Annotated in this window: 63 protein-coding genes and 2 pseudogenes (1 of these 65 cut by a window edge); 34 read left to right on the top strand and 31 right to left on the bottom strand. The window is 71.5% G+C overall.

What is annotated here, in order from left to right:
• Positions 1-448: pseudogene (locus DLJ59_RS06320) on the bottom strand (hypothetical protein); the annotation flags it as partial.
• Positions 449-474: 26 nt separating this feature from the next.
• Positions 475-1,866: an MFS transporter gene (locus DLJ59_RS06325; protein WP_124771565.1), complete on the bottom strand. Its 1,392-nt coding sequence runs from the start codon at positions 1,864-1,866 to the stop codon at positions 475-477.
• 57 nt (positions 1,867-1,923) lie between these two features.
• Here DLJ59_RS06325 and DLJ59_RS06330 point away from each other — a divergent pair, with 57 nt between their 5' ends.
• The 4 genes from DLJ59_RS06330 to DLJ59_RS06345 are packed head-to-tail and all read left to right on the top strand — an operon-like array spanning position 1,924 to position 5,839.
• On the top strand, positions 1,924-2,571 hold the full coding sequence (locus tag DLJ59_RS06330) for a TetR/AcrR family transcriptional regulator (protein WP_425271394.1): 648 nt from the start codon (positions 1,924-1,926) through the stop codon (positions 2,569-2,571).
• A gap of 55 nt (positions 2,572-2,626) precedes the next feature.
• Positions 2,627-3,970, top strand: coding sequence for a flavin-containing monooxygenase (locus DLJ59_RS06335; RefSeq protein ID WP_244235854.1), 1,344 nt, complete (start codon positions 2,627-2,629; stop codon positions 3,968-3,970).
• A complete protein-coding gene (locus DLJ59_RS06340; RefSeq protein WP_124771567.1) occupies positions 3,967-4,800 on the top strand; it encodes an SDR family NAD(P)-dependent oxidoreductase in 834 nt (277 codons plus the stop codon). The genes DLJ59_RS06335 and DLJ59_RS06340 overlap by 4 nt, the downstream gene beginning before the upstream one ends.
• Before the next feature lie 31 nt (positions 4,801-4,831).
• On the top strand, positions 4,832-5,839 hold the full coding sequence (locus tag DLJ59_RS06345) for an RNA polymerase subunit sigma-70 (RefSeq protein WP_124771568.1): 1,008 nt from the start codon (positions 4,832-4,834) through the stop codon (positions 5,837-5,839).
• A gap of 69 nt (positions 5,840-5,908) precedes the next feature.
• On the opposite strand, the gene DLJ59_RS06350 is transcribed toward DLJ59_RS06345, so the two are convergent.
• On the bottom strand, positions 5,909-6,472 hold the full coding sequence (locus tag DLJ59_RS06350; RefSeq protein ID WP_124771569.1) for a dihydrofolate reductase family protein: 564 nt from the start codon (positions 6,470-6,472) through the stop codon (positions 5,909-5,911).
• 103 nt (positions 6,473-6,575) lie between these two features.
• A complete protein-coding gene (locus DLJ59_RS06355; protein ID WP_124771570.1) occupies positions 6,576-7,226 on the bottom strand; it encodes a LysE family translocator in 651 nt (216 codons plus the stop codon).
• Positions 7,227-7,457: 231 nt separating this feature from the next.
• Between DLJ59_RS06355 and DLJ59_RS06360 the strand changes: the two genes are divergently transcribed.
• Together DLJ59_RS06360 and DLJ59_RS06365 are read left to right on the top strand one after the other, a co-directional pair.
• On the top strand, positions 7,458-7,946 hold the full coding sequence (locus DLJ59_RS06360) for a DnaJ family domain-containing protein (RefSeq protein ID WP_124771571.1): 489 nt from the start codon (positions 7,458-7,460) through the stop codon (positions 7,944-7,946).
• Between the two features lie 32 nt (positions 7,947-7,978).
• Positions 7,979-8,518: a GNAT family N-acetyltransferase gene (locus tag DLJ59_RS06365; RefSeq protein ID WP_124771572.1), complete on the top strand. Its 540-nt coding sequence runs from the start codon at positions 7,979-7,981 to the stop codon at positions 8,516-8,518.
• A gap of 3 nt (positions 8,519-8,521) precedes the next feature.
• Here DLJ59_RS06365 and DLJ59_RS06370 read toward each other — a convergent pair whose 3' ends face one another.
• A complete protein-coding gene (locus DLJ59_RS06370) occupies positions 8,522-9,088 on the bottom strand; it encodes a maleylpyruvate isomerase N-terminal domain-containing protein (RefSeq protein WP_124771573.1) in 567 nt (188 codons plus the stop codon).
• Between the two features lie 111 nt (positions 9,089-9,199).
• Between DLJ59_RS06370 and DLJ59_RS06375 the strand changes: the two genes are divergently transcribed.
• Positions 9,200-10,183, top strand: coding sequence for an AraC-like ligand-binding domain-containing protein (locus tag DLJ59_RS06375; RefSeq protein WP_124771574.1), 984 nt, complete (start codon positions 9,200-9,202; stop codon positions 10,181-10,183).
• Positions 10,184-10,199: 16 nt separating this feature from the next.
• Here the strand turns inward: DLJ59_RS06375 and DLJ59_RS06380 are convergent, their stop codons facing one another.
• A complete protein-coding gene (locus DLJ59_RS06380; RefSeq protein ID WP_124771575.1) occupies positions 10,200-10,676 on the bottom strand; it encodes a hypothetical protein in 477 nt (158 codons plus the stop codon).
• Between the two features lie 56 nt (positions 10,677-10,732).
• On the bottom strand, positions 10,733-11,596 hold the full coding sequence (locus DLJ59_RS06385; protein ID WP_124771576.1) for an NmrA family NAD(P)-binding protein: 864 nt from the start codon (positions 11,594-11,596) through the stop codon (positions 10,733-10,735).
• 86 nt (positions 11,597-11,682) lie between these two features.
• Between DLJ59_RS06385 and DLJ59_RS06390 the strand changes: the two genes are divergently transcribed.
• The 3 genes and pseudogenes from DLJ59_RS06390 to DLJ59_RS06400 form a co-directional block, all read left to right on the top strand.
• The gene (locus tag DLJ59_RS06390; protein ID WP_124771577.1) at positions 11,683-12,396 is read left to right on the top strand and encodes a TetR/AcrR family transcriptional regulator; all 714 of its coding nucleotides are present in this window, start codon (positions 11,683-11,685) and stop codon (positions 12,394-12,396) included.
• Positions 12,397-12,593: 197 nt separating this feature from the next.
• Positions 12,594-14,057 carry a rifampin monooxygenase gene (gene rox, locus DLJ59_RS06395; protein WP_124771578.1) on the top strand — a complete coding sequence of 488 codons (1,464 nt, stop codon included), beginning with the start codon at positions 12,594-12,596 and terminating at the stop codon, positions 14,055-14,057.
• A gap of 60 nt (positions 14,058-14,117) precedes the next feature.
• Positions 14,118-16,019: pseudogene (locus DLJ59_RS06400) on the top strand (S9 family peptidase); the annotation flags it as partial.
• 82 nt (positions 16,020-16,101) lie between these two features.
• Here the strand turns inward: DLJ59_RS06400 and DLJ59_RS06405 are convergent.
• Positions 16,102-16,677 carry an NUDIX domain-containing protein gene (locus DLJ59_RS06405; protein ID WP_279635728.1) on the bottom strand — a complete coding sequence of 192 codons (576 nt, stop codon included), beginning with the start codon at positions 16,675-16,677 and terminating at the stop codon, positions 16,102-16,104.
• A 127-nt stretch (positions 16,678-16,804) separates the two neighbouring features.
• On the opposite strand from DLJ59_RS06405, the gene pip reads away from it, so the two are divergent.
• A complete protein-coding gene (gene pip, locus DLJ59_RS06410) occupies positions 16,805-17,761 on the top strand; it encodes a prolyl aminopeptidase (protein ID WP_244235855.1) in 957 nt (318 codons plus the stop codon).
• Between the two features lie 373 nt (positions 17,762-18,134).
• On the opposite strand, the gene DLJ59_RS36250 is transcribed toward pip, so the two are convergent.
• From DLJ59_RS36250 to DLJ59_RS06425, 4 genes are all read right to left on the bottom strand, one after another.
• On the bottom strand, positions 18,135-18,299 hold the full coding sequence (locus tag DLJ59_RS36250; RefSeq protein WP_158630792.1) for a hypothetical protein: 165 nt from the start codon (positions 18,297-18,299) through the stop codon (positions 18,135-18,137).
• A 170-nt stretch (positions 18,300-18,469) separates the two neighbouring features.
• Positions 18,470-18,931: an HNH endonuclease gene (locus tag DLJ59_RS06415; protein WP_124771581.1), complete on the bottom strand. Its 462-nt coding sequence runs from the start codon at positions 18,929-18,931 to the stop codon at positions 18,470-18,472.
• 60 nt (positions 18,932-18,991) lie between these two features.
• Complete coding sequence (locus DLJ59_RS06420; RefSeq protein ID WP_124771582.1) at positions 18,992-19,642, bottom strand: DUF6518 family protein; 651 nt, start codon at positions 19,640-19,642, stop codon at positions 18,992-18,994.
• A 230-nt stretch (positions 19,643-19,872) separates the two neighbouring features.
• Positions 19,873-20,676: an alpha/beta fold hydrolase gene (locus DLJ59_RS06425; RefSeq protein ID WP_244235856.1), complete on the bottom strand. Its 804-nt coding sequence runs from the start codon at positions 20,674-20,676 to the stop codon at positions 19,873-19,875.
• Positions 20,677-20,728: 52 nt separating this feature from the next.
• Between DLJ59_RS06425 and DLJ59_RS06430 the strand changes: the two genes are divergently transcribed.
• Entirely contained in the window at positions 20,729-21,157 is a 429-nt protein-coding gene (locus DLJ59_RS06430) for a winged helix-turn-helix transcriptional regulator (protein ID WP_124771584.1), read from the top strand.
• Here DLJ59_RS06430 and DLJ59_RS06435 read toward each other — a convergent pair.
• Complete coding sequence (locus tag DLJ59_RS06435) at positions 21,150-22,088, bottom strand: LysR family transcriptional regulator (protein WP_124771585.1); 939 nt, start codon at positions 22,086-22,088, stop codon at positions 21,150-21,152. The genes DLJ59_RS06430 and DLJ59_RS06435 overlap by 8 nt on opposite strands.
• 126 nt (positions 22,089-22,214) lie before the next feature.
• Between DLJ59_RS06435 and DLJ59_RS06440 the strand changes: the two genes are divergently transcribed.
• Positions 22,215-23,477: an MFS transporter gene (locus DLJ59_RS06440; protein ID WP_124771586.1), complete on the top strand. Its 1,263-nt coding sequence runs from the start codon at positions 22,215-22,217 to the stop codon at positions 23,475-23,477.
• A gap of 94 nt (positions 23,478-23,571) precedes the next feature.
• Here DLJ59_RS06440 and DLJ59_RS06445 read toward each other — a convergent pair whose 3' ends face one another.
• A complete protein-coding gene (locus DLJ59_RS06445) occupies positions 23,572-24,312 on the bottom strand; it encodes an SDR family oxidoreductase (RefSeq protein WP_124771587.1) in 741 nt (246 codons plus the stop codon).
• 132 nt (positions 24,313-24,444) lie between these two features.
• Between DLJ59_RS06445 and DLJ59_RS06450 the strand changes: the two genes are divergently transcribed.
• Entirely contained in the window at positions 24,445-24,927 is a 483-nt protein-coding gene (locus tag DLJ59_RS06450) for an RrF2 family transcriptional regulator (RefSeq protein ID WP_208648569.1), read from the top strand.
• Between the two features lie 24 nt (positions 24,928-24,951).
• On the opposite strand, the gene DLJ59_RS06455 is transcribed toward DLJ59_RS06450, so the two are convergent.
• The gene (locus DLJ59_RS06455; RefSeq protein WP_244235857.1) at positions 24,952-26,508 is read right to left on the bottom strand and encodes an ArnT family glycosyltransferase; all 1,557 of its coding nucleotides are present in this window, start codon (positions 26,506-26,508) and stop codon (positions 24,952-24,954) included.
• 122 nt (positions 26,509-26,630) lie between these two features.
• On the opposite strand from DLJ59_RS06455, the gene DLJ59_RS06460 reads away from it, so the two are divergent.
• From DLJ59_RS06460 to DLJ59_RS06475, 4 genes are all read left to right on the top strand, one after another.
• Complete coding sequence (locus DLJ59_RS06460; protein ID WP_124771589.1) at positions 26,631-27,662, top strand: aldo/keto reductase; 1,032 nt, start codon at positions 26,631-26,633, stop codon at positions 27,660-27,662.
• The gene (locus DLJ59_RS06465; RefSeq protein WP_124771590.1) at positions 27,659-28,165 is read left to right on the top strand and encodes a DinB family protein; all 507 of its coding nucleotides are present in this window, start codon (positions 27,659-27,661) and stop codon (positions 28,163-28,165) included. The genes DLJ59_RS06460 and DLJ59_RS06465 overlap by 4 nt, the downstream gene beginning before the upstream one ends.
• A 133-nt stretch (positions 28,166-28,298) precedes the next feature.
• Positions 28,299-28,550 carry a Type 1 glutamine amidotransferase-like domain-containing protein gene (locus DLJ59_RS06470; RefSeq protein WP_244235858.1) on the top strand — a complete coding sequence of 84 codons (252 nt, stop codon included), beginning with the start codon at positions 28,299-28,301 and terminating at the stop codon, positions 28,548-28,550.
• 102 nt (positions 28,551-28,652) lie between these two features.
• Positions 28,653-29,300, top strand: a complete 648-nt coding sequence (locus tag DLJ59_RS06475; RefSeq protein ID WP_124771591.1) for a GNAT family N-acetyltransferase — start codon at positions 28,653-28,655, stop codon at positions 29,298-29,300.
• Here DLJ59_RS06475 and DLJ59_RS06480 read toward each other — a convergent pair.
• A complete protein-coding gene (locus DLJ59_RS06480; protein ID WP_124771592.1) occupies positions 29,236-29,481 on the bottom strand; it encodes a flavin reductase in 246 nt (81 codons plus the stop codon). The genes DLJ59_RS06475 and DLJ59_RS06480 overlap by 65 nt on opposite strands.
• Positions 29,481-29,759: a hypothetical protein gene (locus DLJ59_RS06485; RefSeq protein ID WP_244235859.1), complete on the bottom strand. Its 279-nt coding sequence runs from the start codon at positions 29,757-29,759 to the stop codon at positions 29,481-29,483. The genes DLJ59_RS06480 and DLJ59_RS06485 overlap by 1 nt, the downstream gene beginning before the upstream one ends.
• Positions 29,760-29,874: 115 nt before the next feature.
• On the opposite strand from DLJ59_RS06485, the gene DLJ59_RS06490 reads away from it, so the two are divergent.
• Positions 29,875-30,642, top strand: a complete 768-nt coding sequence (locus DLJ59_RS06490; RefSeq protein WP_124771593.1) for a DUF5753 domain-containing protein — start codon at positions 29,875-29,877, stop codon at positions 30,640-30,642.
• Positions 30,633-30,824: a DUF397 domain-containing protein gene (locus DLJ59_RS06495; RefSeq protein ID WP_124771594.1), complete on the top strand. Its 192-nt coding sequence runs from the start codon at positions 30,633-30,635 to the stop codon at positions 30,822-30,824. The genes DLJ59_RS06490 and DLJ59_RS06495 overlap by 10 nt, the downstream gene beginning before the upstream one ends.
• Positions 30,825-30,899: 75 nt before the next feature.
• Here DLJ59_RS06495 and DLJ59_RS06500 read toward each other — a convergent pair whose 3' ends face one another.
• A complete protein-coding gene (locus DLJ59_RS06500) occupies positions 30,900-32,132 on the bottom strand; it encodes an MFS transporter (protein ID WP_124771595.1) in 1,233 nt (410 codons plus the stop codon).
• A gap of 69 nt (positions 32,133-32,201) precedes the next feature.
• On the opposite strand from DLJ59_RS06500, the gene DLJ59_RS06505 reads away from it, so the two are divergent.
• The 5 genes from DLJ59_RS06505 to DLJ59_RS06525 all read left to right on the top strand — a co-directional run bounded on the left by DLJ59_RS06505 (position 32,202) and on the right by DLJ59_RS06525 (position 35,449).
• On the top strand, positions 32,202-32,705 hold the full coding sequence (locus DLJ59_RS06505; RefSeq protein WP_208648570.1) for a MarR family winged helix-turn-helix transcriptional regulator: 504 nt from the start codon (positions 32,202-32,204) through the stop codon (positions 32,703-32,705).
• 55 nt (positions 32,706-32,760) lie between these two features.
• The gene (locus DLJ59_RS06510; protein WP_124771596.1) at positions 32,761-33,276 is read left to right on the top strand and encodes a DUF2087 domain-containing protein; all 516 of its coding nucleotides are present in this window, start codon (positions 32,761-32,763) and stop codon (positions 33,274-33,276) included.
• Positions 33,277-33,356: 80 nt separating this feature from the next.
• Positions 33,357-33,851, top strand: a complete 495-nt coding sequence (locus tag DLJ59_RS06515) for a GNAT family N-acetyltransferase (protein ID WP_244235860.1) — start codon at positions 33,357-33,359, stop codon at positions 33,849-33,851.
• A gap of 102 nt (positions 33,852-33,953) precedes the next feature.
• Positions 33,954-34,379, top strand: a complete 426-nt coding sequence (locus tag DLJ59_RS06520) for an Hsp20/alpha crystallin family protein (RefSeq protein ID WP_124771597.1) — start codon at positions 33,954-33,956, stop codon at positions 34,377-34,379.
• Positions 34,380-34,450: 71 nt separating this feature from the next.
• Positions 34,451-35,449, top strand: a complete 999-nt coding sequence (locus DLJ59_RS06525; RefSeq protein ID WP_124771598.1) for a tyrosine-type recombinase/integrase — start codon at positions 34,451-34,453, stop codon at positions 35,447-35,449.
• A 15-nt stretch (positions 35,450-35,464) separates the two neighbouring features.
• Here the strand turns inward: DLJ59_RS06525 and DLJ59_RS06530 are convergent, their stop codons facing one another.
• On the bottom strand, positions 35,465-35,836 hold the full coding sequence (locus DLJ59_RS06530) for a VOC family protein (RefSeq protein WP_124771599.1): 372 nt from the start codon (positions 35,834-35,836) through the stop codon (positions 35,465-35,467).
• Between the two features lie 60 nt (positions 35,837-35,896).
• Entirely contained in the window at positions 35,897-37,600 is a 1,704-nt protein-coding gene (locus DLJ59_RS06535; RefSeq protein ID WP_124771600.1) for an acyl-CoA dehydrogenase family protein, read from the bottom strand.
• Between the two features lie 137 nt (positions 37,601-37,737).
• Between DLJ59_RS06535 and DLJ59_RS06540 the strand changes: the two genes are divergently transcribed.
• Together DLJ59_RS06540 and DLJ59_RS06545 are read left to right on the top strand one after the other, a co-directional pair.
• Positions 37,738-38,196 carry an Rv0361 family membrane protein gene (locus tag DLJ59_RS06540; RefSeq protein ID WP_425271395.1) on the top strand — a complete coding sequence of 153 codons (459 nt, stop codon included), beginning with the start codon at positions 37,738-37,740 and terminating at the stop codon, positions 38,194-38,196.
• A 52-nt stretch (positions 38,197-38,248) separates the two neighbouring features.
• Entirely contained in the window at positions 38,249-39,385 is a 1,137-nt protein-coding gene (locus DLJ59_RS06545) for a low temperature requirement protein A (RefSeq protein WP_124771601.1), read from the top strand.
• Between the two features lie 65 nt (positions 39,386-39,450).
• Here DLJ59_RS06545 and DLJ59_RS06550 read toward each other — a convergent pair whose 3' ends face one another.
• From DLJ59_RS06550 to DLJ59_RS06575, 6 genes are all read right to left on the bottom strand, one after another.
• A complete protein-coding gene (locus tag DLJ59_RS06550; protein WP_112586966.1) occupies positions 39,451-40,167 on the bottom strand; it encodes a thymidine kinase in 717 nt (238 codons plus the stop codon).
• 56 nt (positions 40,168-40,223) lie between these two features.
• A complete protein-coding gene (locus DLJ59_RS06555) occupies positions 40,224-41,615 on the bottom strand; it encodes an MFS transporter (RefSeq protein ID WP_124771602.1) in 1,392 nt (463 codons plus the stop codon).
• Between the two features lie 18 nt (positions 41,616-41,633).
• Positions 41,634-42,401 (bottom strand): glycerophosphodiester phosphodiesterase family protein, encoded by a 768-nt coding sequence (locus DLJ59_RS06560; RefSeq protein WP_124771603.1) that lies wholly within the window; start codon positions 42,399-42,401, stop codon positions 41,634-41,636.
• A gap of 285 nt (positions 42,402-42,686) precedes the next feature.
• The gene (locus DLJ59_RS06565) at positions 42,687-43,646 is read right to left on the bottom strand and encodes an SDR family NAD(P)-dependent oxidoreductase (protein WP_124771604.1); all 960 of its coding nucleotides are present in this window, start codon (positions 43,644-43,646) and stop codon (positions 42,687-42,689) included.
• 50 nt (positions 43,647-43,696) lie between these two features.
• Entirely contained in the window at positions 43,697-44,272 is a 576-nt protein-coding gene (locus DLJ59_RS06570) for a TetR/AcrR family transcriptional regulator (protein ID WP_124771605.1), read from the bottom strand.
• Between the two features lie 55 nt (positions 44,273-44,327).
• Positions 44,328-45,095, bottom strand: a complete 768-nt coding sequence (locus tag DLJ59_RS06575) for a lysophospholipid acyltransferase family protein (RefSeq protein ID WP_124771606.1) — start codon at positions 45,093-45,095, stop codon at positions 44,328-44,330.
• A gap of 152 nt (positions 45,096-45,247) precedes the next feature.
• On the opposite strand from DLJ59_RS06575, the gene DLJ59_RS06580 reads away from it, so the two are divergent.
• The 5 genes from DLJ59_RS06580 (at position 45,248) to DLJ59_RS06600 (ending at position 50,547) form a co-directional block, all read left to right on the top strand.
• Entirely contained in the window at positions 45,248-46,660 is a 1,413-nt protein-coding gene (locus DLJ59_RS06580; protein ID WP_167493824.1) for a cytochrome ubiquinol oxidase subunit I, read from the top strand.
• 15 nt (positions 46,661-46,675) lie between these two features.
• Entirely contained in the window at positions 46,676-47,674 is a 999-nt protein-coding gene (cydB, locus tag DLJ59_RS06585) for a cytochrome d ubiquinol oxidase subunit II (protein ID WP_124771608.1), read from the top strand.
• 107 nt (positions 47,675-47,781) lie between these two features.
• Positions 47,782-48,969, top strand: coding sequence for a GNAT family N-acetyltransferase (locus DLJ59_RS06590; RefSeq protein ID WP_208648571.1), 1,188 nt, complete (start codon positions 47,782-47,784; stop codon positions 48,967-48,969).
• A 64-nt stretch (positions 48,970-49,033) separates the two neighbouring features.
• Positions 49,034-49,618, top strand: coding sequence for an RNA polymerase sigma factor (locus DLJ59_RS06595; protein WP_244235861.1), 585 nt, complete (start codon positions 49,034-49,036; stop codon positions 49,616-49,618).
• Positions 49,615-50,547 carry a CU044_5270 family protein gene (locus DLJ59_RS06600; RefSeq protein WP_124771609.1) on the top strand — a complete coding sequence of 311 codons (933 nt, stop codon included), beginning with the start codon at positions 49,615-49,617 and terminating at the stop codon, positions 50,545-50,547. Before DLJ59_RS06595 ends, DLJ59_RS06600 begins: the two co-directional genes overlap by 4 nt.
• Before the next feature lie 64 nt (positions 50,548-50,611).
• Here DLJ59_RS06600 and DLJ59_RS06605 read toward each other — a convergent pair whose 3' ends face one another.
• Positions 50,612-51,073, bottom strand: coding sequence for a MarR family winged helix-turn-helix transcriptional regulator (locus DLJ59_RS06605; protein ID WP_124771610.1), 462 nt, complete (start codon positions 51,071-51,073; stop codon positions 50,612-50,614).
• 96 nt (positions 51,074-51,169) lie between these two features.
• Between DLJ59_RS06605 and DLJ59_RS06610 the strand changes: the two genes are divergently transcribed.
• Positions 51,170-51,622, top strand: a complete 453-nt coding sequence (locus DLJ59_RS06610; RefSeq protein ID WP_124771611.1) for a MarR family winged helix-turn-helix transcriptional regulator — start codon at positions 51,170-51,172, stop codon at positions 51,620-51,622.
• Between the two features lie 6 nt (positions 51,623-51,628).
• On the opposite strand, the gene DLJ59_RS06615 is transcribed toward DLJ59_RS06610, so the two are convergent.
• Both DLJ59_RS06615 and DLJ59_RS06620 read right to left on the bottom strand, forming a co-directional pair.
• Positions 51,629-52,315, bottom strand: a complete 687-nt coding sequence (locus DLJ59_RS06615) for a hypothetical protein (protein WP_124771612.1) — start codon at positions 52,313-52,315, stop codon at positions 51,629-51,631.
• An 83-nt stretch (positions 52,316-52,398) separates the two neighbouring features.
• A complete protein-coding gene (locus DLJ59_RS06620; protein ID WP_167493825.1) occupies positions 52,399-52,860 on the bottom strand; it encodes a peroxiredoxin in 462 nt (153 codons plus the stop codon).
• A gap of 227 nt (positions 52,861-53,087) precedes the next feature.
• On the opposite strand from DLJ59_RS06620, the gene DLJ59_RS06625 reads away from it, so the two are divergent.
• Complete coding sequence (locus DLJ59_RS06625) at positions 53,088-53,816, top strand: SDR family NAD(P)-dependent oxidoreductase (RefSeq protein ID WP_124771614.1); 729 nt, start codon at positions 53,088-53,090, stop codon at positions 53,814-53,816.
• Between the two features lie 41 nt (positions 53,817-53,857).
• On the opposite strand, the gene DLJ59_RS37860 is transcribed toward DLJ59_RS06625, so the two are convergent.
• Entirely contained in the window at positions 53,858-53,983 is a 126-nt protein-coding gene (locus DLJ59_RS37860) for an MFS transporter small subunit (RefSeq protein WP_256442137.1), read from the bottom strand.
• Positions 53,980-54,445, bottom strand: the 3' portion of a protein-coding gene (locus tag DLJ59_RS06630) for an OFA family MFS transporter (protein ID WP_124771615.1). It continues 962 nt past the right edge of the window; the window shows 466 of its 1,428 coding nt (coding positions 963-1,428); its start codon lies off the right edge, out of view; it ends in the stop codon at positions 53,980-53,982. The genes DLJ59_RS37860 and DLJ59_RS06630 overlap by 4 nt, the downstream gene beginning before the upstream one ends.

A 54,445-nucleotide genomic window follows, 5' to 3' on the forward strand; every position in this document is an offset into this window, starting at 1 on the left:
GGTCGGCGCGCTGGCAGGCGTCGTCGGCGTCGGCGAGCGCGGCGCGGGCCTGTTCGCGGGCGCGCGCCGCGTCGGCCGCCGCGGGCTCGGCGTCGTCGCGAGCCTCGTCGCGTTCGGTCTGCGCCGCCGCGATCTCCGTGGCGGCCTCCGCGCGGACCTGGGCGAGCTGCCGTTGCACACCCACCGGGGACAGTTCGGCGTGCAGCGACTCGGTCAACGTCTCGACGATCTGGTCGAGGCGGTCCACCGCCTCCCAGGTGCGGGCCACCTGCCCCGGCAGGCCGGGGGCGTTTCGGTGGCGCATCCGGCTGTTGCGGGAGGCGCGCTGGCAGGCGCCGTCGTTGTCGCGGCAGTAGCGAAACGGTCGACCCGCGCCGACACGCTGCGGCACCGGCGCTCCACAGTGGGCACAGGGGCGGGTCTCGGTGGTGCTGGGCTGGGCGTCCATCGAGGGCGAAGTCTAGTGCCGGGCGGTCAGCTCGTCGTCCGGGCCGTCGCGTCCAGGGTGTAGCGGCGTTGCAGCAGCAGCGCCGCGAGCATCGCCACCGCCGGCAGCAACCCGAAGCCGTAGCGGACCGCCGCGAGCGCGGCGTCCGGCTGCACCGGCGACTCACCGGCCGTCGAGGCCACGAAACCACCAACGGTCAGGCACAACGCGTACGCGTACGGGCCCAGGGCCGCGCCGGTGGCCTCGGTGGCCGTCCACACCCCCGTGTAGGTGCCGGCCCCGGTGGCCCCGGTGGCACCGGTGGTGCTGGCGGTGCCGGCGTCCGTGCTGGTGGCGGCGCGGATCACGTCGGGGAGCATCGAGAACGGCAACAGTTGCATCCCGGCGAACGCCACCCCGAGCACCGCCACCGCGGCGACGAGCACCGGCAGGCCGGCCGGGCGGCCCACCGCCAGCACCAGCGAGCCGAGGGCGAACGCGCCCTGCGCGCCGAGCAGCGCCCGCTGCTTGCCGACGCGTCGGGCCACCACCAGCCAGGCCGGGGTGACCAGCAGCGCCGGCGCCACGAACGCGGCCACCAGCACCGTGGTCAGGCCGGGTGCGCGCAGCTCGTATTCGGCGTAGTAGGGCACCCCGGCGAGCACCAGGTGGGTGGTGGTGGACATCGCCAGGTACGCGGCGACCAGCCAGCGGAACTGCCGGTCGTGCAGCGCGATGCGCAGCGCGCGCCACCCGCCGTGCCCCGCCGGGGTCCGATCCGCCGCGCTGCCGCGCAGCCGGGCGATGCCGGCGACACCGACCAGCATGGCCACCAGCATCCCCACGGCGAGGACCACGCCCATGCGCTGGTAGCCGCCCCGCGTCGCGGCGTCGCCGCCGGTGAGCAGGGGAGCCAACAGCCCGGAGACGAGGATGCCCAGGGTCAGCACGACCATCCGGAAGGCCATCAGCCGGGTGCGTTCGTGGTAGCCGATGCGCAGGTCGGCGGGGGTGGCCAGGTAGGGGACCTGGTAGGCGGCGAAGAGGAGGTTGCCGGCGATGAAGAACACCGCCACCCACGCGGCCGCCGGCGCGCCGGTCAGGCCGCCGGGCACGGCGAAGAGCGCGGCGAACGCGACCGGCAGGGCACAGCCGATCAGCAGTAGGCGACGCCGGTCGCCGCGCCGGGTCTGCTCCACATCGGCGCGGTGCCCCACCCAGGGGTGCAGCAGCACGTCGGCGATCTTCGGCAGCAGCAGCGTCAGGCCGGCCAGCCACGGCCCGACGGCCAGCACGTCGGTGAGGAAGTAGAGCAGCAGCAGGCCGGGCACTGTCACCCAGACGCCCATGCCGAGCGAGCCGCTGGCGAAGCCGGCCAGCGGGCCGCGGGGCAGCGTCGTGTCGGTGGCGGCCGCGGGCCGCCGGTCCAGCCCGGTCATCGCCGCATCCTCTCCGCAATCCAACGGTTGCTGGATTCTAGGGGCAGAATGACGGCCATGACCATGCCCCGCCGCCGCCCGGGCCGGCCCCGCCGCGACGAGACCCGGCCGACCCGCGAGGTGGTGCTCACCGCGGCGACCGCGCTCTTCGCCGAACGCGGCTTCGACGCCGTCGGGTTGCGGGAGGTCGCCGCCGCCGCCGGGGTCGACGTCGCCACTGTCGCGCACCACACGGGTACGAAGGCAGCGCTCTACGACGCGTGCTTCGCCCGGGTGTTCGCCGCCGAGCGGGAGGTGCTGACCGCGGCCGCCGAGCAGGCCCGTACCGCCCTCGACGCCGGTCCGGACGCGGCGCGGCGGGCCCTGCACGAGCTGGTCGACGTCTTCGTCGACTTCCTGGAGGATCGCCCCGAGACCACCACGCTGTGGCTGCGCCGCTGGCTGGAACCGCAGCGGCACGCCGAGCTGGACCAGCGCTACGCCGACCCGTTGTACCGGCTGGTCGCCGAGCTGCTCGCCGCCGCGTCGGCGACCGGCGCGCTGGCGGAGCCGACCCCGCACATCACTGTGCGGAGCCTGGTGTGGGCGACGCACGGGCACGTGGTGGCGTTGGCCGCGGGCGCGCCCGGCGCCCGGGAGCGGCGCGAGTTCCGGGCGTTCGTGCATCGCCTGCTCGACGGGCTGTACGGATCACCGGCCCCTTGACGGGCCGCCGCCGCAAGACGATTATCCATCGGACGTTGGATTAATGGGGGCGGCAATGGGCGGACGACCACCTCAGGTGGCGGTGATCGGGGCCGGCGCCGCCGGCCTCGCCGCGGTCAAGGCACTACGCGACGCCGACGTGCCAACTGTCGGCTTCGAGGCCGCCGAGCAGGTCGGCGGCCTCTGGGTGTACGGGGCACCCGACTCGCCCGCGTACCGCACGCTGCACCTCAACACCAGCCGTGGCCGCACCCAGTTCGCCGACCACCCGATGCCCACCGACTGGCCGGACTACCCCGACCACCGTCGCGTCGCCGGTTACCTCGCCGACTACGCGGCACGCTTCGGGCTGGCCGACACCATCCGGCTGCGCCACACCGTCGAGCGGGTCACCCAGAACCCCACCGGCACCTGGACGGTGACCGCCAACGGCCCGACCGGCCCGGTCGAGGTCACCGTCGACGCCGTGGTCGTCGCCAACGGGCACAACCGGGTGCCCCGGCTGCCCGACCCCGGATACCCCGGCACCTGCACCGCCGAGCAGATGCACAGCCACGACTACCGGGGCCCGGAGCAGTTGGCCGGCAGACGGGTCCTGGTCATCGGCGGCGGGAACTCCGCCATGGACATCGCCGTGGACGCGTCGTACGCCGCCAGCCGCACCCTGCTGTCGCTGCGCCGGGGGGTCTGGGTGGTGCCGAAGTACCTGCTGGGTCGCCCGTCGGACACCCTCAACGGGGCACTGGCCCGCCGGCTGCCGTGGCGCCTGCGTCAACGCATCAGCCAGACGATGCTGAGCACCACCGTCGGCAACCCCGCCCGCTACGGGCTGCCCGCGCCGACGCACGGCTTCCTCCAGGACCACCCGACGCTCTCCGACGCGTTGCTGTCGCGGCTGACCCACGGTGACGTCGAGGCCCGCCCCGGCGTCGCCGCCCTGGACGGCGACCGGGTGGAGTTCACCGACGGCCGCAGCGACAGCGTCGACCTGATCATCTGGTGCACCGGATACCGCGTCGACGTCCCGTTCCTCGACCCGGCGCTGCTCGCCGGGGGCGCCGACACCCTGCAGCTGTACCGGCACGTGTTCCACCCCGACGCCCCCGGTCTGAGCTTCGTCGGGTTGATGCAGTCCACCGGTTCCGCGTTCCCCCTGGTCGAGGCGCAGGCCAAGCTGATCGCGGCGCACCTCGCCGGCCGGTACGCGCTGCCGGACCCGGACCGACAACGCGCCGTCTGCCGGGCCGAACTACGGGCCGCGACCGCCCGCTGGGGTCAGCGCCGCCCGGCGATGCGGGTGGACTTCGACGTCTACCTGGCCGAGTTGGCCCGGGAGCTGACCGCCGGGGCCCGCCGCGTCCGCTCCGGCGCGGCGTCCTCGGTGGGGGCACCCCGATGAGCGGTCGATCCCTGGCTGGCCGGCGGGTGCTGGTCACCGGGGCGAGCGGGACGTTCGGCCGCCACCTCGGCGCGGCGCTGAGCGCGGCCGACGCCCGGGTGGTGGGGCTCGACCTGCACGCGCGCCCCGACGGTGACGTGCCGGTGCTCGGCTGCGACCTGACCGACCCGGACGCCGTGCCGTCGGCGGTGCGGGCCGCCGTCGACCGGCTCGGCGGGCTCGACCTGCTGATCAACAACGCCGGGGTCGGTGGTCCCGCGCCGGCCGAGTTGCCGCCCGATGAGGTGGTCCGCCGGCAACTGGAGGTCAACCTGCTCGCCGCCTGGCGCACCACCGCCGCCGCGCTGCCCGCCCTGCTCACCGCGCGCGGACGGGTGATCTTCGTGGCCAGCCGGATGGCGGTGCTGCCGCTGCCGCTCGCCGCCGCGTACGGGGTGAGCAAACGGGCCCTGGTCGCGTACGCCGACGCGCTGCGCCACGAGGTGGGCACCCACGTCGGGGTGAGCGTCGTCTACCCGAGCATGGTCGCCTCACCGATTCACGACAGCACCGCCGAGGCCGGGCTGTCCCTGCGAGGGGTGTCCCGCCCCGAGCCCGTCGAAGGGGTGGTCGGGGCGATCCTGCGGACCGCCACCGCCCGGCGGGCACCCCGGGACGTGGCGACCACCGCACGCGGCCGGCTGGAGATGGCCGTCGGCCGGCACGCGCCCGCGCTGGCCGACCGGCTGGTACGCCGTACCCTCGCCGCTCGGCTCGCCGCCGGTGACCTGGACGGCGCGCCGCTGGCCGCCGGTATGGTCGACCGACACCGCAGGGCCGCCCGGAGTTAGCCTCCCGCACCGTTGGAAAGGGTTGACGACCATGACCGACGCCAGACTGCCGGGCGCCGACGAGGCCGCGTTCATCGCGGCGGTCCGCTCAGGCGACACGGCGCGGTTCGCACTCCTGACCGAACGTCACCGGCGTGAATTGCAGGTGCACTGCTACCGGATGCTCGCGAACTACGAGGACGCCCAGGACCTGACGCAGGAGACGTTCCTGCGGGCGTGGAACAAGCGGGAGTCCTTCAGGGGCCACGCGGCAGTGCGGACCTGGCTGTACCGGATCGCGACGAACGCCTGTCTGGATTTCCTGAGGAAGCGCAACGACCGCACACCCGTACCGTCCGAGCTGCCGGACTCCGGCTCCGAGTTGACGTACCTTCAGCCGTACCCCGACCGGATGCTCCCCGAGGACCCGCAGGACTCGGTGGTGGCGCGGGAGACGATCGAGCTGGCGTTCATCGTCGCCGTCCAGCACTTGCCGCCGCGCCAGCGGGCGGTGTTCATTCTGCGCGACGTCCTCGGCTGGCCGGCGTCGAAGACCGCCGACGCCCTCGAGCTGACCATCGCATCGGTGACCAGCGCCGTGCAGCGGGCGCGCGTGACGATACGCGAGCAGCTGCCCGAGCGCCGCCTCGACTGGCGGAGCCCCGCCACCCACGAGCTGTCGAGCAGCGAGCGCGGCGCGGTGAAGTCGTACATCCACGCCCACGAGCGCAACGACCTCGACGGGCTGATGTCCCTGCTCCGCGACGACCTGCGCTTCGCGATGCTGCCCGATCCGGGCACCGTGACCACGACGGCCAAGGACGCGGTGGACGGCTGGGTCTCCGGTGGGCTCTTCCAGCGCGGCCACGACGATTGGCGCGGTATCACCACGACGGTGAACCGCATGCCAGCCGCCGTGCTGTACCTCCGCGCACCCGACGACCCGGAGTACCGGCTGTTCGCCGTCGCGCTCCTGCACATCGTCGACGGGAAGATCGCCGAGCTCACCGGATTCGACGCCACCGACAAGCCATGGCTGGACCTGCCACCGACACTGTGATCGCACACTCGAAAACGCAGGGAAGGGCCCGGGGAGCGTTCCCCGCGTTTTCGAGCATTCGGCCCGTGTCTATCGCCTCGTCTCGTATCGGGTCAGCGCCACTCCGCCGGGAAACGTCCGCGTCTCCACCAGGTTCAGGTTCACCCAGCTGTCCAGCGCGGTGAAGTGCGGCTTTCCGCCGCCCAGCAGCACCGGATGAGTCACGATCTCGTACTCGTCGACCAGCCCGGCCCGCATGGCCGCGCCGGCGAGCGTTGCGCCACCCACCCTCATCGGCCCGCCGTCCTCGGCCTTGAGCCGGGTGATCTCGGCGACCGCGTCGCCGGTGACCAGACGGGTGTTCCAGTCGACCGTCTCGATCGTCGAGGAGAACACCACCTTTGGCGTGTCCCGCCAGTTTCGCGCGAACTCGACCTGCGCCGGGGTGGCACCCGGCTGCTGATCGCCGGTCGGCCAGTAGGAACTCATGGACTCCCACAGCCTGCGCCCGTACAGGAACAGCGCAATCGCCCGCTCCTGGTCGAGCCACCACTGAAACAGCTCGTCGCTCGGCGCGCTCCAGCTGAGGTCGTCGCCCGGCGCGGCGACGTAACCGTCCACTGTCACACTCATACCGAAGATCAATTTCCGCATCGTGCCAGCCTCTCGTGAGTCGTTCTCCCACGTACAGACGGGCGCGACGCGGAAACCTCATCGGTGTGCGGTCTGCGTCCGCAGATGGTCCTCGCGTTCCGGGTCAGGGTGTGGCGACCGCCGCGCGCGAGCGGTCGGCGGCGATGCGTACGGCCAGCGCGGCCAGGGCGGTGCCGGTCACCCACCGCTGCACCCGCAGCCACCCCGGCCGGCGGGCGAAGAACCCGGCGAGGGTGCCGGCGGTGAGCACGATCAGCGCGTTCACGCTCAGCGCCACGACGATCTGGGTCAGACCGAGCAGCAGGCTCTGCGTGGCGAGGTGCCCCCGCGTCGGGTCGACGAACTGCGGTAACAGCGACACGTAGAGGATCGCGATCTTCGGGTTCAGCAGGTTGGTGACCAGGCCCATGGTGAACAGCCGCCGGGGCGGGTCCGGCGGCAGCGGCGCCGGCGTGAACGGTGAGTTCCCGCCCGGACGCAACGTCCGCCAGGCCAGCCAGAGCAGGTAGCCGGCGCCGGCGAGCTTCACCACCGCGTACAGCGTCGGCACCAGGACGAAGACGGTGGCCAGGCCGGCGACCGCCGCGGTCAGGTAGACGCCGAAGCCGGCGGCCACCCCGAGCAGCGAGACCAGCCCGGCCCGGCGGCCCTGTGCCACCGAGCGGGACACCAGGTAGACCATGTTCGGGCCGGGGGTGAGCACCAGCCCCAACGCCACCAGCGCGATACCCAGCAGTGCGCCCGCACTTACCACGACGATTCCCCCCGTTCGGTAGATCCCACACTGACAGTAATCGGGACAAAGATCCTGGCCCAGGGCCACCTGACGGGCCGTGGCCTGCGATCCGGGTGATCCACTCCGTCTGTGGTGCCATCCGGCGGCACAAGCGGGAATGCTCACCGTCACGGGCGCGCTGAACCCCTGACAAGTGCGCGCCACCGGGCGGAGGCGGCGCGTTACGGTGGCCAGGGGGGGTGCCGCAGAGTGACCGATGCGTGGGAAGCGTCAGTTGAGGCGAAGATCCAGGGTGCCGTTCAACGCGGCGAGTTCGACGACCTGCCCGGCATGGGCAAGCCGATCCCCGGTCGGGGGGCGCCGTACGACGAGTCCTGGTGGATCAAGAGCTTTCTGGAGCGCGAGGCCCTCCCCAGTGACCTGCTGCTGCCCACGTCGCTGCAACTGCGCCGACGCGTCGAGCAGGTTCCCGACGAGGTCCGGGACCTGCCCACCGAGCAGTCCGTGCGTGACTTCGTGGCGCAGTTGAACGCGCAGATCGTGGCGTGGCTGCGCAACCCCGACGGCCCCCGGGTGGTGGTGCGTCCGGTGAACGCCGATGGTGTGGTCCGCCGTTGGCGCGCCGAACGGGCCCGCCCCGAGGTCACCATGACCGTCATCGAACCGGCGGCGGCCAGGGCCTCGTCGGGCCGGCCGCGGCGCGGCTGGTGGCAGCGGTGGCGCCGCCGTCGGGGCTGATCCCACGGCCACGACCACGGCAGAATGTGCCAATGCTCATCGAATCGCGGGCACCCGGAACACCCTCGACACCGGGTGTCACCCTGCGCGAGTGGTCCGCCGACGACCTGGACGACCTGGTGCACGCGTACCAGGACCCGGTCCTGCTCCGCTGGACCAGCCATCCGGTGACCAGCGCCGCCGAGGCCCGACGGTGGCTGGAAGCCACCCAGCGGGACTGGGCCGACGGCCGGCGGTACACGTTCGCCGTCGTCGAAGAGCGGGCCGACGGTGCCCGGCTGGTGGGCAACGTGGTTCTCAAGGGGGTCACGCCGGAACGCCCGGCGCCGGAGGTGGGCTACTGGACGGCGTCGTGGGCACGCGGTCGCGGCGTCGCCCCGCGCGCCGTCACCGCGCTGAGCCGCTGGGCGTTCGACCGGTTCCCCGAGGTGGCCCGGCTCGACCTGCTGCACCAGGTGGACAACGTGGCGTCCTGCCGGGTGGCGCAGAAGTCTGGCTTCGTGTTCCAGGAGGTGTTGCCGGCCCGGCCGCCGTTCCCACTCGACGGTCACCGGCACGCCCTGCACGCCTAGTCGTCAGTCCCCCCTGGCCTCCCAGCGCCAGGAGGTGCGCCGGGCCCGGCCGGGCAGCTCACCCCGGCCGGTCATCCAGAGCAACACCTCGGGCGCCGGCCCGGTTGGGGCGTCCGGGAAGAGTCGCCGCAGCACCAGCGCGCACAGCCGCTGCGGCGGCTGCCACGGCACACCGAGGCCGAGGGTGATGTCGTGGGTGTGCAGCAGGGTCTCGGCCACCCCCATGGCGGCGAAGCCGGACGGGTCGCACGGCCCGAAGTGCCAGGCCCGCGCGTCCGGCGGGGCCGCGTCGACGGCGGCGGCGAGCAGCCCGGCGCAGGCCCGCACCACGGTGAGCACCTGCGCCGGGCTCGCGTCGGGGGAGACCCGCAGGTCGTACGGCAGGTAGGCGTCATCCGGGCGGCCGGTGACCTGGCCCGCGTAGGCGAGGAGGTCGTGCGCGACGTGCGCCGCGGTGGTCCAGCAGCTCCAGCTCAGCGAGCCGGCCGGCACCGACCAGTCGCGTTCCCGGTGTGGGATCAGCACCCGGGTCATCTCCTCGGCTGCCTCCCGCAGGTCGGCGCCGTTCATCGCTGACACTCGCCAGCCCCCCGGTCAGCGCTGCGCATGGGAATCCCGTCGTGAGTGGAGAACATCGACGCGTGCAAGAATCCATCCTCGCATGCGGGGGAGGCGAGCAGAGTGTTGCCCAACCTGGTGGTGGACACGACGGTGTTGCCGCCGGCGGAGCGGTTCGAGTTCTGGTATGCCCTGGTCGCTCAGGAGATGGCGCCGGCGCACATCAGCAGCGCCCAGCTGGACAACTTCGTCGCGTACGTCCAAGCCATTGATCTTGGCCGCATTCGGATGACCTCGCTGCGGTACCCGTCGCTGGACTCGACCCGACCGGCGAAACTGGTCCGCAGAGCCGAGGGGAACGTCTACCAGCTCGCGCTGCCACTGACGGGTCGCAGCACCTTGATTCAGGATCGCACCGAGAACACGCTCACCGCCGACAGGCACTTCACACTCCTGGACACCCGGCGGCCGCACATCGCCCGGCACAGCGCTGACGGCCCCGGCCTCGCCACCACGATCACCGTGCAGATACCGCACGCGGCGTTGCCCCTGGCTCCGGACCGGCTCCGCCGCCTGCTGGCCACGCCGCTGCCGTCGCACCTCGGCGTCGGCGGGCTGTTGACCCACCACCTGCGGAGCATCGCGGCGCACCCGGAGCAGTACGAGCCGGCCCAGGCCGAGGTCCTGGGCGCTGTGGCGCTGGATCTGCTCGCCGCCGCGCTCGCCCAGTACCTCGACGTCGAGGACACTCTCTCGCCGGAGGCCCGGCAGACCACGCTGCGGGCCCGGGTCGTCGATTTCATCGACCGCCATCTCGACAGTGACGAGCTCAACCCGCGCAGCGTCGCCGCCGTCCACCACATCTCGCTGCGATCGCTGCACCGCCTGTTCGAAGCGGAGCAGACGACGGTTGCCGAACTCATCCGCGCCAAGCGCCTGGAGCAGTGCCGGCGTGACCTCGCCAACCCGTTGCTGCGGCAGCCGATCCATGCCCTAGCCGCCCGCTGGGGGTTTCGGGACAAGGCCCACTTCAGCCGCGTCTTCCGGGCCCGCTACGGACGTTCACCGCAGGCCTACCGGACGACAGTGGCGCGGCACGATCGGTGACCCGCCCGACCGGCCACTATCGTCGGCGGTCGGTCGGATCGTCCTCGACGAAGTCACGGACGGCGGCGCGGATGCTCTCGCCGTACGGGTCGTCGGGTAGCCGCACCAGGTGTTCGCGGGCGCGGGTGAGGTGTTCCCGGGCCGCACCGACGTTGCCCAGCCGCCGGTGACAGTCCGCCAGGTTGAGATACAGCGACGGCAGGAACGCCTGCACCTGGAGCGCGGGCGAATACCGCTGGGCGCGTTCGTCGGTCAGCTCGGACGCGGCGGCCAGGGCACGTTCGTCCCAGCTCAACTCCGCCTCGGTGCTGTCCTGCAGGTCGGCGAGGTAGTGCGCCAGCGTGCAGCGGTGCAGGGCGTCACCGGTGCGGCCGAGCTCGTCCCACAGCGCGGTGAGCAGCTCACGGGCCTGGGCGGGTGCGCCGCCCTGGCCGAGCTGCACGGCCTCGCCGATGCGGGTCATGGTCGGGTCGGCGGTCGGTTCGTCGGTCATGTCGCCGATGCTCGGGCCTCAACCCGGTCGAGGGTCAATTCCTGCCGGCCAGCACGTCACCGCTGGGCCACGATGGTCTCGAGCACCGAGCGAGCGGATGTCGGGCGGTGGCCGAGGAGGGTCCCCAGCGTGGGATCGGTGACGGCGAACTCCTTTTCCCGCGCCGCGCGGTACAGGCCGAGGGTGAAGTCGGCCGCCGCCGCAGGCATGCCTCGTGCGATGGCGGACGCCCGCCACTCGTCGTCGTCCACGACGACACGTTCGACGGCGCGTCCCGTGATGTCGCTGAGGATGGCGGCCACCGCTTCGAGGTCGAGCATCTCCGACGCGGTCAGCGGTGCCGTGACCCCGTCGAGTACGCCCTCCTCGACCATGGCGATGGCTGCGGCCTCGGCCAGATCGGCGTGGGCGGTCCAGGACACCGGGCCGTCCGCCGGCGCCACGAGTTGACCGGTCTCCAGCGCCGCGCCGATGGAGAGGCTGAGCGTGCTCGCGTAGAACCCGTTGCGCAGGGCGGTGAAGGGAACCCCCAGCCCGGCGAGGTGCTCCTCGGTCGCGGCGTGGGTGGGTTGGGCGGCGAAGAGCGAGTCCCGGGAGGCGGCCTGGTGGCTGGTGTACAGGATTCGTTTGGCTCCCGCGGCGTGGGCGGCGTCGATGGCGGCGCGGTTCGCGGCGACCGCGGCGTCACCCCGGATGGCGGCGGACACGACGAGGACCTTGTCGGCACCCTCGAAGGCGTGCGCCAGCGTGGCCGGGTTGGTGAAGTCTCCGGCGCGCACCCGGACACCACGCTCGGCGAGGCTCGCGGCCTTGGCGGTGTCGCGCACGCTCACGCCCACGGCGTCGGGTGGTAGCCGGTCGAGCAGCCGGTCGACGATCTGGGACCCGAGGTGCCCGGTGGCACCGGTGACGACGAACATGGCGAACACTCCCTCGTTATCGGCGTTACTCGTCGAACGTTAGCAGTGATACGTCGGGGTTAACAAGTCGCTGTTAGCATCGATTCATGGTGACGACGCAGGACCTGGCATCCCGCGACGACGTCCGTTCGGGCATCGTCGCGGCGGCAACCCAACTGCTGCGCGAGAAGGGCGCGAACGCGGTCACGACGCGCGCTGTCGCCCAGGCCGCAGGTGTGCAGGCGCCGACCATCTATCGCTTGTTCGGTGACAAGGACGGCCTGATCGACGCCGTCGCCGAGCACGTCATGGCCAGCTACGTCAGCGGCAAATCGGCAGCCGACGTCGCCACGCGTGACCCGGTCGCGGACCTGCGCTCCGGATGGCGCACGCACGTGGAGTTCGGCCTGACAAACCCCGAGCTGTACGCGTTGATCGCCGCGCGGGGGAGCCGTACACCCTCGCCGGCAACTGTCGCCGGCCTCGACGTGCTCCGCCGCCGCGTCCGGCGACTCGCCGCAGCCGGCCTGCTCCGGGTCGACGAACAGCGCGCGCTCCTGATGATCCACTCAGCGGGCAACGGCACCATCCTCACCCTGCTGGGAATGCCCGCCGACCAGCGCGACCTCGGTCTGGGCGAGGCCATGCTCGATGCCGTCCTCACCAGCATCCTGTCGACAACTCCGGCGACACCCGACACGACCACGAACGCGGTGGCGGTCACCTTCGCGACGGTGCTGCCCGACCTCCCGGGGCTCACCGACGCCGAACGCGCGCTGATGGCCGAGTGGCTGCACCGATCGCTGACTCACCTGCCGTGATCACCTCACGGGGAAATAACTCGACGGGACCGCGCCGGGGGAGATAGCTTGCAGTCGACCGCGACACCGCCCGAGGAGGTGAGACCCATGAACGTTCCAGCGATGTGGGTGCTCCCCCTTGCCGTCACGGTCGGGCGATCGACGTAGGTGTCGCCGGGAGCGCCCTGCCAACACGGCACTCCCGAAAGGCATCACCTATGCACCCTGCGCCATTCACCACCGACCACGCACCCCGCACATACGACGTGATCATTGTCGGATGCGGGCCGACCGGGGCGATGCTCGCCGCCGAACTGCGGCTGCACGAGGTACGGGTCCTCGTCGTCGAGCGGGAAACCGAGCCGGCGTCGGCCATCCGCATCGTCGGCCTGCACATCCGCAGTCTTGAGCTGATGGCGATGCGCGGGCTGCTGGCGCGCATCCTCCCGCACGGGCGGCAGCGTCCGGCCAGCGCCTTCTTCGCCGCCATCCCCAAACCCGCGCCCCACGGCCTGGATTCCCGGTACGCCTACCTGCTGGGTATCCCGCAGCCGGTCATCGAACGTCTGCTCGAAGAACACGCCATCGAGCTGGGTGCGCAGGTCCGACGTGGTTGCGCCGTCACCGGTCTCGCGCAGGACGACGAGGGCGTCACCGTCGAGTTGGCCGACGGGGAACAGCTGCGGTCGCGTTACCTCGTCGGCTGTGACGGCGCCCGCAGCACGGTGCGCAAACTGCTCGGCGTCGGGTTCCCCGGCGAGCCCGCACGGACCGAGAGCCTGATGGGCGAGATGGAAGTGGGCGTGCCGCCGGAGGAGGTCGCCGCCAAGGTGGCCCAGATCCGCGAAACCCACCAGCGATTCTGGCTCCGACCGGCCGGTGCCGGGGTCTACAGCGTCCTGGTGCCCGCCGCCGGGGTCAGCGACCGCGCCGAACCACCCACCCTCGAGGATTTCAAGCGCCAGTTGGGTGCCATCGCCGGGACCGACTTCGGCGTGCACTCGCCGCGCTGGTTGTCCCGCTTCGGCGATGCGACCCGACTGGCCGATCATTATCGGGTCGGGCGAGTGCTGCTGGCCGGCGACGCGGCGCACATCCATCCGCCCATCGGCGGGCAGGGCCTCAACCTGGGCGTTCAGGACGCCGTCAACCTCGGCTGGAAACTGGCCGCGCGGGTCCGCGGCTGGGCGCCGGAAACCCTGCTGGACACCTACCAGGCCGAACGCCGGCCGGTCGCCGCGGAGGTGCTGGACAACACCCGAGCCCAGACCGAGCTGTTGTCCACCGAACCAGGCGCACAGGCCCTGCGGAGGCTGCTCACCGAGCTGATGGACTTCGACGAGGTGAACCTGCATCTGTTGAAGAAGATCACCGCAATCGGTATCCGCTACGACTTCGGCGCCGGGCCCGACCTACTCGGTCGCCGGCTGCCTGACATCGCCGTGAAACAGGGCCACCTCTACGGTCTGCTGCACCGCGGACGCGGCCTGCTGCTCGATCGCACCGAACGCCTGACCGTCCGCGGCTGGTCAGACCGGGTCGATCACCTGGCGGATCCCACCGCCGACCTGGACGCTCCGGGCGTCCTGCTCCGCCCCGACGGCCACGTCGCGTGGATCGGCGACGACCAGCAGGATCTGGACGAGCGCCTCTTCCGCTGGTTCGGCAGGCCCGTCCACTGACCCCGCCTCCTGGCGGGCCCATCGGTGCGGCTGTGTGGTCGGCGCTGAGAGACTGACCGGGTGACAGGTCTGAGCGCCGAACTCGTGGTCGATGGTCGTGAGCCGCGGACCCCGGCGCTCACCCCGAACGGGCGCCTGCTCTGCTACGTCCTCGCCCCCACCAGCCGCACCGGTGACCACCTCGACACCGAACTTTGGCTCGTACACACCGATGGTGCCGTCGAGTCGCGCCGGGCGACCGCGGACACCGCAACCGAATCCCTGCCACGCTGGTCGGCCGACTCGGAGACGCTGTTCTTCCTGTCCGACAGCGCCGACCGCGGTACCCCGCAACTGCACGGGCTCACCCTCGCCGACGGCACGACGACCACGTTGACCGGCTGGTCCGTCGGCGTCATCGACCACCTGCCGCTCATCGACCCCAACCTGATCGCGCTGCTCGCCGAGGACGAACCCACCGAGCAGGACGCGCGCCGCGCCCGGGACCGCGACGACGCCATTGTCGTCGGCGAGGGTGAGCAACGTGCCCGGTTGCGCCTGCTCGACCTGCGTACCGGCCGGGTCGCCACCCCGCAGGTGTTCGGTGACCGGCACGTCGTGGAAATGCGGCAACGTCCCGACGGCGGCCCCCTTGCCGTGCTGACCTGGGCGAGCGCTGACAACGACTGCGGCCCGCGCACCGGTCGACTGCACCTGTTCGATCCCGGCACCGGAGATGCGGAGGACCTCGGACCGGTCGAAGTCGACGCACGATCGCTGACCTGGTGGCCGGGCGAGGACGGTTGGCACCTCGGTTACCTCGCGCTCACCCCACCGGTGCTGCAGGCCGGCACCGCCGTGTTCGATCTGGCTGTGCGCAGCCGTGTCCTGCGCAACCGCACCGCTGGACTCTCGATGTGCCCCACCGCACTGTGCCAGACCGATGCCGCCCCGCTGGTGGTATTCGCCGACGGCCTGAACACGACAGTGGCCCGGCTCGAGCGCACCGAACTCACGAACCTGTCGCATCACCCCGGACGCCTCGACAACCCCACCACCACCCCTGCCGGCGACACCATCGCCGCACTCACCGGCACCCGCTATCACACCCCGAACGTGCACATCGGACCGCCGACCGGACCACTGCGACGGGTCACCAACACCCGCCCGGAACTCGACGGCATCGCACTCGGTACGCAGCAACCGCTGGCCTACCGTGCCGCCGACGGCCTCGACCTGGACGGCCTGCTCGTGCTGCCGGTGGGAAGAACCGCTTCCGAAGGCCCGTTCCCGCTGGTCACGATCGTGCACGGAGGCCCGTACGATCGCTACGCCGATCGCTGTCAGTTGTTCTGGTTCCCGAGCGCGCAGTGGCTGGCCGCCGCGGGCTACGCGGTGTTGTTACCCAACCCGCGCGGCGGCCAGGGTCATGGCCACCAGTTCGCCGCCAGTGTCGCCGGTCAGGTCGGACGGCAGGAGTGGACCGACATCCTGACCGGCATCGACCTGCTCATCGCCGAGGGCATCGCCGACCCCGATCGGCTGGGCATCGCCGGCTGGAGCCACGGCGGCTTCATGTCCGCCTGGGCCGTCGGCCAGACCGACCGTTTCCGGGCCGCGGTGGTCGGCGCCGGCATCGTCGACTGGGGCATGCTCGCCGCGACCGGCGAGAACGGCCAGTTCGAGGCCGCGCTCGGTGGCAGCACCGGCTGGTCCGGCATCGGACCACACCCGCATGACGCGGTCAGCCCGATCTCCTTCGCCAGCCACATCCGTACTCCCGTGCTCATCGCGCACGGCGCGGCGGACACCAACGTTCCCCTCGGACAGGCCGTGTACCTGCACCGGGCGTTGCGCCACTTCGACGTAGAGCACGAGTTCGTGATCTACCCGAGAGAGGGCCACTCGATCCGGGAACGCAACCACCAGCTGGATCTCCTGCGCCGGACCCGAGCCTGGTTTGATCGCTGGCTCCGGCCCGAAGAAACAACCCCGCCGAGCGGGCACACCTCACCCGCCGTCCCGACCAGCTCGCCGGCCGACCTCCCCGCATACGAGACATCCCTCAGAGGCCGAGTGGGACGGGCTGGTCCGGTGTCCCCGCGGTGAGAAGCGCTGTCAACGGTGTGGTGAGGTCGCGGGGCGAGAACAGCTCAGGCCCCGTACTGCCAGCGATCTCCGAAAGCTTCCACCACCGGAACGCGGCCAGGTGTTCCGCAGCGAGTTGGTCGTCTGGCAGCTCGCCGCGGGGCTGAAAGTGGTTCGTGCGGATGAGGAAGTAGTCGTTGACGATGCCGTCGAAGCCCGGCGCCAGGTCGGCGGCCACGACTTCCTGGTGCCAGACGTGCGGTGGGTCGGCGGTGATCGTCAGGCCGGTCTCCTCACGCAGTTCGCGGCGCAGGGCCGTCAACCGATCCTCGCCGGGTTCGATGCCGCCGCCGGGGGCCGCCCAGACGGCCGTCGCCGACGCTGGCACCACCGGGTGAGGAAAGACGAACTGGCAGAGCAGGATGCGGTTGTCCTCATCAAGGATGATCGCGCGGACGGAGTGGCGCAGGTTCGGCGTCACGACATGTCGGACGGTGTCCCCGGGTAGGACTGCGACCTGCATGTCTGCGGCGTGCGCGCGGTGATCGTTCATGCTCGACCTTCTGTGGAGGGTTACCCGTCGGAGCCACCGTGCCACGCCGCCACCGCCGCTCCCAGTTCGGAGAACCGGGATGTGCCACTGTGACAGCGTTTCGCCCACCGTGTTGGAGGTGTGGACCTTGAGCGAGTTGTACCCGCCGATTGAGCCGTACACGACGGGCATGCTCGACGTCGGCGACGGCAACGGCGTGTACTGGGAGGTGTCTGGCAACCCGGAAGGTAAGCCGGCGCTGGTCGTCCACGGCGGGCCCGGTTCGGGGGCCGGTCCTGGCTGGCGCCGGTACTTCGATCCGAAGCGGTACCGGATCGTCCTGTTCGACCAGCGTGGCTGTGGCCACAGCACACCACACGCGAGCGACCCGACGACCGACATGCGGCACAACACCACCTGGCACCTGATCGCCGACATGGAACGGCTGCGTAGGCACCTGGGCATCGACCAGTGGCTGCTCTACGGCGGTTCCTGGGGCTCCACGCTCATCCTGGCCTACGCGCAACAGCACCCGCGGCGGGTGTCCGAGATCGTCATCGCCGCGGTGACCATGACCAGACGCTCGGAGATCGACTGGCTCTATCGGGGCCTCGGCCGGTTCTTTCCTGAGCAGTGGGAACGCTTCCTGGAGGGTGTCCCTGACACGCCACGAAACGGCGACGTCGTGGCTGCCTATGCCAGCCTTATGGAGCACCCCGACGCCGCCGTGCGAAACAAGGCCACGGTTGACTGGTGCGCCTGGGAGGACACGGTGCTGTCCGGAGAGACCGGCGGCGCATCCAACCCGTACGGCGACCGCCCTCCTGCGGCTCGGCTGGCCTTCGTGCGAATTTGTGCGCACTACTTCTCGCACGGCGCATGGCTGGAGGAAGGCGCGCTGCTGCGCGACGCTGGCCGGCTGTCCGGCATCCCCGGTGTCCTCGTCCACGGTCGACTCGACCTGGGTGGGCCGCTACAAACGGCGTGGGAACTGCACCATGCCTGGCCGGACGCGGAGCTGATCGTTGTCGAAGGTGTGGGGCATCTCGGCACCGCCGAAACCCGTGAGCACGTTCTTTGCGCCCTCGACCGGTTCGCGCGATAGGAAGCTCGCGACAGCCGACACCTCCGAGCATCTCGCGGTCGGCGTCCTCCGCGCCGTTTATTGGCTTACCAGTAACGATAATCCAATAAACTACTACCACGAAACGGGCATAACGTACGCGCATCATAATGACAGTTCTTGTGCGTAATGCATCAGGCTGGTGTACCCGCAGCTTGGGCAGTCTGATCCGGTCTGCTCAGGACGACCGCTGGCCCGGTCCCGGCGACCCACCCCGAACGTCCTCGCCAGCGGTGCGCCGGCGGCAGTGCGAGCACCTGGCTTGGGCGCCCAGGCCCCCCCAGCTGCGCACGGAAGCGCTCGGGGGCAAGATCCGCACAACACTGTGTCCCGCGTCCCCGAAACAGCGGTCGCCTCAGCGCTTCGCCAGGCGCTCACCTTCATGCAGGGTGCCGACGAACAGCTGGTCAGCGTCGATTACCTGCGGGGGCTGTTCAGCCAGGCTTGAACCACCTCGTGCGGCGACTTTGACCCTTCGCGACATTGCCGTCGTCAGGTACGCGGCGGCCCGGAACTCCACGACTGAACCGTCCCGACGTTTGCGTCTCTTGCTCTTCGAAATGGTTGGTCCTCTTCGGCATGTCGCTTGCGATTGATCCACCTAGACGGATCGGGCCGATCTGTTGATCCTATTCAGGCTGCGGTGCGGTCCAGCTCGATGACCCCGAACGGGGCGAGCGGCCGCACCCTTTACATCCGGGCGTACGCACCGCGCGCCAGCGCCACCTCGGCGGCCTGGCGCTCGCGCCAACGGCGTTGACTGTCGCGATTGCAGGCGCGGCACGTCCGGCGGTACCGCCCCGTTGATGCGTCGACCTCGCGATCGTGGCCGTTGCGGCACGTCGGGCCCTGCGCTCTCGTGCGGCAGTTCTCGGCGTGACTGACCTGTCGCAGATGCGTGGGTTCGACGCAGTCCTTGACGTTGCAGAGGTGGTCGACTTCCAAGTCGGGGTCATAACCCCCGACGAAGACGGCGTACGCCGCGATGTGTGCCCACGCCCGGCCCGCGACCTTCTGGTAAACGCCGCGCTGGGTGCCGTAGCCGTGGATGATCAGGCAGCCGTCATCCCGTCTGGTCGAGCGCTCGGTGAGATGCTGCCGGAGACTGTCCTCGGTGAAGTGTCGGGACAAACCGTTGACCTGGCTCAGCACACCGTCACCCTATGCCACACACCTCGCCCGTTGGGCCGGACAGGGCTGATGCGGCACTGATCAGCCGCCGAAGCCGGCAACGGTGTACGCGGCGAAGCCGAGCACCGCGAGCACCGTCGCCGCGGCGATCGCTTGCAGACGTACCCGGTTGGTCCGAGCGACCAGCAGGATCAGCGCGACGCCGAGGATCACTTCGATCACCGCGGTTTGCAGGCTGTCGGTTCGGTAGTGCGATCCACGGCCCGGTTGTGCGCTGCGGTTGAACAGCGTGGCCGCCTCGGCGAGCAGGACCGCGCCGGGCATGGCCACGGCGATCGCTCGCAGCCAGGGTTTCCGGTGGCGGCTCAGTCCGCCGGCCCCCCCGAAGAGGGCGCCGGCGAGGACCCCGAAGAACAGCCACGCCATCGTGGTGGGGGACCACAGGTTCCGTGCACTGTCGTTCATCAGGACGACTGCCGCGAGGTAGTACGCCTCCACGGCGACGAGGAGCAGCACGATCCCGGCGAACGCGGACCGCCGCCAGTCGGCGCGGAGCCACGATCCGATGCCGAACGCGCCGACCGCCCAGACGGCGCTTGAATTGGCCAGGTTCGCCCAGGGGTACGGCAGGGTGCGCTGCAGCAACAGGTCCACCACGCCGAGAAGAAGCCCACCGACCAGCACCGTCAGGACGCGGTGCCGGCGCTGCACCTCACGATCAACTGTCGTCACAGGGCGAGGCTGCCACACCGAGCCCCCCCGGGACCTCTGGCTAAGGATGGGTTTCCTGCCACGTCGCATCCGCCATACGGCCGGGTTCGCTCAGCGGCGATGTGCGCCACGCGCGACCGGCGACCTCCTGGTGCACGCGCAGCGTCGTGGAACGACGCCTGACACGCGGGCGTGCCTGCTCGGCGAATGGCCGCGCGCTCCGGCGGTAGCCGGCTGTGCTGTCCACACGCTCAGGGGGACGCGAGGATCAGCTCGGCGACGGCGTCTGGGCGGTCAAGCGGGACGAGATGGCCACTGCGCGCGACGAGCGTTCCCGTCAGCTCGTCGGTGACCGGGGCCAACTGGTGGTGCAGGAGGTCGCCCACCGTGTTGCCGCCGACGGCGAGGGTCGGCACGGTCAGCCGTCCCGCCGCGAGGATCGCTGTCGCGTTCTGCTCCGCCGCCCGGTAGTAGCCGAATCCGCGGCGCAGCGCCTCGCGGCCGGTGTACGCGTGGACGAACGCGTCCCGGATCTCCGGCGGCACGCCCCGGCGCTCGTAGGTCCCCGCCGTGAGGAACCAGTCCAGGTATGCGCCCTCGTGACCTTCCAGCACCGTCTCGGCCAGCCCGGGGGCGGAGTGGAAGCCGAACCACCACGGCGGCTGGGCGAAACCGCCCGGCAGGCCGGGCAGCACAGCCTCCATGAGGACCAGTCGGCGGACGCGGGTCGGGTGCCGCACGCCGAGCAGGAAGGCTGCGGGTACGCCGGCGTCGAGGGCCACCACATCGGCCCGGTCCACTCCGAGCGCGTCGAGTAGCCCGAGCATGTCGTCGGCACCGGTCGCGGCGTCGAAGCCGTCTGCCGCGTCGGCGCTGTCGCCGAGGCCGCGCAGGTCGGGCGCGATGACCCGGCGCTGGCTGGTCAGCAGCGGCAGGACGGGACGCCACACCTGCCAGGTGTGCGGCCAACCGTGCATCAGCAGCACCGGCGGTCCGGCACCGTCCAGCGCCACATTCAACTCGGTGTCATTCGTCGGAATTCGTCGTACTTCCATCTCACCCTCACCGGTTACCATCAGTTACCTACTCAATCATGGAGAGCACCGAATGATCGGACAAGACGGCACTTCACCGACACCTGGTGAGCTGGAGGTAACCGGCGATCTCTTCAGTCCGGCCTGCCCGACGCGGGAGCTGCTCGACCGGATCGGCGATAAGTGGACGTCGATGCTGATCAAGGTGCTCGCTGAAGTCCATCCGGGCGAACTCGGGTTCGCCGAGTTGCGCCGACGGACGCCCGGGGTGTCGCACAAGATGCTCTCGCAGACCTTGCGGAGCCTGCGCCGTGACGGCCTGGTCACCCGCCGTGTGGAGCCGACCGTGCCCCCGCGCGTCTACTACGCGCTCACCGATCTGGGCGTTTCGTTGGACGCCCCGCTGGCAGCGGTACGCGCGTGGGCTGAGCACCACATGGCTGCCGTTGGTCGGGCCCGCCGCCGTCACGACGATCAGTTGTCCGCCGACCTGGCTAACTGAGGTGCGCCCAAGCTGGTAGCCAGACCTCGGTGCCGGCTGCCTGCACCCGCCGGGAGGCGAGGTGGTCGCGAAGTGCGGCCAGCGCGGGGTGCGGGTTGTCGTCGCGCCAGATGAGTGACATGGGATAGATCGGCGACGGGTCGCGCACCGGTACGCGCCGCAGGTCGTAGCTGTCCGGCCACAGGTACCGGGTGCGAACGCCGGCGAGGGTCGCCAGCTCTGCGGAGTCCGCGATCTCGGCCAGCAGGGCCTCGTTGCCGAAGACCGGCCCGACCAGGTCGATGGTAAGGCCGAACGCGGCAGCGAGCTCGTCGTAGTAGTCGGCCCATTCGGTGCCGGGGGCCAGGCCGGGCATCCAGATGCGGTGCTCGGCGAGTTGCGCGGGCGTGACGCTGCGGGCGTTGGCGAGCGCGTGGCGGGGGCCGACGAGCAGTTCGTGGTGCTCGTCGATCACGCGCGTGGTTCTGATCGCGGCGGGCAGGTGACGCGCGGCGACGGTGACGGCGTGGAAGGTGGCGTCCACTGTCCCCGCCTCGACGGCGGCCATCGCGGCGTGCACGTCGGCGTCGAGAGTGACGACGTCCAGTTCGATGTGGGGATGCGCGCGGTGGAAATCCTGCAACAGCACCGCCGGTGCGATCCGTCGGCTGTGCACGTCGACGCGCAGTGCCCGTCGGCCGGGGCGTACGGAGGCGTCGGCGCGCGCCTCGACCCGCAGCAGTTCACGGGCGTGCGGCAGGAAGGTCTGACCGTCGACGGTGAGGTGGGTGCCGCGCGCCGTGCGGGTGAACAGCCGTACCCCGAGGTCCTTCTCCAGAGCGGCGATGCGCTTGGAGACGGCCTGCTGGGTGATCGACAGCGCGGCGGCGGCGTCCTGGAACTGGCCGGCGTCGACGGCGGCGACGAAGGTGCGGACGGCGTCGAGATTCACCCGACAAACCCTACTGACACAACCTCTGGTTGTGCCGCGCCGCTCATCCGGTTGTTTGATACATGGTCACGCGCCTTGCTTTGATCCCCACGGTCAACGTTGAGTTGTTGAGGCGGGAGGGTGGGCGTGTCCGCGAGGCGATCGCTGGGTCGGCGGTTCGGGTGGTTGTGGGCGTCGTACGCGGTCAGCGCCTACGGCTCCGGGCTGGGCTTCGGGGCGTTGCCGTTGATCGCCGTGCTGGTGTTGCAGGCCAGCCCCGCCCAGGTGTCAGTGTTGGCCGCGCTGGGGCCGGCGGTGGGCGCGCTGATCGCGTTGCCGATCGGGCCGTGGGTGGAGTTCCACCGCAAGCGGCGGGTGATGATCGCGATGGACCTGGCCCGGTTCGCGGTCCTGCTGACGATCCCCGTCGCGTACGCGCTGGGCCGGCTCAGCTTCGGGCAGTTGCTGGTCGTCTCGGCCGTGCTCGCCACCGCCAAGATCACCTTCAATGCGGCCAGCGGCGCCTTCCTCAAAGCCCTCGTGCGGCCGGACGACCTCCTGGTGGCGAACGCACGGTTCGAGTCGACGACCTGGAGCTCGATCGCGCTCGGGCCGCCGCTGGGCGGCGCCGCGGTGGGACTCTTCGGGCCGGTCGTCACCGTCGGGGCCGACGCGTTCAGCTACCTGCTCTCCGCGCTGGGCATCACCGCCATTCGTGGCAACGACGACCACCCACGGCGCACCGGCGGCGGCCGGATTCGGGCCGGCGAGCTGCTCGACGGCTGGCGGCACCTGCTCACCCACCCCGGTCTGCGGGCGCTCTACGTCAACCAGTTGCTCGTCAGTGGACTGATCATGGCCACCGAGCCGCTGCTGGCCGTGCTCCTGCTCGGCGAGCTGGGCTTTCCGCCGTGGCAGTACGGCCTCGCCTTCGCCGTGCCCTGCGTCGGCGGGCTGATCGGGTCACGCCTGGCCCGTCGGGTGGTCGCACGCCATGGCCAACACCGGATCATCCGCGCCGTGGGCACGCTGCGCGCGATCTGGCTGATCGGCCTCGCCTTCGTCCAGCCCGGCATGGTCGGTCTCGCCACGGTGATCGCCGTCGAGTTCGCGATCATCATCAGCATGAGCCTGTACAACCCGGTGCTCGCCACCTACCGCCTTCAACAGACTCCGAAGGATCGCATCGTCCGTACCCTCTCTGCCTGGTCGATCGGCAGCAGCGCGGCCATCGCCACCCTCAGCGCGCTCGGTGGGCTGCTCGCGCAGGCCACCAGCCCGCGTACGGCGATCACGGTCGCCGGGCTGGCGATCTTCGCAAGCCCGCTGCTGCTTCCCCGGCGCCCGGACGCCAACAACCGGTACCCCGGGCACCCCGCGGTCTCTGGCGCACCGAGGGTCGCTGCTTGACGCTGGCCGATCCTGGCGCACGAGTGGCGGGCCTGGACCCGCACGCCGCCGTCGTGCTCGGCTCCCACGGCGACGTGCGGATCGGGTCGACACCTCAGGCCCGGCGCACGAGCCACTCCCGGTAGGCGGTGGGCGCGATGACGGCGTCGCCCTTGGCGATCAGGACATCGCCGGGCACGGCGGCGAACATGCCGGCGCTGTCGTCGGTGGTCACGGTGCGCTGGTCGTCGCGGGCGGCGAGGGTGATCCGCCCCAGCTCGGTCAGGGCGAAGACGTCGGGCCCGGCGACGTTGCGGATGCCCTGCAACGGCGCGCCCATGCTCACCTCGGCGACGGCCTGCGCCACGTCGGCGGCGGCCATCGGCTGCACCGGCGTGGCGGGCAGCCGGACGGTGGTGTCATCGGACGTCCAGGACAGGATCGCCTCGACGAACTCGAAGAACTGGGTGACGCGGACGATTGAGTACGGAATGGGACCGGCCTTGAGGATGTCCTCCTGGAGGGCCTTGGCGCGGTAGTAGTCCAGGTCGGGCACCTGGTCGACGCCGACGATGGAGAGGATCACCGCGTGGCCGACGCCCGCGCGAGCGGCGGCGGCCAGCAGGTTGTCCATGGTCGTCTGGAAGAAGGCGAGCGAGGCCTCGTCGAAGGTCGGCGAGTTCGTCAGGTTGACGACGACCTCGGCGCCGGCGAGCCCGTCGGCGAGGCCCTGCCCGGTGAGCAGGTCCACCCCGGTGGACGGCGAGAGCGGCACCGCCTCGTGGCCCGCGGCCTGCAAGATCTTGACGACCTGTGACCCGATGAGACCGGTCCCGCCCAGTACGGCGATCTTCATGCCATGCACCTTCCCGTGACTGTGTGGTCTTTTGTCCGGCTGCCGAAACGCCGCCAAAACTCGGACCTCTTCTGTCCGAGAAATATACTCGGACAGAATGAGTCCGAGTAACGGGGTGGCTAGGGTGACGTCATGAAGATGTCCGGCGGGGTCGAGTGGGCGCTGCACTGCTGCGTGGTGCTCACCACCAGCCACACGCCCGTTCCGGCGGCCAAGCTGGCGGAACTGCACGACGTCTCCGGCAGCTACCTCGCCAAGCAACTCCAGGCGCTGGCCCGCGCCGGTCTGATCCACTCCGTGCAGGGCAAGTCGGGTGGCTACGTGCTGACCCGCGCACCGGAGAGCGTCACCCTGCTCGACGTGGTCCGGGCCGTCGACGGTCCCGGCCCGAGCTTCGTCTGCACCGAGATCCGCCAACGCGGCCCCTTCGCGACCCCGGCCGACGCCTGCACCACGCCGTGCCCCGTCGCCCGAGCGATGTGGGCGGCCGAGGACGCGTGGCGCCAAGCGCTCGCCGCGGTCACCATCGCCGACCTCGCCCGCGACGTCGACGCCACCTCCGGCCCCGAGGCCCTGGTCGGCATCCAGGCCTGGCTGACCGGCGGGGCCGGCTGATCTGGCCACACCGGCCGTGCGCGGTCAGCCGGTGTGGCGTACCTCGGTGTCCCAGATCTGCGCCCACGGACGCCGCAGCCCCCGGCACACGAAGATCGGGCCACCGTTCTCGTCGTTCTCCACCTCGACCCGCTGGTCCACCCGCCCGGCGGGCGCGCACTGCTCGAACCAGGTGTTCAACTGGTCGGGGCGCTCCCAGCCGACGGCGATGACCACGTCCGCGTCGGTGGGCGGCCGGCCGAAGTCGACCATGCTGTTGTGCCCGGAGTACGCCCCGGGCAGCCCACGCGCCGGCCCGAACCGGGCCACCGCACCGGCCTCGCCATAGTTGGCGGTCAGGACGACCGCCCGTGCGCGCTCCTCCGCCGGCAACCCACGATGGACGGCGGCGAGCGAGTCGGCGAACGCCGGCCAGCCAATCGTCTCACCCGCGTCGTAGTTGACGTCGACCACGAAACCGGGCAACCGGTCGGCCGGCAGGACCGGCAACAGCAGCACGACGTTGGGCAGCAGGAACGGCACCACCCCCAGGGCGAGCAACCCGCGACGCCACCACAGCGACCCGCGCGACGCCCAGGCGACGGTGACCACCGCACCGGCGGCGGTGAGGACCAACAACAGCGGCGCGTCGTAGTAACCCTTGCCGCCGGCGACCAGCACGATGCCGACCACCACCAACCAGGCCCAGCCCACCGCCCGGTAGGCCCCCCACGCCGGCCGGCGCAGCAGCGCGACCAGGCCGGCGATCCAGATCGGTACGGCGTACGGGCTGATGATGACGAACTGGAGGGTGAACGCGTCGAGCCGCCCACTGTAGGAGCTGTCACCGTCGGAGATGGACGCGGCCACGCCAAGCTGCGGAAAGCCGTGCGACGCCTGCCAGATCAGGTTCGGCGCGGCCAGCAGCAGGGTGATCCCGGCGGCGGCGAGCACCCACCGGTCGCGCAGCAGTCGACGCGGCCCGGCGATGAGCACCCCGACGACCAGGCCCACTGCCAGCAGCGCCGGCAGCAGCTTGCTGATCATGCCTACCCCGAGCGCCAGCCCGATGCCCAGCGCCCAACGGCTGTCACCGGTGCGCAGCAGCCGCACCGCACACCACGCCGCGACCAACCAGACCAGCAGGTCGACGGTGGTGGTGCTGAGCAGGTGACCACTGGCGAGCACGATGCCGGACAGCGCGGCGAGCACCGCCGCGAAGAGCTGCGCGCCCCGGCCGGCACCCAGTTCCCGGGCGATGGCGGCGACCAGCAGCACCGCGCCGCCGGCCAGCACCGCCGACGGGGTACGCAGCACCACCAGGTTGCCCGGGGCGATCGTGTCGAGCAGCCGAGCCATCGCCGGGACCAGCGGACCCTGGTCGACGTAACCCCAGTCGAGGTGCCGACCGGCGAGCAGGAAATACAACTCGTCACGGTGATAGCCGTAGCGGCCGGCGAGCAGCAGCAGCAGCGTCACGGTGGTGGCGGCGGCCACCACCCATGGGCCGCGGGTGCGCGCGCCGGTCTCCGGTTGCCGCCCCGGCGGTGGTGACTGGGCCGACCCGTGCGGCCGGTCGATGTCGATCGCGGGCTCGCTCACCCGCTCATGATGGCCCTCGCGGTGGCCGGGCGGGTGCCCGTACCGGGCCCTGGCGGCCTCCATGTGCAGGTGGCCCAGCCGAGTGCGAAGATCGGCTTTGTCACTCGGACCGAAAGGACGATATGCGCTATCGCACTCTGGGCAGCACCGGAACCGTGGTGTCCACCCTGTGTCTGGGCACGATGACCTTCGGCGCGGAGACCGACGAGGCCGGCAGCTTCGCCCAACTGGACCGCTTCGTCGAGGCCGGCGGTACCTTCATCGACACCGCTGACGTCTACTCCACCGGTGTCTCGGAGGACATCATCGGGCGTTGGCTGCGCAGCCGACCCGACCTGCGTGACCGCCTGGTGATTGCCACCAAGGGGCGGTTCCCGATGGGCCCGGGGGCGAACGACGCCGGCCTGTCCCGTGTGCACCTCACCCGCGCACTGGACGCCAGCCTGCGCCGGCTCGGCGTCGAGGCCGTCGACCTGTACCAGGCCCACGCCTGGGATCCGCTGACCCCGCTGCCGGAGACGCTGCGGTTCTTCGACGACGCGGTCAGCGCCGGCAAGATCCGCTACGCGGGGGTCAGCAACTTCACCGGCTGGCAGTTGCAGAAGGCCGCGCTGCTCACCCAGCACCTCAACCTCACCCCGATCGTGACCCTGCAACCGCAGTACAACCTGCTGGCCAGGGAGATCGAGTTCGAGTTGGTGCCGGTCTGCGAGAACGAGGGCATCGGCATCCTGCCGTGGTCACCGCTGGGTGGCGGTTGGCTGACCGGCAAGTACCAGCGCGACAGCACGCCCACCGGGGCGACGCGGCTCGGCGAGAACCCGCAGCGCGGCGTCGAGGCGTACGCGGGTCGCAACGCCGAGGAGCGCACCTGGCGGGTGCTCGACGCGGTTCGCCAGGTCGCAGGCGAACAGGACGTTTCCATGTCAGCGGTGGCGCTGGCCTGGCTGGCGGCCCGACCGGCGGTCACGTCGGTGATCCTCGGCGCGCGCACCACCGAGCAGCTCGACGACAACCTGACCGCCGCCGACCTGGTCCTCGACGCCGAGCAGATGCGGCTGCTGGACGAGGCGAGCGCCCCGCCGGTGGGCGACTACCCGTACGGCGGGGCGGGTGTGCGCCAGCGTGGCCGTGACCTACCGACCGACTCATGACGTCGTTTCCTGAACCCACCACCCCGGCCGGCAGCCGCACCGAGGTCTTCCTGAGTTACCTGGACTACTTCCGCGAGTCCATGGTGGCCAAGGTGTCGGCGTTGGCCGAGCCGGAGCTGCGGCATAGCCGGCTGCCGTCCGGGTGGACCCCACTGGAGTTGCTCAAGCACCTGCGCCACGTCGAGCGGCGCTGGATCGAGTGGGGCTTCCAGGGCCGCGACGTCGCCGAGCCGTGGGGCGACCGCCGCGACGACCGCTGGTACGTCGCCCCCGACGAGACGCGCGCGGATCTGGTGGCGGCGCTGCGGGCGCAGGGCGCGCACACCACGGCCGTGGTGACGGCACACGACCTGGCCGAGATCGGTGCGCCGGGCCCACGCTGGAACGGCGCGGACCCGGCGTCGCTGGAGCGGGTGCTGTTCCACCTGGTGCAGGAGTACGCCCGCCACCTGGGCCACCTCGACGTGGTCGCCGAACTCGCCGGAGGCCCGACCGGAGAATGAGCGGCTGATGCCGCTGTTCGCGGTTTCCCTTGATCAATAAGGTCGGCGGTGATCCAGTCGGACGGCGACAGCACCAGATCTTGGACAGTTTCCGTCAGGGCCTGACGGAAACTGTCCAAGATCTGCGCGGAGCGTGGGGGCCGTTGACGCTGGACGGCCGCCGACGGTCCGGGAGGCCGACCGGGCGCTGGGGCTGGTGGATTTCACGCTGTACCCCCACCTCAATCATCCGGAGATGGAGGACACCGAACTGTCCAACATCCAGAGGTGGGCGTCCGGGATCCCGGTCCCGACCTACGCCATCGACGACAACACCGCCATCAAAGTGGTCGATGGCAAGGTCGACGTCATCTCCGAAGGCGACTGGAAACTGATCAACCCCTGACCGGGCGTCCCCTCAGCCGAGCCAGCCCTCGACCTCGACGTGGTCGCCAAACTCGCCGGCGGCCCGACCGGAGAGTGAGGCCGTCGGCTTGATAATGGGCGAATGCCGCTGCTCGTCGCACCCGCCCTGCCCGCCGGTAGCCTCGCCGCCCAGGAGCAACCCCACCTTCCGGTACGTCCCGGGCTGGCGCTGCGGCCGTGGCGCGACGACGACGCCCCGGCCGTCCGGGCTGCCTTCGACTGTCCGGTGATCCAGCGATGGCACGTGCGTCGCCTCGACAGCAACGACGAGGCGCGGGCGTGGACGGCGCAGTGGGCCGGCCGTTGGCGCGACGAGAACGCCGCCAGTTGGGCGGCCGTCGACGCCGACGACCGGCCGGTCGGTCAGGTGGGGTTGCGCGACGTGCTGCTGACCGAGGCGTCAGCGCAGGTGTCGTACTGGGTGGTGCCCGCCGCGCGCGGTCGGGGAATCGCCACCGAGGCGCTGCTCGCCCTGACCCGGTGGGGCTTCACCCGGGCTGGGCTGCACCGGCTGGCCCTGGAGCACTCGACCGGCAACGCGGCGTCCTGCCGGGTGGCTACCCGGGCCAGTTTCGGTGTCGAGGGCGTGGCCCGCGGGTCGGTGCGCCACGCCGACGGCTGGCACGACATGCACCGGCACGCACGCCTGGCGGTGGACTCCGTGTTCAGCGGTCTTCCGCCCAGCCGACGAAACGGGGGGTCAGATCGGGCAGCGCGACGTCCGGGTTGAGTTTGGTGAGGTCGGCGGCGGCTTCCTCCTGGACCTTGGCCAGGTGGACCAACAGGCTCGGCCTATCCCCGCGGTACTCGCCGAGCAGGCGCAGCTTCGCGGCGGAGCACGGCCACAGGATGCCGCAGACCGGGCAGCGCCACGACGGCCGCAGCGGGGAGTGTTTCGGGCGCTCGGGCATCAGCCCACCGCCACGGTTACGTGTCGCCGGCCCGGCGCGGGCAGACGGGAATGCACCCGCACACCGTCGCGCATCACGAACAACTCGCGGCGGGCGACGGCTTCGCCCCTCCTGCTCAGCTCGTACGCGTCGAGCCAGAGCCATCCGTGGTAGGTGTGCCGGTCGGTCAGCTCGCGGATGACCCGGGCAACGATCGGCTTGCTGAATTGAACGCTCGCCGCGGTGGTCAACAGGACCACGTCCCCGGCCCGGAAAGCGCCCGGTATCTCGTTCTGCACCGCTTCCTCCTTCTCGTAGCACCGTCTACACCGCACTTTGCCGGGGGTCGCTGGACCAACACACAGCGTTACGTAATCTCTTGTGGGCAGCTGATTTGCTCCAAGGGAGGACGGCATGAACCACGCCTTTGTCGCAGCGCTGGCCGCGGCGGGTCACACCGCCGAGAGCCTGGCAGGTCAGCTCGGCGTGCACCCGAAGACCGTCGCCAGGTGGGCGAACCCGGGGCACATTCCTCAGAGCCGACACCGGGCGACCGTCGCGGGGTTGCTGGCGAAAGACGCCGACGCGCTGTGGCCGGATGTGGTCCGTCGTCGTGAACCGGTGTGGTTCCGGCCGTGGGTCGACCTGGAACGCGAGGCGGTGACGCTGCGGTCGTTCCAACTCGCCTGGGTGCCCGGGCTGCTGCAGACCGAGGCGTACGCCAGAGCGACCCTGGCCGGTGGGGTGCTGTCATCGGAGGCGGTCGCCGAGTTCGCCGAGGCGCGCATCAACCGGCAGGCGATTCTCGGCCGCAGCGGTGGACCACTGCTGATCGCCGTGCTCGACGAGGGAGTGCTGAGGCGGCGCGTCGGCGACGACCGCGCGTTGATGGCGGCGCAACTCGCGCGCCTGGTCGGCTACGCCGAGACGGGCACCATCCAACTGCACATCGTCCCAGCGGACGCACCCGGCTATCCCGGGCTCGACGGACCGTTCACGATCGCCGACATGCCGGACGGGTCCAGGGTCGCGCACGTCGACAGCGCGGCACGGGCACAGATCCTGGACCAAACCTCGGATCTTGTTAACCTGGAACGACGGTGGGAACGTATTCGCGGAGAGGCCCTGCCCCGAGGGCGTTCCTTGGAACTTCTCAGAGAAGCGGCGGCATCATGGACATGACCGGTGCGCGGTGGCGGAAGAGCACGAAGAGCGGCGGCAACGGTGGTGACTGTGTCGAGGTCGCCGACAACCTGCCGGGCGTGGTCCTCGTTCGTGACACCAAGGACCGCGACGGCGGCACGCTGATGTTCAGCCCGCAGTCGTGGCGTGGCTTTGTCGCGATGGCACGCGACGCCCGCTGACCGACCACATCGCACAAAGGCTTCCGGTGTTGACCGGGAGCCTTTCGCGTGCCCCGGTCACCGCGCACGATCCGATCAGCGGAGCGCGGCGGGCTCGGCCGGTTGCGGTTGCCCGGTCGCCGGCCAGGTGAGGCGGCGTACTCCGGGGACGAGCGCGGTGCCCGCGCAGGAGGCGAGGACCAGCAGGCCCGCGATGGCCAGCGGGACGGGCGCGCCGAACGCGTCGGCGGCCAACGGCGCCAACGCGTAGCCCAGCGGCATGGCGCCCAGCGACACCAGCCAGTCGTACGAGGTGACCCGGGCCAGCACCTCCGGCGGGAAGTGGTGCTGCACGACGGTCTCCCACACCGGGTTGAGGTAGCCCAGGGCGGTCAGCGCCACCGCGTACGCGGCGATCACCATGGGGGCGGGCGCGGCGACGGCGAGCAGGAACAGCGGCGCGGCGTAGCAGGCCAGCCCGAGGTTGGCCAGCAATACCGGCCGGCGCAGCCGGACCCGCCCGGCCAGCACAGAGCCGGCGAGCATGCCGATCGCGCCGGCCTGCAACAGCAGCACCCAGGTCGTCTCGCCGCCGAGTTGGTCGATCGCGACGGCCGGCCCGAGGGTCATCAGCACGGCGGCGGCGCCGTTCCACACGCCGTGCCCGAGCAGGCTGGTCCAGAACCAGTCGCGGGCGCGTACCTCGCCGAAGCCGTGCCGCAGGTCGGCGAGGACGGAACGGCGGGGCACCGGCACGTGCCGGACCCGCACCAGCGCGAGCAGCGAGGCGCTGAGCGCGAACGACGCACCGTCCAGGATGAACGCCCAGCCGGGGCCGGCGGCCCAGATCAGCGCGCCGGCCAGCGCCGGTCCGGCGAGGCGGCTGGTGTTGGCGGTGATTCCCATCAGGGCGTTGGCCCGCTGCCGGTCGGCCGGTTCGACGGTGCCGGCGACCAGCGGAGAGGCGGTCGGAATGGCGAACGCCGAGGCGGTCCCGCCGAGCGCGGACGCCATCACCACGGTGGTCAGCGACGGATCGCCGCCGAGCAGTTCGACGCCGACCGCGACCTGGGTCACGCAGCGCACCAGGTCGGCCAGCAGGGCGACCCGGCGGGCGTCGAACCGGTCGGCCACGACACCTCCGAACGGCAGCAGGAGCAGCCGGGGGACGACCGCGGCGGCGAGGACGACGGCCAGCGCGCCGGTGGAGCCGGTGGCGCGCAGCACGGCCAGGGCCAGCGCGGCCGGCACCACCGCGTCGCCGATGGCGGAGATGCCGCGACCCAGGAACAGCAGCCGGAAGGAGGGGTTGCGCAGTGGGTGAGCCATGATCGCGAGCTTAGTTCGACGTCTAATATTTCGACAACGAATATTTCGGCGTTGAGGTAAGCTGGTGCGGTGAGCGCCACCCCGGACGCCGTCGACCAGCACATCGAGCGCTGGCTGCCCGTCGTGCCCGACCTCGACGCGGACGTCGAGGGGGCGGTGACCAGGATGATCCGGCTGACCCGGCACCTGCGGTCGGTCAAGGAGCGGGTCCTGGTCGACCTCGACCTACCGGCCCACGAGTACGACACCCTGCACGCCCTGGCCGGCCGCCGGGGCCGGGCCGCGCCCTCGGACCTCGCCGCCGACCTCGCGATGGCCCCCGCCTCGATCACGGCACGGGTGGACGCGCTGCTGCGGCGGGGCTTCGTGCGCCGAATCCCGTCCACTGTCGACCGCCGACGGGTCGATGTGGAGCTCACCGAGGCGGGTCAGGCCGCGTGGCGCGGGGCGATGGAGGTTCAGGGCGCGGAGGAGCACCGCCTGCTCGGCGCGCTCACCGCGACCGAACGGCGACACCTCTCCGACCTGCTGCGTCGGGTGCTTCTCGTCGCCGAGCAGCCGCAGGCCGACTGAGCGGGCCGGAAAATCGCCTGGCGTCCCGCGTACCGCCGATGGAAGGGTGACCGGCGTGACTACCCATGCTCTGGCTGGTGCCCTGGCCGACGACGGACGGCGACGGATCTTCGCGGCGATCGTGCTGGGCGCGACCAGCGCGACCGAGGTCGCGCAGCGCGTCGGACTGTCGGCGCGGGTGGTGCTCACCGGGGTCCGCCGGCTCGCCGACGCGGGCCTTGTCGTCGGCGCGGACGGTGCGCTCGCGGCCGACGAGGCGTCGCTACGGGCGGCAGCACGCGACAACCGGCCGCCCGACGACGCCGGGCCCGCCACCGATCCGGTGCTGCGGACTTTTCTGCGCGCGGGTGTCCTGGTGAGCCTGCCGGCGCAGCCGAGCCGGCGGAGGGTTCTGCTCCGGCACATCGCCGAGCAGTCGTTCGAGCCGGGCACCCACTACCCGGAGCGGGCTGTCGACGACGCGCTCAAGCCCTGGTGCGCTGCGGGCGGATCGGATCACGCGACGCTGCGCCGGTATCTGATCGACGAACAGTTGCTCACCCGCGAGCGCGGCATCTACCAGCGACTCTGATCGTCCGCTTCGCGAACCGTCTGGCCGTCGTCGTGACGCTGACCGGATAAATCCGTTGACCGGGCGGTAATGATCAACAGGTGACCATTACCGCCCGACCAACGTGGGTGACCACCGCTGTCCGACCCGACCAGCCCGACGCCGTGTCGCTGCTGCGCGAGTACATGACCGAGATGGTGGTTCGCTACCACCGCCGACCTGCCCTGCCCGGCGAGGTCGACGCGGCCCTGGCCGAGCTGCCCAGCGATGACCTGACCGCGCCGAGCGGGCTGCTCCTGCTCGCCCACCACGGCGACGCCCTGGCCGGCTGCGCCGGGCTGCGCTGGCAACCGGGCTGGGCCGAGCTGACCCGGGTGTTCGTCCGGCCCGAGCATCGCGGTGCCGGTGGGGGCAGCGCACTGCTGGCCGCCGTCGAGGAACGCGCCCGCGCGGCCGGGGCGGACCGGATTCGCCTCGACACCCGCAACGACCTGGTCGAAGCCCGAGCCCTGTACGCCCGGCACGACTACCTGGAGATCCCGGCGTACTCGCAGGGCCCCTACGCCGAGCACTGGTTTGAGAAGCGGCTGCGGTGAGCAGTTGACGTCGGCACCGGGACGCGCTAAATAAGAAGAGGAAGTTGAGTCTCCCAGGCTCAACTCATCACCTTCGGCCAGGAGACCCGAGGAGGCATGACCATGTTGATGCGTACCGACCCGTTCCGCGAGATCGACCGGCTCGCCGAGCAGTTCTTCGGTACGGCGGCCCGCCCCGCGACGATGCACCTTGACGCCTACCGCGACGGCGACCACTTCTACGCGGCGTTCGACCTGCCCGGCGTCGACCCGGACAGCATCGACTGCACCGTCGAACGCAACGTGCTCACCGTCCGCGCCGAGCGTCGCCGACCCGCCGGCGACGGTGTCGAGCTGGTCGCCGCCGAACGCCCGATGGGCACCTTCACCCGGCAACTGTTCCTCGGCGACACACTGGACACCGACAAGCTGGAGGCCGGCTACGAGAACGGGGTGCTGACCCTGCGCATCCCGGTCGCCGAGCGCGCCAAGCCCCGCCGGGTGACCATCCAGGCCAACGGCGCCGCCCGCCGAGAGATCAACGCCTGATCCGCCACGGTGACGGGTGGGACCGGCGCGCCTGCACGCCGATCCCACCCGAGGCTGAGAGTCTTTTTCACATGGTGTTCTCCGACGCTCCGGTGCTCGCCCGTCCGCCCGCGCCACCGGCGCTGCCGAGCGGGCCGGTCGAGGTCACCGAAGCGTGGCTGCGTAACCGGCGGTTGTCCGAGCACACCCGCGACGCCTACCGGCGTGACGTCACCGGCTGGCTCCGCTGGTGCGCCGACCGCGACCTCGACCCGCTGCGGGCCACGTTCCTGCACGTCAACGAGTACGCCCGCGCCATGGAGAACAGCGTCGGCGCCCGCAGCGGCCGCCCGCTGACCCCGGCGACCGTCGCGCGCCGACTCTCGGCGCTGTCCAGTTGGTACGACTTCCTCGTCAAACTGGGCGCGGTGCCGGCCAACCCGGTCTCCGGCGCCGACCGACCCCGCGTCGACCGGGACCACTCCGCCACCGTCGGGCTCACCCCCGAGGAGGTGGACGCCCTGCTCAGAGCCGCCGACGCGGACACCGGCGCGACCGCTGTACGCAACCGGGCGGTGCTCGCGCTCCTCGCCGATCTGGGTCTGCGGGTCGGGGAACTGATCTCGCTGGACCTGACCGACCTCGGCACCGAACGCGGCCACCGAAGCGTGCGCTTCGTCGGCAAGGGCGGCAAACAACGCCGCCGCGCCCTCACCCCCGGCACCGGGCACGCCCTGGACGCCTACCTGGCCCACCGGGCCGCCGCCAGCGGCGTGCCGGTGCCGCAACTGACCGGCCCGCTGCTGGTCACCGCCAGCGGTGCCCGGCTGGACCGACACTCGGTGTTCCGGATGGTGCGACGACTCGCCCGCGCCGCCGGCATCCCGGCCTGGGCGAAGCTGTCCCCACACTCACTGCGACACGCCTTCGCCACCACCGCGCGCTCGGAAGGCGTGCCGCTGGAGGACGTGCAGGACGCCATGGGGCACGCCGACCCGCGCACCACCCGCCGCTACGACCGGGACCGGCACAACCTCGACCGCGACCCGGCCTACGCGGTGTGGGCGGCCCGGTCGCGCCGTCGCGGCTGAGCGGCGGAAGCCGCCTCAGCCCTGCGGTCGGGGACAGATGCAGAACGGCTGCCCGATCGGGTCGAGAAGCACCACCCACCGCTCACCACCGGGCTGGAAGGCCGGCTTCGACGCGCCTGCGGCGACGAACTTCTCCTCCGCCGCCGCCAGGTCGTCGACGTAAAGGTCCAGGTGGTAGCGCTTGCCGCCGGTCTCGTCCGGCCAGGCGGGCGGCCGGTAACCATCGACCAGGCCGAAGCCGATGGAGACGCCACCGGAGCTGATCATCGCGTACTCGGGTTGGCTGTGGGTGACCTCCCAGCCCAGCGCCTCGTGGTAGAACGCGGCGTGGCCGGCGGGATCGGAACTGTCGAGGTTGACCATCGCGAGGTCGGCAGAAATCGTCACGCCGGCAGTATCGCGCCGGGGCCCGACAACTACGGCGCCTCCGCGGCGTCACGGGGCCGATCAGCAGAGCAGATCCAGGTGATGGTGGGCGTCCTCGGCGATCTCCTCGTGCCGCAGCCAACGGCGCGCCCACAGCCGGGCGGCCAACTCCGCCTGCTCGTCCCCCCACGCGGCGTGCTCGACGAGCAACGCGGTGGTCAGCGCGTACGCCAGGCGCAACGCCAGACCACGGGCGCCCGCGAGCACCGCCGACGCACCCGGGTCGACGGTCACCGCGGTGATGGTCTCCCTCAGCTGCGCGGCGGCGGTGGCCAGGGTGTCGGCCAGCGTCGGCGACAGCGGCCGAGCCAGGTCGACGGCGGCGGCGAGCCGGCTCAGCAGCGGGGCTCCGGCGTCCTCCCGGGTCAGGGCGCGCAGCACGTCCAGGGCCAGCACGTTGGTGGTGCCCTCCCAGATCGGCAGCACCTGGGCGTCACGCAGCAGCCGGGGCACGCCGGTGTCCTCCACGTAGCCGGCCCCGCCGAAGCTCTCCACGTACTCGCTGGCGGAGCTGACGGCGAGCCGGCCGGTGGCCAGCTTCGCCAACGGCGCCACGATGCGCAGCTCCGCCGCCGCCTCCGGGTCGGCGCCGACCTCCACCTGCCCCAGCAGGGCAAACGCGTGCCCGGCGAGGGCGAACGCGCCCGCCGCGTCGACCGCGAGGGTGCCCAGGGTGGCCCGGTGCAGGGGTGAGGAGACCAGTGGGCCGCCAGCGACGTGCCGCACCTCGGCGTACGCGCGGGCGTAGTCGAGACCCCGTCGCATCCCGCCGGCCGCCGCCGCCGCGTTGTGCACCCGGGTCACCACCACCAGGGTCATCGCCCGAACCAGACCGGGCACCGCCGGGTCACCCAGCGGGAGGGCGTACGCGTCGCGCAGACCGATCTCGGCGGTGGGCAGCGCCCGGGTGCCGAGCTTGTCCTTGAGCCGGTGCACTGTGACACCCGGTGCGGGTGCGCCCGGCGCCGCGCCGTCGGCCAGCGGTGAGTCGACCGCGTACCGGGGAACGAGGAACGGGGCGAGCACCCGGCTACCGCGCCCGGCGCCCTCCGGTCGGGCCAGCGCCACCGCCATCGCCGCGTCGGCGGCGGAGCAGAACCACTTCTCCCCGGTCAGCCGCCACGACCCGTCCGCCGCGGGTCGACCGAGCGTGCCGGAGCGACCCAGGTCGGAGCCGCCCTGCGACTCGGTCATCCACTGCCCGCTGGTGATCGCCGCGGCCGGGTCGGTGGAGATCAGCCGGGGCAGCCACGCGTCACGGACGGTGGCGTCGACGTCGGGCATGCTGAGCAGCGCCGCCGCCCCGTCGGCCATCGCCACCGGGCAGGAGAACGTCGCCGACTCCGGCCCGTACAGGTGCAGCAGGGCGTGTTGCACGACCCGCGCGGCGGCACCCCAGGTGCCCCGGGCGTCCGGCAGGTAGGGCAGCGCGACCACGGCGTGTCGGGCGGCGGCGGCGCGCTGCGCCTGCCAACCGGCGGACGTGTCGATGCGGTCGATCCGGGCACCCCACGGGTCGTAGCGGACCAGCGTCGGCGGGTGCGCCTCCGCGTCGGCGTGCGCCGCGCGCAGCGGCCCGGTGACGTCGGCGGCCAGGTCCGCGAGGCGGCCCTTCGCGGCGGCGTGGCCGGCCGGGCCGAGGTGACGCTCCAGCCAGGAGCGCAGCAGGCCGTCGCCGGCGTACGGGTCGGCGGGGGGTGGTACCGGCTGCACGAAGCGGCTCATCGATCGGCTCCCTGGCGCTGCTCGGGGGTGTGCGCCGACGGTAGACGATGCGCCGCCGCCGCGAACAGGCCCTCGGGCGCACCCAGTTTTCCGCTTGTCCTACCTCACCGCGACGACGTTCTCTACGGTCGGTAGTCGTGGGTGCCGGCCAGTCGTGGAGCCGACCGGCCCGGCGGCACCGCCCGATGCGCACCGGGCTGGCCTTCGCCGGGTTCGGCATGGCGCTGTGCTGCGTCGGGGTGGCCGGGTTGGGCGCCTGGAACCTGCAGACCGTCCGGCAGGCCGCCGGCCCGATCCGGGAGACCGCCGACGGTTTCCTCAGCGAGGTGGCCCTCGGCGACAGCGACCGGGCGTACGAGCGGCTCTGCGCGGACGCGCGCAGCCGGTGGAGCGCGATCGGCTTCACCAGTTGGGTGCGGACGCCGCCGATGGTCACCGACTACGAGATCACCGACGTGTCGGTCGCCACCCGCAGCGGGCGACCGCAGGGAACGGTGACCGTGAAGGTGACCCGCGACGGTGGGCTCACCGAGGAACGTCGCCTGCCGGTGGTCCGTGAGGACGGAAGCTGGCGGGTGTGCGGTGACCCCTTCTGAGCCCTCGGTCGTTCGGCCGAGGCGGCCGTGGTTGCTGCGCGAGCGTCGGGGGGTGGAGCAGACCACGTCGATGGAGCTCTTCTTCGACCTGGTCTTCATCTTCACCACGACCCAGTTGGCGCACTACCTGATCGCGCACCCGGACTGGCGTGGTGTCGCACGTACCGCGCTCCTACTGGCGCTGGTCTGGTTCGTGTGGGTTTACACCGCTTGGGCGACGAACTGGCTGCGACCCGACCAGGCGCCGGTGCGGGCAATGCTGATCGCGCTGATGCTGGGCAGCCTGCTGCTCTCGGCGGCGATCCCCGAGGCGTTCACCGACGGCGGGCTGATCATCGCGCTGGTCTACGCGGGCATGCAGGTGGGTCGGGTCCTGTTCTCGTTGTGGGCGGTGCAGGGCCAGCCGTGGCTGGTCGACGGGTTTCAGAAGGCACTGCCATGGTTCGCGGGGACGTCGTTGCTCGTGGTGCTCGGCGGGGTGATCGGCGGAACATTCCAGGAGGCGCTGTGGGCGGCGGCGATCGTGGTCGAGGTGATCGGACTGTCGAGCGGCTACCCGGTGCCCGGTCTGGGCCGTAGCCGCGCCGAGCGGTGGATGGTGGAGGGCGGGCACCTGGCCGAGCGGTGTCAGGCGTTCATCCTCATCACCCTGGGGGAGTCGATCCTGGTCACCGGGAGCACCCTCGCGCAGCACCTGGACCTGGCGATGTCCGGCGCGTTCGTGCTGGCGTTCGCCGGTTCGGTGGCGCTGTGGTGGGTGTACTTCGCCCGAGCGGCCCCGGCGGCGGCAAAGGTCATCACGGACGCCGGCGAGCGCACCGGCGCCCTGGGCCGGCTGGCGTTCAACTACCTGCACCCGGTGATGGTCGCCGGCATCATCGTCACCGCGGCGGGCGACGAGCAGGTGCTGCGCCAACCCGGCGCCCCCGCCACCACGACCGCGGCGCTGTTCACCCTGGGCGGCCCGGCACTGTTCCTCGCCGGGCACGCCGCCTACAAGGCGGTGCTGTGGCGGACCCTGCCGACCAGCCGGATCACGGCGGTGGCGATCCTGCTGGCGCTGATACCGGTCGTGGTGGGGCTGAGGGCGCCCGTCGCGGTGTCCGCCGCGTCGGCGTTGACGGTGACGGTCGCCGTGATCCTGACCGACCAGTTCCGGGTACGCGCCGCCGCCCGGCAGCCGTCCTGACGGCCCGGTCGATCAGGTCGACTCTCAGACAACGGCCGATCGCGTGTCCGCGTGGGGCGGGCCGCTCAGTCGCGGGGGCCGAGGTCGCCGCTGCGGTAGTGCCGACGGCAGAGCACCTGGTAGCGCACCTCGGCGGTGTCGACGGTGTCGCCGATGACGACCTGGGCGCCCTCGCGGACGACCCGACCGTCGACGACCCGGGCGTTGAGCAGCCCCTCGCGCCCGCACCAGCAGAGCACCTCGACCTGGATGCGGGCCACCTCGTCGGCCAGCTCGAACAGGCGTTGCGCGGCGGGGAACAGCCGCGACCGGAAGTCGGTGGCCAGGCCGAACGCGAAGACGTCGACGTCGTAGCTGTCGACCAGTTCGGCCATCTGCTCGACGTGCTCGACGGTGTAGAAGCACGCCTCGTCGCAGATCAGGTAGTCGACACGTACCCCGTCGGCCCACCGGCCGCGCACCAGGGCCCGCAGGTCCAGGTCGTCGGTGACCTCGATGGCCTCGTGGGCCAGGCCGATGCGGGTGGTGACCTGCGGGCCCAGCGACCTGTCGATGCGGGTGGTGACCAACCCGCGCCGGCCCTGCCGGGCGTGGTTGTAGTTCATCTGCAACGCCATGGTGGACTTGCCGCAGTCCATCGGCCCCCAGAAGAACTTCAACGCCGCCGCGTGCACCGGCCGCCCGTCGAGCCCGCGCGCGGCGGCGCAGCCGGCCGGAGCGTGTGGCTGGCCGGGGAACGGGTGGGCCAGGCAGGTCGGTGCGGTGGCGGCGTCGTCGGTCACGGTCGGGCAGCCTAGCTGATCGACCGCCCCTGATCTGTCGGGCGCGGGACGCGTGCTCAGAGCACCCGGGGTGGTGTGTTGCCCGCGGCCACGATGGCACGGCGGATCGGCACGGCGGCGAGGAGCAGGAAACCGACGACGAAGAAGATCAGCAGTGAGACCAGGCCCACCCGGTAGGAGGAGGTGAGCTGGAACACCAGGCCGAAGGCGAGCGGCCCGAGCCAGCTGGTGCCCTTGTCGCTGATCTCGTAGAAGCCGTAGTACTCGCCTTCCTTGCCGGCCGGGATGAGCTGGCTGAACAGCGACCGGCTCAGCGCCTGGCTGCCGCCGAGGACCAGGCCGATGGCCGCGCCGAGGACCATGAACGGCAGCGGCGCCTCGGCGGGAAGCCGGAACGCGGCGATGATCACACCGGTCCAGAGCACCAGGCTGAGCAGCACGGTCTTCCAGGCGCCGATGCGCTTGGCCAGCGCGCCCAGGCTCAACGCGCCGCCGAAGGCGAGGAACTGCACCAGCAGGATCGTGATGATCAGGGTGCTCTGCTCCAGGCGTAGCTCCTCGGTACCGTACTGGCTGGCCAGGGTGATGACGGTCTGGATGCCGTCGTTGTAGACCAGGAACGCCAGCAGGAAGTACAGCGTCAACGGGTACGCCTTGACCTCGCGCATGGTGCGGGCGAGTTGCCGGAACCCGTCGGTGAGCACGTTGCCGCCGCTGGCCAGGGCGGCGACGCTGGGGCGCTCGCGCAGCCAGCGCAGCGGCACCAGGGTGAACAACGCCCACCACACGCCGGCGGACACGATCGACCAGCGGGCCAGGTCCAGGGTGCGTTGCGGGTTGTCGCCCTCGTCGAGCAGGGTGATCGCGACGAGGTTGAGGGCCAGCAGCAGACCGCCGCCGAGGTAGCCCAGCGCCCAGCCGCGACTGGAGATGCCGTCGCGTTCGTCGGGGCCGCCGAGCTGCGGCAGGAACGAGTTGTAGACCACGATCGCGGCGCCGAAGGAGATGTTGGCGACCAGGAAGAGCGCCCCGCCGAGCAGGTAGCGGTCGCCGGTGACGAAGGCCATCGCGATGGTGGCGCCGGCGCCGGTGAACGCGGCGGCGCCGAGCAGCCGCTTCTTGTGTGCCGACCGGTCGGCGATCGCCCCGATGACCGGCAGCACGAACACGGTGAGGAACACCGACAGCGAGATCAGGTACGGGTAGTAGGACCCGGCGGCAATCTTGATGCCCAGTGGGTAGACGGAGCCGTCGCAGGAGTCCGCGCCCAGTTCGCAGCCGGCCGCCAACTCGGCGACGGTGGTCAGGAACGGGCCGAGGAACACGGTGATCACGGTGGTCTGGAACGCGGAGTTGGCCCAGTCGTAGATGTACCAGCCCCTGCGCTCCCGGCGGGTGCTCGCCGGAGGCAGGGTGTCGTCCACCGTGGGGGTCACGGTCTCGGCCATCGGGGGTCCTTCGGTCCTTCAGGCGGCCCAGTGGCCGCGGCTGCGGTAGACGTCGCGCAGCACGCCGACGTGATCGGTCATGATGCCATCCACGCCACGATCCAGTAACTCGTGCATCTGGGCTGGTTCGTCGATCGTCCAGACGTGCACCTGCAAGCCGATGCGGTGGCAGTAGTCGAGGAACCGGCGGTCCACCACCGGCACTCGCCCGTAGCGCGGCGGCACCTGCGCGGCGACCACCGACGGCGGCAGCCGCAGCGGGCGTCCGTGCAGGGAGGCCAACCGCAGCCGGGCAACGCCGCGCATGCCCAGGCTGGTGGCGACCCGTCCCTCGGTGAGCGCCCGCATCCGGGTCAGCCGGGCGTCGCTGAACGAGGCGAGCAGCACCCGGTCGCCGGCGCCGGCCCGGCTCACCGTCGCGACCGTCGGCTCGACGCCGCCGTCGGCCTTCACGTCGATGTTGAAGCGGACCTGCGGCCACGCCCCCAACACCTCGTCGAGCCGGGGTACGACGGCGGCGCCGCCGACGCGTACCGAGGCGAGATCCGTCCAGCTCATCTCGGCGATGCGCCCCGCCTCACCGGTGACCCGGCGCAGCGTCGGGTCGTGGAAGATCACCGTCACGCCGTCGGAGGTGGCGTGCACGTCGGTCTCCACGTACCGGTAGCCCAGCCCGATGGCCCGGGCGAACGCCTCGGTGGTGTTCTCGTCGCCCTCGGCCGCGCCGCCACGGTGGGCGAACGCCAGCGGCGCGGGTGCGTCGAGGTAGCCGAATCGGGTCAACACGCGACGCAGTATGCCGGTGCTTGGTGGCCGGCGGGTGGCCGGCGGGCGTCTGTCGCCCGCTCGCGCCGCCGCCCCGCCTGGTGATCGTCTCGGATTCCTGAAAGTCGCGGTGTCCGCGGCGCGGGCATGCCCCGGTTCGCAGGAAACCGAGTCGATCTTCCTGCCTGTCTCAGCCACCGACGACGAGGAGCACCACTGCGATGAGAACGAGCGGGCGGCGCGACACGTGATCATTGTCCCCGTCGCCGGTACGGCTCAGGTGCCCGGGCACCTGAGCCGTACCGGTCAGCCCTCCAGGAGCCGGATTGTCTCGTCCCAGAGAAGGTCCGCGTTCTTGTCATCGAGGGCGTACGGGAGCACGCCGCTCCTGCCGTCGGTCGGTTCGGCGATGACCTGGGCCTCGTTGCCGTCCTCGAAGTAGCGGCCGGTCACACCCTCGACCTCGGGGCCGGCGGCCAGCAGGACCGACGTGGCCGCGCCCTGCTGGGGGGTCTTCCAGCCCGGCGGTACCCCCAGGCGGTTGCCCTGCTCGTCGAGCGCGCCGACCCAGCGCAACTGCGCGTCGTCGAGGTGCCGTTGCAGGTTGGTCATGATGCCGCCGGGGTGCAGGGCGTTGGCGGTGATGCCATCGGCGGCCCACCTTTTGGCCAGGGCGACGGTGAACAGGATGGTGGCGGTCTTCGACTGGCCGTAGGCCGACCACGCCTCGTAGGGCCGGGCGGTGAAGTGGATGTCGTCGAAGACGACCGGGGACTGCTGGTGGGCCGAGGAGCTGACGACGACGACCCGGGCGCCGTGGGCGGCGGCGAGTGCGTCGTGCAGACCCAGAGTCAGCGCGGCGTGACCGAGGTGGTTGATCGCGAACTGCGCCTCCCAGCCCTCGGCGGTCCTGGTCAACTCCGGTAGGGCCATGACGCCGGCGTTGTTGACCAGGATGTGCAGCGGGCCGGTCCAACCGGTCACGAAGGCGTCGATGGAGGTGCGGTCGGCCAGGTCGAGGTGGTCGACCCGGACCTTGCCGGGCGCTCCGCCGGCTGTGATGTCGGTGGCGGCGCGCTCACCGGCGGCGGTGTCGCGGACGGCCAACGTCACCTCGGCGCCGGCGTCGGCGAGGGCCCGGGCGGTTTCCAAGCCGATCCCGGACGCGCCGCCGGTGACCACAGCCCGCTGGCCGCTGAGGTCGATGCCGGCGATCACCTCGGCGGCGGTCGACCGAGCAGAGTAAGGGGTGATGATTCGTGACATTTCGGAACTCCTTGGGTGCGGAAAATCGTCGTTGCGCGGGGAACGGTGCCTCAGTGGTGGAGCAGCCGCAGTGCGCGGCGGATCCGGTCGCGGAACTCGTCCCTGGAGGTCGAGGTCGACTTCCAGGTAAGCGCGGCGGAGAAGAGCAGGTCCATGACGTCGTCCGCGGTCCGCTCGTGGTCGAGCAGCTCGCCCGGAGCGGTGGCGTCGATGTGGGTGCGCAGTGTCGCCTGAGCCCGCACCTGATAGTCGTGGAACATCGAGCCCAGTTGAGGCTCGCTGTTCTCCAGCAGCTCGTTGAGGTCGCGGGCCATCTGTGTGTCGATGTAGGGGCCCATCAACGCGTCCAGCCCCGCCACCACCCGCTCGTCGAAGCTCGTCGAGTGGTCGGCGAGACACGCCTCCATGGCCTGCTGGGCGCGCTCCATGACGCCCTGCATGGTGGCCCGGTACAGCTGCTCCTTGTTCGGGAACATCAGATACAGGCCGGGCCGGGAGATGCCGGCCGCCTTGGCGACCGCCTCCATTGACGTCTTCTGGAAGCCGTAACGCCCGAAAACCGTGACCGCCGCCGTGAGGACGGCGGCACGCTTCGGGTCCTGGGTGACCATGTCAACGGTACTCACGCTAGACAGCTTAGACAGATTTCCAGAATTCGTCTAACTCGTCTAGCCAGGAAGGTCAGCCGGGGTCACGGCGGTGGGTACGGCTGAGGTCGGTGGGGCGGCCGGGGTCGACGTGTCGCGGCAGGTCCGGCTCGTCGGGGCGCAGCGGCGCGAGGGTGTCGGTGAGCGCGTCGATGATCCGGTCGGTGGCCCGGCGGGCAGCGCCGGGGCTTGCGGCTGTTGCCTCACCCAGGTCGACGGGCGCGCCGAAGTGCACCCGGATCACCGGCCGCCGCCACAGGGAGCGGCCGACGCCGCGCAGCATTCCGCGGGGCGTCTGGTAGGGCAGCACCTCGTGCGAGCCCCACTGGGCGACCGGGACGACCGGGGCGCCGCAGGCCAGGGCGAGGCGGGCGGCGCCGGTCTTGCCGCGTTCGGGCCACAGGCCGGGGTCCAGGCCGATGCGCCCCTCGGGGTAGATGAGGATCACCGAGCCGCGGGCGACGGCCGTGGCGGCGTCGTCGAGGGCCTGGTGCACGGCGCTGGTGCCCCGGTCGACCCGGATGTGTCCGGCGTGGCGCATGGCGGCGCCGAACAGCGGGACGCGGAACAGTCCGGCGGTCGCCATGATCCGCGGGGCGATGCCGCGGGTCTGACAGGCGGCGGCCATGACCACCGGGTCGAACGGGCTGATGTGGTTGGCGGCCAGCACCAGCGGGCCGCGCCGCAGGTGCGCCGGGACGTCGCCGGTGACCTCGAGGCGGGCGAGCAGGCCGACCAGGCCCCGGGCCAGCAGGAGGGCGGCGCGCCAGATCAGGGGCGGCTGCCAGGTGGAGGTGTTCATCAGCGCGCCATCGTCGCACGCGGTGGAGGGGCCGCGAGGGCGGGTCGGGTGATCAGGGTCATTGGTCCCGGGAGGGTGCGGGCCACCCAACCTTCTACGACGGGCAGTAGTATTTACTACGTCGCGTAGTACGGATGGTTGGGGGTTGTCAGGTGGACGCTTTGGACGTTGCCCGTTGGCAGTTCGGTGTCACCACCGTCTACCACTTCCTCTTCGTGCCGCTGACCATCGGCCTGTCCGTGCTGGTAGCCATCCTGCAGACGATGTGGCACCGCACCGGCAACGAGCGCTACCTCAAGCTCACCAAGTTCTACGGCAAGCTGTTCCTGATCAACTTTGCCATGGGCGTGGTCACCGGCATCGTGCAGGAGTTCCAGTTCGGCATGAACTGGAGCGACTACTCCCGCTTCGTCGGCGACATCTTCGGCGCGCCACTGGCCATCGAGGCGCTTGTCGCGTTCTTCCTCGAATCCACCTTCATCGGCCTGTGGATCTTCGGCTGGGACCGGCTGCCCAAGCGGGCGCACCTGGCCAGCATCTGGGCCGCCGCGATCGGCACCAACCTGTCCGCGTACTTCATCCTCGCGGCCAACTCGTTCATGCAGAACCCGGTCGGCTACCGGATCAACCCCGACAGCGGACGCGCCGAGCTGACCGACTTCCCCGCCGTGCTGACCAACAAGGTCGCCCTGATCACCTTCCCCCACACCCTGGCCGGCTCATTCCTGGTCGCCGGGTCGCTGATCGTCGCGGTGGGCCTGTGGCACGTCATCCGCAACCGCGACTCCGCCGACACCGGCGCGTACCGCTTCGCCACGAAGTTCGGCTCCTGGGTGGTCCTGATCGCCTCCGCCGCGGTGCTGTTCACCGGCGACATCCAGGGCAAGATCATGACGGACGTGCAGCCGATGAAGATGGCCGCCGCCGAGGGCCTCTACACCACCGAGAGCCCCGCCTCGTTCTCCGTGCTCACCATCGGCAGCCTGGACGGCAGCCGCGAGGTGTTCGCCCTCAAGATCCCGTACCTGCTGTCGTACCTGGGCACCGGTGACCCCAACGGCACTGTGCACGGCATCGACGACCTGCAGGCCCAGTACGCCACCCAGTACGGCGCGGGCAGCTACACCCCGATCATCCCGGTCACCTACTGGAGCTTCCGCTTCATGATCGCCTTCGGGTTGGCGGCTGGCGCGATCGCCCTGCTGGTGCTCTGGACCCAGCGCAAGGGCCGCACGCCGAGCAGCAAGTGGCTGCTGCGCGCCGGGCTGGCCATGCCGGTGCTGCCGCTGTTGGCCAACTCCTTCGGCTGGATCTTCACCGAGATGGGTCGCCAGCCGTGGATCGTCTTCGGCGAGATGCTCACCCGAAACGGTGTCTCCCGCAGCGTCTCGCTGGCCGAGGTGCTCACCTCCTTCACCGCGTTCACCCTGATCTACGCCACACTCGCCGTGATCGAGGTCAAGCTGCTGCTGCGCTACGCCAAGGCCGGCGTGCCGGACGTCAGCGAGCAACCCCCCACCGACGACGCCGACGACGCCGAGCGTCCGCTCGCCTTCGCCTACTGATCACCGGAGCCTGCCGTGGACCTCACCACCATCTGGTTTCTCCTCATCGCCGTGCTCTTCACCGGGTACTTCATCCTGGAGGGCTTCGACTTCGGCGTCGGCATGTTGCTGCCCGTGCTCGGCCGCGACGACCGGGAACGCCGTGTCCTGATCAACACCATCGGCCCGGTCTGGGACGGCAACGAGGTCTGGCTGATCACCGCCGGTGGCGCCATGTTCGCCGCCTTCCCCGAGTGGTACGCCACCCTCTTCTCCGGCTTCTACCTGCCGCTGCTGCTGATCCTGCTGGCCCTGATCGCCCGGGGAGTCGCCTTCGAATACCGGCACAAGCGTCCCGAGGCGTCCTGGAAGCGCCGGTGGGACACGGCGATCATCATCGGTTCGCTGCTGCCGGCGATCCTGTGGGGCGTCGCCTTCGCCAACATCCTGCGCGGCGTGCCCCTGGACGCCGACCACGAGTACGTCGGCGGCCTGCTGGACCTGCTCAACCCGTACGCCCTGCTGGGTGGCGCGACCACCCTCGCGCTGTTCCTCACCCACGGTGCGGTGTTCCTCGCCCTGAAGACCACCGGCGACATCCGCGAGCGCGCGGGCGCCCTCGCGGTGCGCCTGGGCGCGGGCGCGGCCGTCCTCGCTGTCGCATTCCTGACCTGGACGCTGGACATCCGCTCCAGCGCGGCCGCCGTCGTGCTCGCCGTCGGCGCGGCCCTCGCCCTGCTCGGTGCTGTCGCCGCCGCCCGGGTACGCCGCGAGGGCTGGGCGTTCACCGGCACCGCCGTGGCGATCGGTCTGGCCGTGGCGACCCTGTTCGCGGCGTTGTTCCCGAACGTGCTGCCCTCCACCCTGGACGCGGCCGGCACGCTGACGGCCACCAACGCCGCGTCCACCCCGTACACCCTGAAGATCATGACCTGGGTGGCGGTGATCTTCACTCCGGTCGTGCTGGCCTACCAGGGGTGGACGTACTGGGTGTTCCGCAAGCGCATCGGCGTGGCCAACATTCCGCAGCACTGACCGACGGGTGCTCCGAAGCGGTGCGCCCTCCCAGCCGGAGAGCGACGGTCGGTACCCCGGCGGTAAATCGGCTGTCGGTGCGGACCCCCCGTCGCTACGGTGTGCCGATGCCCGCCACTGTGCACGTACGTGAACTCACCGCCGACGACCTCGACGCCGCCTGGGAGCTGGGCCGGTTCGCGTTCGGCTCCGACGCGCAGCGCCCGGCGTCCGCGTCCGCGCCGGTGCCCGGGCTGACCCGTTACGGCGCGTTCGACGACGCCGGTCGGCTCGTCGGCAAGGCTGTCGACCTGCACCACGACCAGTGGTGGTCCGGGCGGGCGGTGCCGGCCGCCGATGTGGGCGGGGTGGCGGTCGCCCCCGAGGCCCGTGGTCGTGGCGTGGCGCGGGCCCTGCTCACCGCGCTGCTGCGCGGTGCCCGCGACCGTCAGGCGGCGATCAGCGCGCTCTATCCGACCGTCTCCGCCCCGTACCGGGCCTGCGGGTGGGAGGCCGCCGGGGTGCTGCGCACCGTCGATCTGGCCACCGCCGCGTTGCCCCGGCACCGGCCCGCGTCGCACCTCACCGTCCGGGCCGGCACCGTGGCCGACCTGCCGGCCGTCGGCGCCCTGTACGAGCGGGTCACCCGGCACCGCAACGGCCTGCTGACCCGCCGGGGTGAGCTGTTCGACGCCGCCGACCGCGGCCTGCCCGGCGACGGCGTCACCCTGGTGGAGGCCGACGGCGAGCTGGTCGGTTACGCCACCTGGCAGCGGGGCCGCGGCTACGGGGCCGATTCGGTGCTCACCGTCGACGAGGCCCTGGCCGTCACCGCCGAGGCCGCCCGGGAACTCGTCGGGGTGCTCGGCAGTTGGGCCAGCGTCGCGCCGACCCTGCGGCTGTGCCCGCTCGACGGGGACGCGGTCAGCGTCCATCTGCCGTTGGAGTCGGCCCGCGAGCACGAGCGGGACCTGTGGATGCACCGGCCGGTGGATGTGGCGCGGGCGGTCAGCGCACGGGGGTGGCCCGCCCACGCCCGGGGTGCCGTCGACTTCCACCTCACCGACCCGCTCGCCGACTGGAACAATGGCACGTGGCGGTTGGCGGTCGCCGACGGCGCCGCCGAGCTGACCCGCGTCGGCGGCGAGGCGGACCTGCGGTTGGACGTTCGCGGTTTCGCGCTGCTCTACGCCGGGGCCGCGTTGGCCCGGTCGGTCGCGCAGGCCGGCCTGCTGCACCACAGCCCGGGTGTCGACCCGGGCGCGCTCGACCTCCTGGCCTCCGGCGGGCCTGCGCAGTTGCTCGACTACTTCTGACCGGCGGCCGATGGTTTCCTCCTTTGAAGTGGGAACTGCGCGGCGGCAGCGGACAGATACAGGTGTGACAGCCGAGATGCGGGCCCGGATCCGGGCCGGAGACTCCGATGCGTTGGGTGAGCTCTTCGACCAGCACGCCGACGCCGTTCATCGGCATGCGCTGTGGAGCGGAAGCGATCCGGCGCACGCCGAGGACGTGGTGTCGCTGACCTTCCTCGAGGCGTGGCGAATCCGCGAATCCCTGCGCTCGGACGGGGACAGTCTGCGGCCGTGGCTGCTCGGGATCGCGACCAACGTCCTGCGCAATCGCCGGCGGGCGGCACGCCGGCACCGGGAGGCGTTGCGGCGGCTGCCGGTACGCGACACCGTCCCGGACTTCGCCGACGCGGTGGTCGACCGGATGCACGACGCCGCCCAGGTGGCCGCCGCCCTGGCGGGACTGAGGGCGTTGCGCCGCGCCGACCGGGAGGTGTTCCTGCTCTGCGTGTGGTCGCAACTCGACTACGCGGCGGCGGCCGAGGCGCTGGGCGTACCCGTCGGGACCGTGCGTTCCCGACTGTCGCGGGCCCGGACCCGGCTGCGAGCGCTGGCGCAGCAGGAGTTGGCCGGCAACCGGATGATCACCGTCGAGCAGGGAGAGTACCGATGAGAGAGCACATCGCCCCGCCCGTGCCGGCCCTGCCGGCGATGCGCCGACAGGCACTGCGGCATCATCTGTTGACCGAGGTCCGGCGGCCGTCGCGGCGGCAACGACGGATGCGGGTGCTCGCGCCGGTGGCGGGCGTGCTGACCGTCGCGGTCGCGGCCGGGATGATCGCCCAGCCGTGGTCGCCGGACAGCGCGCCACTGATCGTCCCGGTCGAGCAGGGGGAACGCGTCGGGGCGTCACTGCTGCTGAACCGGATGGCCGCGGTGGCCACCGACAAGGCGGGGCCACCGTCCGGCGAGGGCGGGTACGTCTACATCAGGAGCCGGGGTGCCTTCGCCGAGCTCGGTGACGGCCCGGCCCGGCTGCGACCGGTGCACGAGCGGGAGATCTGGATCCCCCGAGACGAGCGGGGTGACGGCCTGCTGCAGCAGCCGTTCTTCCACGCTCCGATCGTCGGTGTGATCCCGCAGCGCGAGACGCTCACGGACGTGACGCCGAACGCGGCGCTGGTCGACCTGCCCGAGGATCCGGACGCCCTGCTGGCGAAGCTGTACCGGGAACGCCAGCAGCGGGGCCGGGGCAACAGTCGCGACGGCGCGGCGTTCACCGCGATCGGCGACATTCTGCGCGAGTCGTTGGTGCCGCCGGACACGAGCGCCGCGCTCTACCGGGCGGCGGCGAAGATCCCCGGGGTCGAGGTGGTGCGCGGGGTCGCCGACGCGGCCGGGCGGCGGGGGATAGCCGTCGCGCACACCGAGCGGAGCCGCCGCGACGAGTGGATCTTCGATGAGCAGACCTTCGACTACCTCGGTGAGCGCAGCTATCTCGTGGCGGACACCGTCGACGGCCCGGCCGGGACGGTGCTGGGCACGACCGCGGTGCTGCAACGGGCGGTGGTCTCTGAGCTCGGGCAGCGCCCGGAGCGGTAGGTGGTCCGGGGGCCGGCCCCAGGCTCCGTGTCCTGGACGCCGGCCGCCCGGTGGTGGCGTTCAGTCAGGCCGCTATCGCCGCCAGCTCGGCGTTCGCGCGTTGGGTGACGATGGTGAGCACCCGCGCTGCCGTGCTGGCCTCGTCGGTGGGGATCTCCGCGTACAGCCGGGCGCCGAGGTCGGCGACGGCGGCGACGACGCTGCGCTGCGTGGCGCGACCGGTGTCGGTGAGCGCCAGCCGTGGCTCGTCGCCGCCGGTCGCGGTGGACGCGCCGTCGACCTGCGCGAGGCCGGCGTCGACGAGTTGGTCGACCACCTGGCGCACGGCCGACTCGTCGACCTTGAGTGTGCTGGTGACCCGGTGCGTGAGGTGGGCGGGGTCCACCGGGCCGTTGGCAAGGACGTTGAGGGCGAGCACCTGGTTGAACGTGACGCCGAGGGGAGCGACGGCCCGTTCGAGCAGGGCCCGCGTGGCGTAGTGGGCCTGGCCGATGACCTGACCGTTGAGGGTGGGGACAGTGGACATGACGCCTCCTTCAATACGTTGGCCGGACCAACGTTGGTTGAGCCAACGTAACATCTGATCGTGGGTCGCGCCAACGATTCCTGGTAGGCTGCGCCCATGGATCACACGGCCCCGCAGTCACCCGCCGGGCTCAGCACCACCCCCAGCTGGCTGCTCAACCAGACCGCCAGCCACGCCGCCCGCCTACTCAGCGAGGGCTTCGCCGCGCACGACCTGCGCGGCTACCACTACCGGCTGCTCGCCACCCTGGCCGAGGACGGGCCGGCGAGCCAGGCCGACCTCGGCCGGCGCTGCGGCATCGACCGCAGCGACGTGGTGGCCGCCATCAACGACCTGGCCGGTCGAGGGCTCGTGGTGCGTGCCCCCGACCCGGCCGATCGCCGCCGCAACGTCATCAGCATCACCGACGCCGGCACCGACGAGGCGCGCCGGATGGCCGCGACAGTCGAGCGCGCGCAAGCCGACCTGCTCGCCCCACTGTCCGGCACCGAGCGCGAACAGCTGACCCGACTGCTCACCCGCCTGCTGCACCACCACAGCCGGCACTGACCCGCCTCAGCGGGCCTCGCGCAGCTCCGCCAGCCGGGCCTCGATCTCGGCCAGCTCGGCGCGCAGCTTCTCGGCCTGCTGCTCCGCCTCAGCCCGCTCGGTGCCGAGGATCTGCTCCACCGCCTCCTGCACCCCCGGCACGTCGACCAACGCCACCATCTTCAACGCCTCCGCCGGCTTCACCACGTACGGCTTCGCGAGGGCCTTGCTGCCCTGCTGCGCGGCGACGGTCCACTCACCGTCGGCGTACGCCAGGGTCACGGTGAGACCCGCGGGCCCCTTCGGCTTGACGGCCTTGACCGCCCGCCGCGCCGGCGGCTTCTCCGTCTGTTCCACCTTCGGCTCCTCCTGTCGCTGCGCGGGCACCCGCGGCGTGTCCAACACGAACTCCGGCGCGGCCACCGCGGGCGGCGCCTCCGGCTCGGGCTCCGACTTCGGCTCCACCACCCGACGGCCGGCACCCTTGGGCGCCACCGCCAGGTCGGCGGGGGAGAACGGCAACTCGTCGCGGCCGAAGCGCACCACCACGAACTCGTCGGACACCTCCGGGTCGGTCAGCTCGATCACCTGACCGACCTGACCGGCGATCTGCCCCGCCGCCGCGGTGAACACCACCCGCGGCTTGCGCCCGGCCGCCAACGCCTCCCGGATGCTCTGCACCTCGCTAGTGGACAAACCCTGGCCGGCATCCATCACAACCCTCTTCCGTACACCTGTTTGATTGCTGTCTTGATACCAGCCGGCTGCGACACCCGCCGCACGGGGTTCACACCCGCTCAGCCGCCCAGCGCCCGCAGCGCCCGGTCCGCGTGATCGTTCATGCTCACCTCACTGTGGATCACCTCGATGACCCGCCGGTCGGCGCCGATCACGAACGTCATCCGCTTCATGCTCAACGGCCCCAACGGCACCCGCCGCTTGACCCCGAACTGCTGCGCCACCGCGCCGTCCACGTCCGACAGCAGCGGATAGTCGAAGCCGTGCAGCTTCGAGAACTCGGCCTGCTTCGCCACCGGATCCCGGCTGATGCCCACCCGCGACGCGCCCAACGCCGTGAACTCCGCCGCGAGGTCGCGGAAGTGGCAGCTCTCCGCGGTGCACCCCCGCGTCATCGCCGCCGGGTAGAAGAACAGCACCACCGGCCCGGCCGCCAGGAACTCCGACAGTCGCCGCGGCGTGCCCGTCTCATCCGGCAGCTCGAAATCCTGCACCACGTCGCCGACACCGACACCCGCCACCGCGCACCTCCATCGCCGGATCGACCGCTGCCCGATCGACCGCGCGGTGAGCGTAAGCGATCACGCCCAGAGCGCCGTCACCTCGTCGGCCCGGGTTCCCCCGGCCCGCGGTCACCCCGCCACCGCCGAGCACCAACGCCCGCCGCATGTGACTCTCCTCTCGACGACCGGCCCGCGCCGGTCGCGGTAGCGTCGGCGCAGTCCTTGCGCAGACACTGGGAGGCACCGTGGCACCCGTCACCGTCATCACCGGCGGCGGCCGGGGCATCGGCGCGGCCACCGCCCGCCGGCTCGCCACCGCCGGCCATCACGTCGCCCTGTGTTACCGCCGCGACGAGGCCGCCGCCACCGCCGTCCTGGCCGACCTGCGGGCCGCCGGAGCACAGGCCATCGCGGTACGCGCCGACACCACCGACCCCGAGCAGGTGCGCGCCCTGTTCGACGCGGCCGCCGAGCTCGGCCCGCTCACCGGCCTGGTCAACAACGCCGGCGTCACCAGCCTCATCGGGCCCTTCACCGAGCTGCGCGTCGAGGACCTGCGCCGCGTCGTCGACGTCAACCTCGTCGGCTACGTCCTCTGCGCCCAGCAGGCCGCCCGGCGGCTCACCGACGGTGGGGCGATCGTCAACGTCTCGTCGGCGGCGGCGACCCTCGGCAGCCCGGGGGAGTACGTGCACTACGCCGCCGTGAAGGCCGCCACCGACACCCTCACCGTCGGCCTGGCCAAGGAACTCGCCCCGAAGGGCATCCGGGTCAACGCGGTCGCCCCCGGCATCGTGCGCACCGACATCCACGCCGACTCCGGGGTGCCCGACCGCGCCGACTCGGCCGTCGCTCGGATCCCGCTGGGCCGCGCCGGCGAACCCGACGAGATCGCCGCGGCCATCGCCTGGCTGCTCGGCCCGGACGCCTCGTACGCCACCGGGACCGTGCTGCGCGTCTCCGGCGGTCTCTGAGCGTGCTGCGGGGTGCCGTCGCGCGGCACCCCGCACGCACCTCAGTGGGTGAACAGCTTCGCCGCGGTCACGACGGTCTGCGCGACCCCGTAGCCGAGCAGCGCCGCCACCACCAACCAGGAGATCCACAACCGGGCCTGCTGCCCGGGCCGGCTGTCCTCACTCATCGCGTGCCACTCCTCTGCGCCGTCGTGTCGTCGTCTCGTTCCGCGCTCTGTTCCGGGTGCTGCTCCGGTGGTTCGTGGTAGCGCTGCGGCACCGGCCGCACCAGCAGGTTCGCCGCGAAGCCCACGGCCAACACCGCCACCATCGTGAACAGCGCCGGGCGGTACGCCGCGGCCGTCAGCGAACCCGGCTCGCCCTGCGCGTCGAGGAACCCGTTGACGATCAGCGGACCCGCGATCCCCGCCGCCGACCAGGCGGTCAGCAGCCGACCGTGGATCGCACCGACCTGGAAGGTGCCGAACAGGTCCCGCAGGTACGCCGGCGCGGTCGCGAACCCACCGCCGTAGAACGACAGGATCACGCAGGCCAACAGCACGAACAGCGCCGTCGAGGTCTGCCCGACGAACGCCAGCAACGCGTACAGCACCATGCCGACACCCAGGTACACCAGGTAGATCGGTTTG

Source organism: Micromonospora inaquosa (genome assembly GCF_003857055.1).
Classification (GTDB): Bacteria; Actinomycetota; Actinomycetes; order Mycobacteriales; family Micromonosporaceae; genus Micromonospora; species Micromonospora inaquosa.

Excerpts from the sequence above, each read along its gene's own strand:
- DLJ59_RS06335 (WP_244235854.1), top strand. The coding sequence starts at position 2,627 with ATGGGCGGACGACCACCTCAGGTGGCGGTGATCGGGGCCGGCGCCGCC.
- DLJ59_RS06520 (WP_124771597.1), top strand. The coding sequence starts at position 33,954 with ATGTTGATGCGTACCGACCCGTTCCGCGAGATCGACCGGCTCGCCGAG.
- DLJ59_RS06475 (WP_124771591.1), top strand. The coding sequence starts at position 28,653 with ATGCCGCTGCTCGTCGCACCCGCCCTGCCCGCCGGTAGCCTCGCCGCC.
- DLJ59_RS06590 (WP_208648571.1), top strand. The coding sequence starts at position 47,782 with ATGCCCGCCACTGTGCACGTACGTGAACTCACCGCCGACGACCTCGAC.
- DLJ59_RS06390 (WP_124771577.1), top strand. The coding sequence starts at position 11,683 with ATGGTGACGACGCAGGACCTGGCATCCCGCGACGACGTCCGTTCGGGC.
- DLJ59_RS06605 (WP_124771610.1), bottom strand. The coding sequence starts at position 51,073 with ATGTCCACTGTCCCCACCCTCAACGGTCAGGTCATCGGCCAGGCCCAC.
- DLJ59_RS06480 (WP_124771592.1), bottom strand. The coding sequence starts at position 29,481 with ATGCCCGAGCGCCCGAAACACTCCCCGCTGCGGCCGTCGTGGCGCTGC.
- DLJ59_RS06405 (WP_279635728.1), bottom strand. The coding sequence starts at position 16,677 with ATGAACGATCACCGCGCGCACGCCGCAGACATGCAGGTCGCAGTCCTA.
- DLJ59_RS06385 (WP_124771576.1), bottom strand. The coding sequence starts at position 11,596 with ATGTTCGTCGTCACCGGTGCCACCGGGCACCTCGGGTCCCAGATCGTC.
- DLJ59_RS06575 (WP_124771606.1), bottom strand. The coding sequence starts at position 45,095 with ATGAACACCTCCACCTGGCAGCCGCCCCTGATCTGGCGCGCCGCCCTC.
- DLJ59_RS06445 (WP_124771587.1), bottom strand. The coding sequence starts at position 24,312 with ATGAAGATCGCCGTACTGGGCGGGACCGGTCTCATCGGGTCACAGGTC.
- DLJ59_RS06350 (WP_124771569.1), bottom strand. The coding sequence starts at position 6,472 with ATGCGGAAATTGATCTTCGGTATGAGTGTGACAGTGGACGGTTACGTC.
- DLJ59_RS06370 (WP_124771573.1), bottom strand. The coding sequence starts at position 9,088 with ATGAACGGCGCCGACCTGCGGGAGGCAGCCGAGGAGATGACCCGGGTG.
- DLJ59_RS06380 (WP_124771575.1), bottom strand. The coding sequence starts at position 10,676 with ATGACCGACGAACCGACCGCCGACCCGACCATGACCCGCATCGGCGAG.
- DLJ59_RS06565 (WP_124771604.1), bottom strand. The coding sequence starts at position 43,646 with ATGTCACGAATCATCACCCCTTACTCTGCTCGGTCGACCGCCGCCGAG.
- DLJ59_RS06535 (WP_124771600.1), bottom strand. The coding sequence starts at position 37,600 with ATGAGCCGCTTCGTGCAGCCGGTACCACCCCCCGCCGACCCGTACGCC.
- DLJ59_RS37860 (WP_256442137.1), bottom strand. The coding sequence starts at position 53,983 with ATGAGTGAGGACAGCCGGCCCGGGCAGCAGGCCCGGTTGTGGATCTCC.
- DLJ59_RS06495 (WP_124771594.1), top strand. The coding sequence starts at position 30,633 with ATGGACATGACCGGTGCGCGGTGGCGGAAGAGCACGAAGAGCGGCGGC.
- rox (WP_124771578.1), top strand. The coding sequence starts at position 12,594 with ATGCACCCTGCGCCATTCACCACCGACCACGCACCCCGCACATACGAC.
- DLJ59_RS06555 (WP_124771602.1), bottom strand. The coding sequence starts at position 41,615 with ATGGCCGAGACCGTGACCCCCACGGTGGACGACACCCTGCCTCCGGCG.
- DLJ59_RS06600 (WP_124771609.1), top strand. The coding sequence starts at position 49,615 with ATGAGAGAGCACATCGCCCCGCCCGTGCCGGCCCTGCCGGCGATGCGC.
- DLJ59_RS06365 (WP_124771572.1), top strand. The coding sequence starts at position 7,979 with ATGCTCATCGAATCGCGGGCACCCGGAACACCCTCGACACCGGGTGTC.
- DLJ59_RS06490 (WP_124771593.1), top strand. The coding sequence starts at position 29,875 with ATGAACCACGCCTTTGTCGCAGCGCTGGCCGCGGCGGGTCACACCGCC.
- DLJ59_RS06460 (WP_124771589.1), top strand. The coding sequence starts at position 26,631 with ATGCGCTATCGCACTCTGGGCAGCACCGGAACCGTGGTGTCCACCCTG.
- DLJ59_RS06330 (WP_425271394.1), top strand. The coding sequence starts at position 1,924 with ATGACCATGCCCCGCCGCCGCCCGGGCCGGCCCCGCCGCGACGAGACC.
- DLJ59_RS06450 (WP_208648569.1), top strand. The coding sequence starts at position 24,445 with ATGAAGATGTCCGGCGGGGTCGAGTGGGCGCTGCACTGCTGCGTGGTG.
- DLJ59_RS06430 (WP_124771584.1), top strand. The coding sequence starts at position 20,729 with ATGATCGGACAAGACGGCACTTCACCGACACCTGGTGAGCTGGAGGTA.
- DLJ59_RS06465 (WP_124771590.1), top strand. The coding sequence starts at position 27,659 with ATGACGTCGTTTCCTGAACCCACCACCCCGGCCGGCAGCCGCACCGAG.
- DLJ59_RS06500 (WP_124771595.1), bottom strand. The coding sequence starts at position 32,132 with ATGGCTCACCCACTGCGCAACCCCTCCTTCCGGCTGCTGTTCCTGGGT.
- DLJ59_RS06325 (WP_124771565.1), bottom strand. The coding sequence starts at position 1,866 with ATGACCGGGCTGGACCGGCGGCCCGCGGCCGCCACCGACACGACGCTG.
- DLJ59_RS06425 (WP_244235856.1), bottom strand. The coding sequence starts at position 20,676 with ATGGAAGTACGACGAATTCCGACGAATGACACCGAGTTGAATGTGGCG.
- DLJ59_RS06610 (WP_124771611.1), top strand. The coding sequence starts at position 51,170 with ATGGATCACACGGCCCCGCAGTCACCCGCCGGGCTCAGCACCACCCCC.
- DLJ59_RS06525 (WP_124771598.1), top strand. The coding sequence starts at position 34,451 with ATGGTGTTCTCCGACGCTCCGGTGCTCGCCCGTCCGCCCGCGCCACCG.
- DLJ59_RS06340 (WP_124771567.1), top strand. The coding sequence starts at position 3,967 with ATGAGCGGTCGATCCCTGGCTGGCCGGCGGGTGCTGGTCACCGGGGCG.
- DLJ59_RS06345 (WP_124771568.1), top strand. The coding sequence starts at position 4,832 with ATGACCGACGCCAGACTGCCGGGCGCCGACGAGGCCGCGTTCATCGCG.
- DLJ59_RS06615 (WP_124771612.1), bottom strand. The coding sequence starts at position 52,315 with ATGGATGCCGGCCAGGGTTTGTCCACTAGCGAGGTGCAGAGCATCCGG.